Below are 57671 nucleotides of genomic sequence, written 5' to 3' on the forward strand. Positions count from 1 at the left end.
TGGAACGACTAGAAGGGGATTTTTTGGCTGAATTGGACATAACCAAGGTGATTTGAGTGAAACAATTTAGGAAATTGTCTCTTCTCATTTTCACCCCTTTTGTCCACTTTCATTTGACGACGTACACCTATAACAGGATACCCGACTCTGAGTTTGAGCGTAGGTAAGAGCGATTGTAATACCGTAGTCGCCATCAAGAAGGAGCCTGCCTGAGTCGGATGGGAACCGTCGGATTGATAAAGCTTAATTTGCTTATACGTAGTCAGGCAGTATTGCCAAACATCCCCGACAGGAATTAGAAGTGCCCTTGTTTGTCGAGAAATAGTGGTGTATGCGTGCGTTAACAAGGGTTGAGCGGATGGGTCATATTCCCTAGCCCATGTCGTGGCAAAACAGGGTGTTGCTTGCTGTTTCTTTATTTCTTCACTCCATAATTGAGCATATCTGTAAAACGTATCGGGTTTGGCAATCCAATGTTTATCACTCGGTTCAGGTCCCGCCCCCTCCAAACCAAGTTGACTTTGATCTTGCATAATAACAAAGTCCCAGTGGCGACTTTGCAGCTTTTTAAGGGCTACATGAGTCGAGTCGTGCCAATGGCCTTTTAAGGTCATCCCCCCTGCGACAATCATCTCTGCGTTTATAGGCTGTCCGTTACGTGCAGCAATTGATTTGACCACTACTGGAAGATTATTGAAGTAGGTATAGCTGTTGCCGATGAAAAGAATAGATAACGTATCCGATTTCGATTGGGCTTGTGTTTGTACATGACACACTATACTCAGTAGGATTAGCAGAGTTTTCAAAAGTGAAGGGGTTAGGAAGTGATTGGAATGTAATGAGGGATGTCTTTCTAAAAACATAGATTAAGATCAATTAGTGGGCTTATGTATAGTTTCAGAGTTTCCGGGAGGAAAGTACAAGATCATTATGGCTTAACGACCCCATTTATAATGAGGCTAGAGGGTGGTCAAAGCGACACTATAAATTATCTGTCTTGCTAACTACAATTGGCCATTCTGGTTAACCTTCTTGTTTTTAGGAGATATATCTCAGGTAAGGAGAAAATTTTCGGAGAACAATAGTTGATTTTCATCGTGTTTACGATTGACAGTTTCTGATGAGTAGGTGAAGCGTGTTTTGAAGTTGGGTAAGTTGTTGGTCATCAAGATTCTGCAAAGCACATTGTCGGTTATTGACGATAACGGGTTGCATAGCATCAAGAAGTTGCCGAGCAGTATCGGTAAGAGTAAGAGTAAATCGTCGTCGATCGTCCGAGTTGCCGATTCGGGTGAGGTATTGTTTTTTGACTAACAGATCAATCATTCGAGTGACCGATGCAACGTCCTTGAAAACGGTTTTGGCGATTTGTTGCTGAGTCCAATCTGGCTGGTCACGAACGGCTGTCAAGATTAGCCATTGGTCAATGGTAATATCGAAGCCATGCTGATTGAGTCTACGTTGGGCAAACTGACGATACAGTTTAATTGCCTTTTCCAAGGAGTAAAAGACGATTTGGTCGAGTTCTTTCATATTTACTTTGTTGATACAATAATAATTGATATATCAATAAAATGATTATATTTCTTAATAATTTTGATTATTTTGTTCATGTATCATATTTAATGCCCTTATAGGTAACTCGATAGCGGATTGACTAAATACGTTCGTTTTCGTATGTAACAATAGATCTACTTATTCTTACATAAGGTTCCTAAGCGAGACGAAATTGCGTTCTGGCATCTGCCTAAAAGTGGTGTATGCAAGCAGAAAACCTATTTTAATGCCTGTCAACAAGTATCAGTAGCATACGCCCGACAGTAGAAAAATAGCCTTTGTCAGTTATTCTATCAACTAGCATTTTATCCTTTACAGTACAACAATCATGAAAAAAGACAATCAGGCTTCAAGACGGCGCTTTTTGCAACAGATTGGGGCAACCAGCCTAGTAGCCGCATCCTCCCCCTTATCCTCACTGGGAGCTCAAGCTAAAGCTGAAGAACGCATCCTGCACTACGAAAAACCCAGCGGGCCAAATGATCGGATTCGACTGGGTGTGATTGGCTACGGAGTCCAAGGGCATTTTGATTTGAGTTCAGCCTTGAAAGTACCCGGGGTTGAGCTGGCCGGTATCTGCGATCTGTATACGGGACGACTGGAAAATGCTAAAGAACAATTTGGCAATGGGCTCTACACCACCCGGAACTACAAAGAGCTATTGGACCGTCCGGATATTGACGCCGTCATTATTGCTACCCATGACGTCTGGCACGCCCGCATAGCCCAAGATGCCTTGACCAAAGGCAAGCACGTGTATTGCGAAAAGCCGATGGTTTATAAAATCAGTGAAGGTTACCCTGTTATAGCGGCTGCCAAAAAGGCGGGGAAGGTTTTCCAGGTAGGTAGTCAGCGGGTCAGTAGCATCGGCTATGCCAAAGCCAAGGAACTGCTGGCGGCCGGTGAAATTGGCAAACTCAATATGGTTAATGCTGTCTACGACCGGCAAAGCTCCATTGGTGCCTGGGAGTACACAATTCCGACCGATGCGGATGCGATGACGACCGACTGGGATCGGTTTATCGAAGTAACGGCCAAAATGCCCTTCGATGCCAAGAAATTCTTTTGGTGGCGGGCCTTCAAGGAAGTCGGGACAGGCGTGGCAGGCGACTTATTTATTCACCTGTTGAGCGGTACCCACTTTATCACGGGCTCTAAAGGTCCTAACAGCATTTACAGCACTGGTCAGTTCAGCTACTGGAAAGATGGGCGCAACTTACCCGATGTCATGTCGGGAGTCATGCAATACCCCGACACCCCCGAGCACGCGGCTTTCCAGCTGACCTTACAGGTGAATTTTATTAGTGGAACGGGAGGACAGGAAGTGATCCGGCTGGTGGGTTCGGAAGGGGTCATTGATGTGATGGGCAATAACCTGAGCATCAAACACAGCCTTCTACCCCAAGCGCCTGGGTTTGGGGGGTACGATTCGCTGTTCACCTTCTCCAAGAGTATGCAACAGCAAATGCAACAGGACTATGATGCCAAATGGACGGCTGAGCAGCGAAAGCGGCCCATTAAAATGGATGTCACCTTCCGAGCACCGGAGGGTTATAGTGACCATATCGATCATTTCACCAACTTCTTTGATGCTATCCGGCTGAATAAACCGGTGGTGGAAGATGCTCAGTTTGGCTTTCGAGCCGCGGCTCCCGCCCTGTCCTGTAACGAAAGTTATTTCAGCAAACAGATCGTCCATTGGGACCCGGCTAGCATGAAGCTGACGTGAGTCAGTGATTCTTTATCGAGGATAAAAAGGCCATTGGAAGACTAGCACATATTAATTTGGGTGACGAAATCACACTTGATATGTGTTAGTCTTTGTCGTTACAACAAAAGGCTATTCTTACCCGCTTTTATAAGTTTTGGTCTGCCACAAAGCTGCCGGTTGTTCTGGATGGCAGATTAATGTCCGCCTAAGGCTTTCCTATCGCTTGCTTGTAGCTGTGGGCCACCTTACCATTGGGTGCGGTACCTCACCACCGATACTATCAGTTTAGTCCAAGTGTGAAATAATCGCATACCATTTGTCTCATCAAATGCTCCGATTTGATACGAAGAAACGTTCATGTATCTGGTACTTAAAACGCCCCTTAATTCAGGGATTTATAGAGTAACATAAGCGTTCATTTCCCTTATGTCAAGGTGCTAATATCTTAAACCGTTTTATCAACTCGAATGACTGAATATCAAACACCCAAAGACCGTGCCTATACCAACACGCTCCTAAAGGCCGCTCCCAAAGAGGCTGATGCCTTTATGAACCTGAAGCATACTGCCGAGCGAACCGATGGCGTCATTCCGATTAAGTATCGGGAACTCATGTCGGTGGCTGTTGCGCTGACCACTCAATGCGCCTACTGCATCGAATCTCATATCAACAACGCTGTACAGGCGGGTGCTAGCCGCGAAGAAATTGCCGAAACGGTCTTTATCGCAGCCGCTTTACGGGCCGGTGGAGCCGTGGGAACGGGCTTGATGGCGATGCGTCTTTTTGAGGAGGCTAGTTCGGCCAACAGGTAAGTGTATTAGTCACGACTACATTAGGCACTTGACTACTTGTAACTATAGATTGTACCCACCGATTTTATATTCTCGATAAACGCTCCTCTTTGAGACGAGTAATCATTCTTGAATAAGCAACTTTCAGAGACGACGAGGTATCATGATCTACGTCTAAAATGGGGTGTTTTGAGAAACATCTATACACCTTATTTCTGACCCTCTCTACATTTATAGTCTGAATAGTTAATAAATGTTTTTTCATTGAAAAGGTAGAGACCTGTTTCTCTTGTACCAACCCAAAGTTTTCCGGTTTTATCTTCCAAAACTGCCCAAATCCAGGGATTGATTAGGCCATCTTTAAAACAAGTGAACGATTTCTCATCGTAACGGCAAAGACCACCAGCACCACCAAACCAAAGGTTTCCGTTCCTGTCTTCTATAATTCGCGTAATAGCACCAATGTTCAAGCCATCGCTTGCCGTAAAACTTGTGAATGATTTGCCATCATAGTGGTAGGCCCCACCCCAATTGCTGAACCAAATATTCCCCTTTTCGTCTTGCAACTGAGGCCAGGCCCAATTTTGACCAATTCGAATCGAATCCGTATCCTTGAGGTAACTTAGTGCTTGTGGTTTAATGTTGATTACCGACTTACCATCATACCGATACACTCCTTCGTTACCGCGCCCACCAAACCAGATGTTACCTGCTTTATCCTCTAAAATATGTTCCACATTATTGTTACTGCTTGCAAAGCCACCTGCGCCTTCATTAACGGTGAACGGAGAAAAGGATTTGCCATCATAGCTATAAACACCATCAATTGTTGCAAACCATAATTTTCCGCTTTTTGCTTGTATGATACTGAATACCCAATGCTTGTTGCGATACAGGTCATTCTTGTTGGGAGGCAGAGTTTTGGGTAAAGGAATCTTGATTTCTGCAAATGTTTTACCATCGTAAAGACATAGCCCCACATCAGTACCTATCCAAAACTTACCATCTTTATCTTCAAATAGGGTATAGATGCTATTACTATTAAGCCCATCTGCCACCAAATATTGGGTAAACGATTTTCCGTCATATTTATAAAGACCATTTTCTGTGGTGCCGAACCAAAGGTTGCCGGCTTTGTCCTGTAGGCTACATTGAACATTGCCATACCTGGGGGAACCTATGGTTTTTATAAGTTTGGGGTGGTCAATCACCTTTCCTTTTTTATCTGGCCCGTTGCAGGCAGTGACCAAAACAGACAGCAATAACAAAGCACACACGTACATGAGTTTAGACATTTCTCTTTTTTGTAAGGTTTGCAGCCCACTGAGGTGGCCGCCACATCGGTGGGCTGCAAACCTACCAGTCTTTGTGCTGAGTTGTGTTGGAGGGCTACTAAAAGTATGTTAACGAAATGTAAAAGTTGTCGCTTCGGCGCAGGGCGGGGCCTGTGCCGTCCGATTTTAGAGACTACTGTGGATTATTGTCCCTAAACAGGTGGGTACATTGACTAAATAGTTGCCTTTACGACGGTCGCGCAAAAACGCTCCTAACTGAGACGAAAGAGTGTTCATGTTGTGGCGCCCGCTTGTACGAAGGATCGTTCAGATATTTGCTTCTTAAATCGGGCATTTAATGAAACAGTTTATTTTAATAATTGTCAACTACTATCCGTAGCATACAAATGCTACTGAAACAGGTTTACAAAGTTGAATTGCCCGTGCGGGCCCGCTGGTTAAGGGCGATGATATCGCTAGTCAAAAGATTAATTATATTTAATCTTGTTGCTTTAACGGGGATGTATATACCTTTACATACTGAACGGTCGGTATTTACTATGGAAGACTCTAAAATTCATATTACTCAAACAGCTTTAAGGCTGTTCCTGGAAAAAAGTTACAAGGCGGTCACCTTTCAGGAACTCATGGAAAAAACCGGCTTTTCCAAAGGAGCCTTCTTCTATTACTTTAAGAATAAGCAACAGATTTTCGAAGCAGCCATTGATCTGTATGTTGATCAAGTTGCTACCGTTGATTTTACCCAACTTTCCTCCTCCAGCCTGCGCGATTTTCTCGACGCCTATTTTCCCGAAGCCAGAAAGGTACGGGACCGCTTCCTAGCCCCAGAGTTAACGTTTGCTGCCAACCATTACTCGCTGCTATTTGAGGCTTTGCGTATCATCCCGGACTTCAGGGCTAAGATAAATCGTCATGAAGAGACCGCCTTAGCGGCCTGGATAAAGGTAATTGCAGCCGCCAGGCATAATCAGGAAATTACATCGGCGCTACCCGATGAGCAGTTGGCCCGGCTCTTTATCGATATGGGTCATGGGATCGTGATCCAGTTAATTATGGCTGACAATACAGTAGCGCTGGAAAAGCAAGTATCTGTGGCCTGGAATAACCTCTACCAATTAATCAAAGCTTAATTTTTTTTATCCTTGAACATACCGACTATTCGGTATGTAAATTATCAGCTTATGGAAATGAGCAACGGAAAAGCAACTGCGGCCTTCAAGGCTGGGCTGCTGGATACCCAGGTACTAATTGTCGGTGCTGGCCTAACCGGTCTCACGCTGGCCTGTGATTTGCAACGCCGGGGGGTTCACTTTCGGATTATCGATAAATCCCCGGTTTATTTTCCGGGTTCGAGGGGCAAAGGATTAACTCCGCGTTCGCTGGAGGTGTTTGACGATTTGGGTGTGCTAGACCAGCTTATGCCTTACGGATATTCCCACCCGCTGGTCCAGGCGTATGACGGGCCCAGCGTGCTTGGGGAGGAAGACCTGCACGAAGGGTTGACATCCACGCCCAACATTCCCTATTTACCCCTCTGGATCCCTCAGTTTCAGATCGAACAAATCCTCCGTGAGCAATTGGCCAAAGCCGGTCTGTTCGTCGAGTTGGCCACCGAGCTAACCTATATGGAGCAAAACCAGGACCAAGTGACGGCAACGGTATTGAACCAGGGCGAATCCCAACGGATTACCTGTCTGTATCTGGTGGCTGCCGACGGCGGTCGCAGTTTTGTGCGTAAATTTTTACAGGTAAACTTTGCCGGCGAAACCCGGGAAGCCATCCGGGTACTGGTTGGGGATGTGCATACGGATGACCTGGAACATACGCATACCCACATGTGGAAGCACCATCCCGACGGCTTTGTCGCCTTAACTCCTTTTGCCAAAAGCGATATTTTTCAGATGACCGCCCAGGTAGCCCCCGACTTTGCGGCAACGCCTACGCTGGAGCTGTTCCAACAAGTGCTTCAGCAGCGGACAGGAATGGCCATCAGGCTGTATGACCCCACCTGGCTTTCGTCCTTTAAGGTCAATATCCGGATGGTGGACCGCTTGGTTATTGGGCGCGTCTTACTGGGCGGAGACGCGGCTCATGTGCATTCTCCGACCGGTGGCCAGGGAATGAATACTGGCCTGCAGGACGCCTATAACCTGGGCTGGAAACTGGATCTGGTGTTGCGCAGTGCCAATACCAACCTGTTAGAAACCTACCAGGAAGAGCGCCTTCCGGTGGCAGCGGCTGTGTTAAAGCTAAGTACCAAACTGCTCAATAACTTCCAGTCCTTCCAACGGCCGCTGCCGGATGATAGCGAACGGTTTCAGTTGAGCCTCAATTATAGACATAGCCGCCTGAGTCAACAAGCCACTTCGCTGCCCTTGCCCCTGCAGGCTGGGGACCGGGCCCCTGATGCACCGCTGCTGGATGGTAGCGGCAATTCTATACGCCTGTTCGACCTGTTTAGGGGGCCACACTTTACCCTTTTGTACAACGGCGACACTATTCCGGATGACGTAGCCGGGATAACAAAACAGTATACCGACATCAAGCTGGTTCGACTCGTCTCGGCGGCCAGTGGTCAAGACGCGGAGGGCTTCCTGGATGCCGATGGTTTTTTCGGTGCTGCTTATGGCCAACTCCGGCCGGTGATGTATTTAGTGCGGCCCGATGGATACCTCGGCTTTGTCGGAGAAACTACTCAACTGCCGGCCTTTCGGTTGTACGTGAATCAATTACTGGCCTCTGTTTCGTCTAGTCAGCCGGTTTGCTGACGATCGGTTAGCATACAGTCGAGTAGTAAGGCTAAAAAGATATGATCGCCCCTCCATCATCAACGTAAATCCAATGACCAGAAAGATTAGCCTTTTGCTTACGACTCTTTTTACCCTACTGGGCGCTCACCATCTGATGGTTCTCTTTCATGAGTGGTCTCATAGTCTGGTAGGCTGGTGGTTCGGCGTCAAGGCACACCCGTTCGATATTTACTATGGCGATTGGACCTTGTTTCATGCCGAGGAAGACATTGATTACGCGCCCATCTTTCAGTCTTCCTCACCCTGGCAAGCCTCACTAATTGCCGGTGCCGCTTTATTGATGAATGGCTTCCTGTTTTTGCTGTCCCGACGAGGGTTGCACCAATCGGCTCGTCGCCAGCAGCCATTCTTAACGCAGGCCTGCTTCTGGTTCACCGTTTTTAACCTGGCCGAGTTATACAGTTACCTGCCCCTGAGAGCCTTCTCCTCCGGTGGGGATGTCGGCCACGTTGAAACCGGATTGGGCATATCTGCCTGGTTTGGTTTCGTCGTAGGTGCTCCTTTCGTTGCCTGGCAACTAGTAAAACTGTTGAGAAATGACCTACCCACCACGTGTCGCGTACTAGGCATTAAGCGTATCGGCTCAACGATTGGGTATACCAGTCTAACCGTTTCCATCATCTTTGGCCTTTATGGGAGTGCTCCTCTGTTCTACTATGGTCTATTGGCTCCTCAAACGCGTTGGTCACTCGTTTCGGCGGTACTATGGATTCTTACCCTTTTCTTTTTAATTCGTAGTCAACTGCTGAAGCCGGCCACGTCCGAAAGCCCGTAACGTCAAGAACTGTGGCCACGATCCCACACGGGCCATGGCCGCAACTCATACACTACCGTTCAGAATCAACCAGAACGCCGGTTGAGCCTTGTACTACTAATCTCAGTTGTTTATGCCCACCCCTTCGGTCCCAGCCGCAAACGGCTTGCGTGTGCTTTTCGAGAAGGTGTTAGCGGCAGGCGGACAGCTGGTAGATGGCTGTTTATACTTGCCTCCCAGGGTGGGCACTGGCTTCATTAAGCTGGTAGCCATCGAACCAGGCGTACTGGTGGCTATCCATCGGTACGTTTTGGCAGCAGAAATCGTCCTGGAACGCCTGGCCGAAGCGAATCAGCCCGAACGCCTGCTAATTTCGTTCCAATCGGTCGCCCCCGCCCTGGGGGTGGCTGGTCACTTGTCAACCGCGCAACTCGCTTCTACAACCGTTACCTTCACGACCGTGCTGCCGGCACATACGCCCATTTTTTTCGTTGGGCTCGTGGTGGAAAAAACCGTGTTGGCTTATTGGTTGGGCAGCCAGCAGGCCGCTCCGATTGGCCTACTCGACAACCAGCAACCGTGTCTGGTCGAGGCCTTGCTTACCCCCCAAATACAGGACGCCTTGCAGGACATAACCACGCCACGTCCTCATCATAAGCTGGATTTGTTATTTTACCGCATCAAGGTGCAGGAACTGCTCTACTGGTTGTTTCAAGAACTGGATCAACGCGCTATGGGCAACACCGGGGCATTACATTCGACTGATGTAGCGGGCATTTTTCGGGTGCGGAACCGCCTGCTCACCGCGCTGGACAACCCGCCCAGCCTGGCTCAACTAGCCCAGTTGTCAGGTATGGGCCAAACCAAGCTCAAGCAGTTGTTCCATCAGGTGTTCGGCACCAGTCCCTACGCCTACTATCAGGTGGCTCGCTTACAAGAAGCCAAGCGCTTGCTAGCCCAGTGGTCGGTATCGGAAGTAGGCCATCAGTTGGGCTTTACTAATTTAAGCCATTTCGCCCGGTTGTTCAAACGGCAATATGGTTTGACACCCAAGCGCTACCAGGCGATCAAGCGGCAAAAAAAAGCGCCTTAATTCCGCCAGATACGAACAGTATTGCGGCTAAATGGGCTATTTTGTCCTAAAAAAACGCTAGACCTTTGTCAAAAGAAATATACCCTAAAAAGATTTCTTCTCACGCATGGACAACGACAACCAACTGACCACCGCCCACCCCCAACTGCGCCTTGGCCTTATTTTAGGCAGTACCCGCCCCGGGCGCCGGGGCGATCAGATTGCCTCCTGGGTACTCGATACCGCCCGTCACCACGGCGGGGCTACGTACGAACTCATCGACCTGGCCGACCATAAGTTGGGCAACCTCGATGAACCCGGCAATCCAACGCTGCAGCAGTATCAACACGAGCATACGCGTCAATGGGGAAAGCTGATTGAGCGCTTTGACGGCTATGTATTCATTACCCCGGAATACAACCACTCGATTCCTGGTGCATTGAAAAACGCCCTGGACTATATTTATAAAGAGTGGAATGATAAAGCCGCCGGTCTAGTCTGCTATGGCGGTTGGGCGGCTGGTTCACGAGCGGCTGAGTCCCTACGAATGATCTTGCCCGAGCTCCAGATTGCTAGTGTGCGGGCGCAGGTGTGCGTGTCGACCCATGCGACCTTTGGGACGGGGGTATTCGTTCCGAATGCACCCTTGACGGCCTCCGTCGAGTTGATGCTTACGCAACTGCTAGCCTGGGCGAAGGGTATGCGCAGCGTCCGCGAAGCGAAAGCGAGTCTGGCAGCCTAATATGCTCAACGGAATGGCTTTTATCCGTTAAACTTACCGGTGAGTGAACCACTGACTTGCCGACTGCCCACCCAGATCCAACAACCTGTATGGCTAAAAACAGCCATACCACTGTCGGTAAACTTAGGAGCGCTTCTTCCGGTATTGGGAAGGGGTCAGGCCGGTTACCAGCTTAAATAGTTTGATAAAGTGGCTGGGTGTCACATAGCCGATCTGGTAGGCTATTTCGATTACATCTAAATCCGTGTACTGCAACAAACGCCGAGCCTCTACTACGCACTGCTCCTGGATTGCTTGGGTTGTAGTCCGGCCAGTAACCCGTTTAATCGTATCGTTTAGATGAGCGGTGGTGATATGCATCCGTTCGGCGTACTGGGAAGGTTTCTTCCAATCTTTGTAATGGCGGTACAGCAGCTGAAGAAACTGCTGCTTTACCAAGGTCGACCGTTTTGGCGCGGATTTAGTTGAGTAGCCCATCCCCGAAATAGCCCCGGCGATCATAAAAAGCAGCCCCGTTAATAAAGCTGTGACCGCTTTTTGTGAGGTAGAGAGAGGTTTATCAACTAACTGATCGATAGCTGTCAGCAGGTTTTTTAGTTGCTCAAACCAGGGCGCAAGAACATCACAAATAAAGTCAATCTGGTCCCGCCACGCCTTGTCCAGAAGTGCTTTGAGATCTTCGCTAAGGAGTTCAGTCTCGAAGCTGATAGCCCAACCCGACAAGTCCGTTTGCGGGGTGAGTTGATGCACTTGTCCGGGAAAAACCATTAGCAGGCCGGGAGCCTGGATTTGGTATGCGTCAAAATCAATGCGGTACGTCAACTGGCCTTCTGTGAGCACGACTAACATATAATGATCGTCCCGATGGGCTAACTGGATGTTATGATCTCGGGATACGGTTTGACTACGTTCCAGCTTTTTGAGGGCTATTCCGTTCAGGGAGGAGCCTTTTAGGGTAAACTCGGGGATATTAACCTTTTTTCCAGTAGCCATGGTGATTCACGCTTAATCTGTGATTCGAGGTATTAAACCAGCGAAATAGTCCATTTTTTACTATTTATTCCCACTTCCTTTGCATAAACCTCTATAAAGATAAAAGAGATGATAAAGGTAAAGGAAGAAAACGGTGTTGACCTGCGTAAAATGCGGGTAGTGGTTGCAGGTGGCGGACTGGTTGGCTTAACTGCCGGAATTGCGTTCAACCAACTGGGAGCAGACGTAATCGTCTGCGAACAGGCAGCCGAGATTAGGGCTGCCGGTGCCTCGATCGGTTTATGGAAAAACGCAACAGATGTGTTGAACGAGTTAAACCTGGGCGGGCAACTGCTCCAAATTGGTACCCCAATTGAAACCTGGTTTTTTGATGCAGCTGGCCAGCGTTTCCGGGCGGAAGGATTTGGCGTGGCCGATCACTCCTTTGTGTTGTTTCCGCGGCCGCAGCTCAATACCCTTCTGGCCAAAGCCATGGGAGGGTCAACCATCAAGCTGGAGGCCAACGTGATTGGCTTTGAGGAGCAGGCGGATGAAGTGACAGTATTGCTGGAAAATGGAACCCGGTTAAAAGCCGACTTACTAATTGGGGCGGATGGGGTTTATTCTAACGTGCGGAGCCAACTATTACCCACCTATTCAACTCAAGAACATCCAGGCCATCATGTTTGGCGAGCCCTCGTGCCAACGGGCAATGAGCCTGCCGCTGGCAGTGTGCTGACGGTTGGCCACCAACTAACCAGGGGGGGGTATTTTTTAACCTACGGCCAGGTAACGACCTGGATGGTCAATCAGTTTGATAGCGAAACACCGACTGGAACTAAAAAGGAAGAAGCTTTAAAACGCGCTGCTCAGATGAATGATACTGGCTGGGGCGAGCCGCTTCTGAGGCTGATCGAACGTACGCCGGAGGAAGCTATTCTCCATAACCAGGTGATGTATGTGCCTGCGCTACCTAAATGGGTTTCCAGTCGGGTCGCCTTAATCGGGGATGCAGCTCACGGGTTATCACCCCATATTTCAGCCGGTGGCACCTTAGGGATAGAGGATGTAGGCGTACTGGTTAAGGCATTACGAGCCAAACCCTCTCTCTCGGAGGCCCTTCTTGCCTACCAAGCGAACCGGATACCCTATTACGAAACCGTAAGACAACTGTCACGGACTGTCGAATTGGCCCAGGATGCGATTAGTTATGCCCGTGCGTATGCAACCTTTAGCCACTGGATGTTGAATGAAGGATATCAGGAATCGGGTCAACTACATTGATCCATTGATCTACTGAGATTAAGTAAAGATTGACGCAATTAGCTAAAGGTTGGCAACCGTCGCATAAAACTAGGTGTTTTAACCAACGGTGAATTCTACGAACTTTGTCCCGCACCAGAACGGGTTTAGGTTGGTAACCAAGTTTAGTTGAGGTAAGAATAGCCGAGGTTAGGCAAGCAAACATGTGAATTCAACGTAAGTTTGACAAGGCAAGCCCCTCTTGTTTAGAAGTTATTAACAACACTACACGACCGCACAGGTTGTCACTTGAAAGAGTTTACGGTAGGTGTACTATGGTAGGTTACTATCTGTTCAATACAGCATTTCCGTTTTGGTTAAACAGTAGCCCGGTTAGGCTAAATCATCCTGGCGATTTATCCCGAGTTTTAAGCTATGAAAGCCTACTTATTATATGAAGCCGGAGGACCCGATAAACTGGTTCTTGGCGAAACAGAAAGACCTACGTTAAAAAGTGGAGAAGTTTTAATTAAGGTAAAAGCCATCGGCATTAATCCGGCGGATGCAATCTATCGCCATTCGCCCACCTTTATCACCCATATCTTCGGCCAAGAGCGGCCAGTCATACTGGGTTGGGATATCGCTGGGGAGGTTGTCGAAAAGGCCGAGAATACAGATGGATATGAGCTAGGTGATGCCGTATTCGCACTTTTACAAAATGCGCGCGGGTATGCTGAGTTCGTTGCGGTCCATATAGAGTTACTGGCTCATAAACCCGATAACATTACTTTTGAAGAAGCGTCGGCTGCTCCCATGGCTGGTTTAACGGCCTGGCAGTCAGTCGTTCGCGGAATGACTATCAAAAAAGAGGACAAAATGCTGATTCATGGGGCATCGGGTGGCGTGGGGCATTATGCCGTGCAACTAGCCAAGTATTTGGGTGCGCAAGTGATCGCCACTTGTTCCGCTAAAAATCGCCATTTTGTCCTGTCTCTTGGAGCGGATAAACACATCGATTACCAAACTGAAAATTTCTGGGAAGTAACTAGCGATGTCGATTTTGTCTTTGATACCATTGGCGGTGAAACGTTAGCCCATTCGATTGAGGTAACCAAACCAGGTGGAACAATTATTTCGATTATTCCGATGACAGATGAGCGTCTAAAGGCCAAAGCGCAGGCAAAAAATGTAGCCTTGTCATTATGGGGATTGCAAGTGAATGGAGACGATCTTAGAGCATTCGCTGCTTTAATGGCCAAGGGAATTCTAAAATCCTACCTGGCTAAAACGTATCCGTTTACAGCGATGGCAGAAGCGCATACCCAAGTGGAAACCCGTCGCACTGCCGGCAAAATTGTCCTTACCGTTTAACGGAATGATCCATCAACTAAATACGATTAAACAATTCTATAGGCTACGAAACGTACCGCCATCAGCGCATCCCCTGATTAGTGTGATCGATATTGCCAGTGCCCCCGTATATCAGCATATTGAATCCGGAAATGTCGTCTTCGGTTTTTACGTACTATCCTTTAAAAGTGACCCTACAGCCAAGACAAAATATGGTCAGCTAGTCAAAGATGTTGATGGGGGTGTTTTAGGCTTTCGAGCCCCAGGACAAGTCGAAAAGCCCAGATGGTTACCGCGGTTTAGCTTCAGTAAAAGTTAGTTTCTTATTCTCACAAAATGCTCAATTTTTGGCTAACTGTTGTAAAACAACGGGTAAGGTATTGATACCCCAGTGTTCAACGTATTTCCCGTTGCGTAATCGTACCACGTCAATTACCTCAATACTTACAGACCGATCAGTTGGGGGTATACCCATCAAGGTTCCTGTATGGGTTCCTGTAATGGTTTTGCGCGTGGTGACTAAATCCCCTTCTGCGATTTGATCATGAATAATGACTTTCATGTCAGTCAGAGCTGGGCGAAGGATATTGTTGAATGTATTTATCATTCCTTGAGAACCATTATCAGTTCCTGGTGGGGCGGAATGATTAATAAACTGGTCATCCATCAATTCGTTGAAGCTGTCGAGGCTGCCTTCTGCAATCACTTCTTGGTTGAAACGTCTGACAGCTTTTTTGTTTAGTTGAGTCTGTAAATCCATTTGCTGTATAAGTGTCTATATGTTAGCCAAAGTACGAAACTTCAAGCTAATAGCATTTGAAAGATCAGTCTCATACAAACGCTCCCACCTGAGATGATGAGAATTGCTCTTGCCTTGGCTACTTAGACCACAGGCGGGGATCAATCACCAGAGGCTTCTCGTCAATCACCCGTATAGAACGATAGCTACTGTGGGCCGGATGCAGTAAGTAATTGATCCCAGATGGCATCACAGAGGAGGGAATACCCAAGGCTAACACATCCGGCATGGCTAGCCAAGCGGCCAGAAGATGCTGGCTCCGGTGATAGGTGTTCTCCTGCCAGTAAGGCTGTAGGTCAGTCGCGTCCACTATCCGCTGGCTATCCGGAGGTAACTCCAGACTGAACAACCGGTAGGCGGGCAGCTCATCGTAGGGTACTTGCGGCATGTGTACCAGAATCTCTACTAAAGCTAATGCGGGATGCTCAGCGGTGTAAAGGATACCAACACCCGGTGGATTCCAACGGCCTCCATTGAGCCACGTACCGGTAACATCCAGAGGACGGTCGGCATACTTCTGCCGCACTACACGATAAACGATGGCCATAACTTATCCAAAAATGCCATAGTCAATTCGGCCCAGCACCCGGTCAACTAACGTATAGCCTGTAACGGTATCCAGGACCTGTAAGGGGGTTTGGTAGTCCAACTCCCGTAATGGTGAGCGTAGCCAGCCCAGGACGGTTTTGCTTCGTTCCTCAAAGGTATCCAAAGCGTGCAGGAGGAGGTTCTCCAGCAGCAGCAGCCGCTCGGAGGCATCCTGACTAATGCGCTGATCAACCTTCAGCCGATGTAGGTAAGAAGCGGATAAGCCCAGGGCAGCGGCCAATTCCTTGTCGGTTAAACCGACCAAACCGGCCACGCGGTCGGCCTCGGCGCGCATCACCCCCTGTCGACTGCGGGTGATGATTTCCTGCTCGGTCAGAAGCCTCGGCTGCAAGGATGGGTTGGGGGCAATAAGCGGCAATGCTAGGGCCATGACAATGAAGTTTTAGACTAAGGTAACTACAAAAGTTCACTCCATCAAGTTCCTCCTTCTTGTTTAAGTAGTTTATTGGTTTAGCCTGCTACCGGAAGCTGATCGAGTACAGTGGAATATGCCTTTGTCAGAATGATACAAGCCTGTGGATCTGTGCCACAAAAAGGGCGTTATGTGAAACACCGTTTCCCTAGGCTTCTTGTGACTTTGTCTTCTGTCTTACCCTTGTCAGACAGGGTTTGTTTTTGTCATACATTCTGTAGTACTTAACATAATCCAGATTATACAATAGAAAAGATGTGGTACGTAGAGTTTTATGACTGGCAGTACGGCTATCGTAAGATATCGTCGACTAAGCTGTTTCAAAAGCATTTCGGAATGGGGTTGAAAGAGGCCAATGAACGAACTATTACCCTTTTAGATAAGCAGTCGTTTGTACTTCCCATCGAGAGTACAGAAATAGCTGATGAGGTAATTAAGCAGTTTACTGATATTGGGGCTCTTTGTCGATTAGTTGAGCCAGCCTAACATAATTGCACTTATATAACATCCGTAAAATATATTTTATTCATTAAACATACCACTTAGAGAAGACCGTAAGTTACTGACTAATAGACCAACAAAAACTCTTAACTATATCCTATGAAGACGCTCCAATTATTAGTCGCTGCAAGTTTGTCCTGTACGTTGAGTAGCTATTCTGCTGACCTATTCGCCAAGACTGGAACAGATTACATGTCTGGAATCCATAACAACACTTTGAAACTAGATTACCTATCAATCAGTAGATGGCAAAAGGGCAAGACAACAGAGCAAGAAGTCAAAAGTCAATTGGGAGTACCTACGATCATTGATTCAGATGGGAAACACACCCAATGGTACTATGAAAATAACAAAGCTAGATTGAGTATTCAATTTAACGTTGATCATACAGTGTCTGGTTTTCAATATAGTGCAGCGAACCTAGACGTTCCCCGAAAAGTAGAGGCTGAACAGCTAAAATCGTTGGTGGCCGGAACAACGGATATTGACTTGGTACGTCTTTTTGGAGAACCTACCTATGTTAACATGTCTGCATCAGGCAAAGAAATTAGCTATCGCGATTTGCTTACTCATTCGACGCTCCAAGCGATGATCAATGAGCATATTGGTTTAATAACTGACTTTCGTTTTTTTGAAAAAGGCCTTAAACAGTCATTTATTGATATAGAAAAGGTAATGAATATCAATAAAGGGCAAACCACCAGTACTGATATTGTCAATCTTTTCGGTCGTCCTACGATGAAAACTATTGAAAAGACGAAAGAAAGCTGGTGTTACGAATCAGACAATGCCCTATTAACAATAGATTTCAATCAAGATAATAAGATAGTCTCAGCCTATCAATCAAAACAGCGTTAGTCCTCTTATATTTCAAAAGTACAATGCCTGGCTACTGATTGCAGTAGCCAGGCATTGTACTTTTTTGAGGAATGTTGTATAACTGATTTTATGTTATGTGAGTAAAGCTACGATAAGAGTATATATTTAATTGGAATTAGCTTATTATTATACAAAATCATCTCTCTAACGTTTGTTGCCGAATAAAATAGTAGCTCCAAGTTGGGGCTGCCCAATTCGTTCTACGCTGGGAATAAAAAGGAAGCCATAACTAGCTTCAAGCCGGACTTGAGAGAATAAAGCCAAGTTTATTCCTGGCGTGAACACAACTGCCTGGTGACGAGCAAGATATGTGGTGGGATTGCCTAATTGATAAGCCAATTGAGCAAAGGGGGAAAGACGACTAGACGTAAATTGATAGCGGGCAAAAGGGCCAACACTAAACTTATTATCTGTATGGAACTCCCCGATCCATTCTCGCATCATTGAGCCTGCTACTCCAATAAGCAATCGATTGGCTACATAGTATCCAGCTTGAATCTGAGTAACACTTCGATTTGCGGCTAGATTACCCCGACCATAGCCGTAATTAACAGTAAGTTGCTGGGAACCTTTAGAAAAGGCTGTAGCTGTATTGCTTAACATGAGCTGTTGGGCAATTAATTGCTGTGGTATCGTTGCTAAGGAGAAGAATGTTAAGCAGAGATAGATTGTTATTCTCATATTGGAGAAGATTTTCTCCAACAACGCGCGCTCCGAAAGTTGAGTATATCACAGACCGATTACTCAACTTATTTCTGTTATATAAGTGGCGTGGCTGTTGCAAAAGTCTGAAATGGGGATACAGTACCTAGTTTGCCCGACAATTTCTGACTACTAAACGGATAAAAATGGCCTGTTCAGGGGGCAATGATAAGCAGCTACCGACTTTTGCAACAGCCACTGGCATTATGTTATGAAAATAAACGTAGATACTAAGAGACTGCTAGAGAAGAACCAATCTTAGGAAGGTTAAAACCAATAACCAATGTTGATCCCCACAAAAGAGCTAATACCTGCTTTGTCTAGATTGGCCATACCAACTCGAGCAGCTAAGCTAGTTCGGGCGCTGACAGTATACTCGTATTCGGCAACCAAGTGAAATCCAACGTTAGTTTCATTCGTTTTTTCACTAAAAACCTCAATTCCATCTGGTTGACCATTCTGCCCCGGAACAGTTCTAGCTTCTCGTAAGATTTCATCTTTTCTATACCAAACCGAAAGGCCCCCTCCCAGACGAAAAGCTTGGCGATTACTACTAAGAAGATCATATAAGGCTGTCAAATCAGTCGTAATGCGCTGTCGAGGCCGACCTACAAAGTAAATATTGTTCGCTATCAAACGTCGGTTTCTTATATTGAGATACCCCAAGCTACCCTCTATAACGACCCGATCATTAGCCAAATGGCGCGCATACCGAACTCCATACCGAAGTCCTAAGTCGTCAGGAGCATCTAAACTCATGTAGTCGATACCAACTCGAATTGAGTTTTTGTAATTAATCACCTGAGCTGTAGAGAAGGTACAGATTAGCAAATAAAGACCTGCTGTTAAACAAAGTTTGTTCATATCGTTGAGTTATCTAAGTGTCTATATGTTAACCTAGCTGGTAAATGTACAATTTTAAGAATATTCTAATTTAATGGCTAGTTTGAAATACGACCGTTTTATCGAGCCACTTAAAATCCCCTAAGCAAGTTCGGGGTTTGTTAGGCAAAAAGCCCGGCCTCATCAGAATTGGGCAGTTGGAATGAATGAAAGGCTGCTAAACGTTTACCAGGTTTTCCGGACAAATAGAATTGTATAGTCTATAAACTTAACATCGTCCCCAGTTTCTTGAAGTACATGCCGACGAGCGGTAACCAAGTAAGGCTGATCTGCCAGCAGATCCCTGAGCTGGGCATTCGCCTGGTGAAAGCAATAGAATATTCCCCTCTTGCCTACAAGCAGGCTGGCAAGGAGCAAGACGCTTAGGTTAGGCACCGGCGAGGTGCTGCCGGTGGCCCGCAGGCGAAAGCATCAGGTTCATCAGCAGCTTCTGCAATTCCAGATTCAAGTACGCATAAACACAACCTTACCCCATGTCAGAACAACCCATTGATCAATCGCAGCCTGATGCGGCCCAGTAGCTATGGAGTCAACCTTAACCAAAGAGCCCACCAATGGAGAATAATCCGGCCATCAACATCACACGTGACCCCAAAAGCAAGGAGGTGTCAACCGAGCAGGATCAAACCATGCTCGGTTTCAGCCGGGAGATAGTCGAGCTTACCCAGAAATATGGCTACGAGGCTTTTCTGATTTCGGTCACCGATCAGATCGAGCATCAAAAAGGGTTGCTCGTCAGTTCGGCCATTGGCACCCTGGATCCAATAATGGCCACTTGTTTGCTGAAAGACTCGATCCGGTTGGTCCAGAATCTGGTGCAGTTTAACCGTAGTCACCAGGATTAGTTGATAAGCATGTTGAAAGCGAAAAGTGACTGGGTCACCTGTTTGTCGGCGAGCAATTAAAAGGTCGAGCGGAAAGGCAATCAGGTAATCTTTAAAGACCACCGCAACAAGAGGGCGGCCTACCAGCACCTATTGTCAATCGCCTATTGGTGTATTAAAATCATTTTTGACCCAGGTACATTTGCGGTTCTTTCAAGGAGGCCAATCTTATCCATTCCTTAATTGTTACAATATCTGTTTTAGCTAAATCGCGACCTCCATAATCAGTAGCAGGACCTGCTTTGGACCGATGGTCAACATAGGTATCATTCATTTCCAGATAATCATTCATTGAATCAAATTCACGAAGCTCTGGGGCTAATATGAATGGCTTACCCACGTGGGCCTCATATGAATAAACTTTCCCATTAGAGGCACCAATAGAGGTTTTGGCATGGTGCCCGTATGCGAAATTAGGATCCGATTTGTACTTTAACATATCCTTACTAGGTCCGCTCTCAATTATCTGCTTAAAAGCATCCCTAATTTGATCATCGGTTAAATTACCGGCTTTAATTTCTGTCCACAAACTCTTCATTGTTGCAGCTTCTAATTCACCAAGAAGCCTACCTGCGAAAACGCCACAGTCATTAGGTGCAGTATTACCAAACACAATGACACCTAATTGTTCTTGCCGTTCCGTTATTAACGAGGGAACTGGAGAATCAGGGTGTAACTTTCGAAATTGGTTCTCTATACCAAAACGCAACAAACTACCTTCTTCCTGTTGAATTAGGTTGTCTCTCAAGGTGTATATCGCATCTTTTAGCTCACTACGCCATACACCAAGACTGTTTGCATAGGCAAGTCCTTCCTCACTTTCATCAGTAAGCTTATAGTCAACAAATGCATAAAGGGCATTTGCGGTCTCACAGAAAGCCTCCAGCTGATCCAATGTTGTTGGTGTTTCGCCCTGTACCAACCTATTGACTAAAATTGCTTCCTCATCAAATTTGTCAGCTGGTATGAATTTTTGAATACCTGAAGCAATGTCTCGTATGGATTTAACTTCACGAGCGTTCACCGAGTTTCTTCTATTAGCTATATCATGCATGTGTTGTCCCTTCTCAACAACACTACTCTTTTTTTTGAAAAAACTAAAAAATCCACCTCCCTTAGGCTTAGTTTCTTTTTTACCAGTATTATCTTCCAGCTTCTTGGTATTGAACCTTGATTTCCCGGCATCTTTAATTTGCTTACCTTTTAGCCCATCTAGCATATCTGATACGTTTTATGATTGAAAAATGTCAAAAGAGTAAACCTAATTAACCTAATCGATTATAAATGCAATTATCGAACAGTGGTATTGATAATCAATTTTGGTTGAAGATTGGCATAAACAACTTTTGCTTAAGCAATTTTCTAACAATCGGTATAAATATGCTTGCTACCATTGGCTGCGTTAGCTATTCTGGTTGCAGTACCTAAAGATGCTTCCTTTGTAGGCACAAATAAACCTGCCTTAATGACGGTCAGTGACCGCTTACTCAACAAACAAGTTGGTAATTTTACCCATTCTTATTTTACGATTATCAATTATTCTTCAGGGGTAACCAGGAGGGTACGGAGTAATTAATCTGCAATTAATTGTATTAATTTCGAGACAAGATAGGTATCGGAACCGTTATACAACTTCTTTGTATTATTATATACATATGTATATAATAAACGATTAGGGGTGTCACCAGTGTTGCTACGGGAAGGGGAAAACCGGCCTGATTGGGGTAAAAAAGGGCAAAAAAAATGCCCAAAACAGATCGTTTCGGGCACCCAATGACTAACAAATACTAAAATGCAGAGAGGAAGAGATTCGAACTCTCGATACAGTTTCCCGCATACACACTTTCCAGGCGTGCTCCTTCAACCACTCGGACACCTCTCTAAAAACGAAGTCAGCAAACCATCTTGCTGACTTCCGGCAGAGAGCGAGGGATTCGAACCCCCGGTACCCTTGCGAGTACTTCTGATTTCGAATCAGACCCATTCGACCACTCTGGCAGCTCTCTGTGTCATTTGGGAGTGCAAAGATGCACGATTGGCAGTAAATTCGCAATAACAATAGCAAAAAAAATACGGAACAATGAATACACTAGGCCGTCATTTCGCCACTGATCGACTGGCTCATCAGAGTTCGCAACCGATCCGGGTCGCGCTCCTGCCCTAACAGGACCATCAGTTTTGTAATGGCGGCTTCGGTTGTAATATCGGCTCCGCTGACTACCCCAATCTGCAGAAGTTGCTTACTGGTCTGGTATTGCCCCTGCGTAACTCGCCCACCTTCGCACTGTGATACATTGAAAATCAGGACACCCCGGTCAATGGCCTCCCTAAGGGTATTTAGAAACCAGGGATCCGTCGGTGCATTACCGGCCCCAAATGTTTCGAGCACCAATCCCCGCAGGTTTCGGATGTTGACGATGGATTCGACCACTGGCTGGGTGATGCCGGGAAAAAGCTTGAGAATCGTCACATTCGAGTCGATTTCAGTACGCAATTGCAGGACCTGGTTTGGCTGATAAGGGCGAATATAGGGTCGATTGTAGTCGATACTGACGCCAGCATTGGCCAGATGTGGGTAATTTTCCGACGCAAACGCATTGAACTGGACGCTCTCATGCTTGGTGGAACGATTTCCCCGCAGGAGAAATGAGTTAAAATACACGCAAACCTCCGGAACAATTGGCTTCCCCTTTTCCACAGTGGCCGTATCCACGGCGGCTGAATCCACAGCGGCCGTATCCACAGCGGCCGCAATTTCGAGGGCGGTAATGAAATTTTCACGGGCATCGCTCCGGGCCACCCCAATGGGCAACTGCGCACCGGTAAGAATGACCGGTTTCGATAAGCCAACCAGCATAAAACTCAACGCCGACGCGGTATAAGCCATCGTATCGGTGCCGTGAAGAATGACAAAACTATCGTACCGATCGTAATTGGTCTGAATGATTTGCCCCAATTCGACCCATATGGCAGGTTTCATGTTCGAGGAGTCGATAATCTCATTCAGGGTAATCAGCGTGATGTTGAAATTCAGGCGATTCAGTTCGGGTAAACGCTCGGCTACCCGGTCAAAATCAAAGGGAATAAGTTGGCTGGCTTTAGGATCGTACACCATACCAAACGTACCTCCGGTGTAAATAACCAGTACCGAGGACCGAGATGAATTACCTGATACGGGATTAATGTGAACTGTTTTATAGGACATGGGTAAGCTAATTAGTTCAAAGGAGCCGGAAACCAGTCCGACCTGTTTCTGTCAAGAGCAGGGCGCGGGAACGTGACACCCGGATTTGTTTTGCCGAACAATTAGGGAAGGAGGTTTGCATACAGCGCTGGTAACAGCGCCAACGCGTTGGCCGTTGTATGGCGGGCCACATCATCGATGTTGACCTGCTTTAGGTCAGCAACGCGCTGTGCAATCAGCCGTAAATAGGCTGGCTCATTCCGTTTGCCCCGATACGGCACGGGTGCCAGATACGGGCTGTCTGTTTCCAGCACGATATGCTCCAGGCTAACATGCGGCAAAACAACATTGAGGCCGCCATTTTTAAAGGTAGATACGCCCCCAATACCCAGCTTGAAACCCATATCAATGGCTCGGTTTGCCTCATCGAGGGTACCCACGAAGCAATGAAAAATCCCCGTTAGATTCCGCATTTCCAGCGAGTCTGCCCGTAGCTTTTCAATCAGGTCGGCGGCTTCGGCAAAGGCATTCCGGTCATGGCCCGACCGGGTATGCATCGATACCGGCAGATTCTGTTCGGCAGCCCATCGAAGCTGAGTCTCGAACGCCGTAAATTGCTGATCGGCAAAAGTCATGTCCCAATAAAAATCCAGCCCAATTTCGCCAACGGCCATGAACGCATGGCGCCCCAGGTGGTCTTCGACAGCAGCCAGTTCGTCTTCGAATGTGGCCGTGACATAAGCCGGATGCAGGCCCATCATGGGCAGGCACCGCTCGGGATACTGCCCGGCCAGCGCCATCATGCCCGGTATGGTCTCAAGGGCGCAGTTAGGCATCCAGATCTGGCTAATCTGCTTCTTATCGGCCTGGTGCAGCATTTCATCCCGGTCTTCGTCAAACTGCGGATCGTAAATATGGGCGTGGGTATCAATGAGAATCATTCGTTGTATTCAGTTTTTAGTTTATCGTTTTTGGCTTGTCGGAAGGCGCGACGTTGGCTTGGGAGCCAGTCGTTCAGGACAAAGCAAAACCGTTAGGTATATTGTCTACCTTTCCAGTCAATGGGCGCGGGAAACAAGTAAAAAGCTACGGCCAGCGGCCCGATAAGGAGTTGGTACGGCTCAAAAAGCAACGCGAATAACCATAAGTTGGTTTGTTTCAGGCGGCTCAAGCCAAACGAGAGGATCATGGTCTGGACAAAAAGTTTGATCACGTACAAGCCAACAGCCAGTACAGGCGAAAAATACCCTATCAGCAACAGAAGCGGCCCCGCCAGGTATTGGGCATACAGCGAAATGACCATCCAGGCGGGCAAATCCGTGGCCCCCCGCATCCAGCGTTTGCGTTGCTGAAGGAATCCCCTGAGCGTCGTTATCGGCATTGTTTCAGCCAGCACCTGTTCATTCAGTAGGTTCCGAAAGCGGTACCCTTTCGAAACGATAGCCTGAAACAAGGTATAATCTTCCACGACCGAGAAAGGCAGCGATTCGTAGCCACCAACAGCCTCGTACCCTACCCGACTCACCGCCATGTTGTTGCCCATCGCCGTAACCGGAATCCCTAGGATACTAACCAGGTGGGTAAGGGTCAGATTATAAAGCCAGTCGATGGTCTGGAGCTTTTGAAACAGGCCCGGTCCCTGCGGCAGCGTAACGCCGGTAACAATACCCGTTTGTGTGCTAAACTGCCCCCCCATTTCAGTAAGCCAGTTTACTGGAACCCGGGTATCGGCATCCGTAAAAAAGAACAGGTCCCCCCGCGCCTGCCTGGCCAGTTGCGCCAGCACATTGACCTTTCCTGGTAGTCCAACCCCGGATGCCGCGATATCAACCAGGTAAAAGGCTGGTTTGTCAGCAATGAACTCCGTCACCACTGCCCGGGTCTGATCTGTAGACTGGTCGTTACCAACCAGCACCTCGATGCGCTCGGGCGGGTAGCTGAGCTGGGTAATAGCCCTCAGGCAACCCAGAATGCTGTGTTCTTCGTTTCGGGCGGCAATCAGAATACTGATAAACGGAGCATTCACACCGGGTCGACTCCCGGCGGGCTCTTCAATAACCGGCATAAATGGGTTGCGGAACGGCGCGGAATGAGTAACCCCGACTGGCAAAATAAGCCAGCATCCGGGGCAATACGTAGCGCATCGTTGGCCAGGCTTTCAAACTATCGTGAAACACCACAATGGAGCCAGGTCGTGTATACTGGATGGTTTTCCGAAGGCACACATCGGCCGGTAAACTCCGGTCAAAATCACCGGTTAAAACGTCCCACATGACTATCGAATATTGTTCGATCACCTCGGCTACCTGTGTCTTTTTAATACGACCATAAGGCGGCCGAAAGAGCGATGTGCCAACGTTTAGTTGCTCCTGGCATTTTTGGATATTTTCCAGATAGGTTTGATCATCAGTCTTCCATCCGTTGAGGTGGTTGAACGTGTGATTGCCGACCATATGGCCCGCTTCCAATACCTTGAACAGCACATCCTGGTGTTTTCTGACATTGTCGCCAATGCAGAAAAAGGTTGCCTGAGCGGCAAATTTATCCAGTTGTTCCAGGACAAACTCCGTCACATCGGGAATCGGCCCATCATCGAACGTCAGGTATATGGTCGGTTCAGCGGCTTCCTCAATCTTCCACCAGAACTCTGGGTATACCGTTCGGAGCAAGAAGTTAGACTTATGCAAAAAAAAAGACAAGATAGTAAACGTTTTAGCTGCATAATGTACAGTATAGAGTATAGTGTGTAATTGATTTACAGATCCTATAAACTATACCCTACAGCATACATCAGTTAAGGTTTCGCCCTTTCCAGCGGTAGCCTTTTCCCTGAGCGGCTAACCCAAAGAAAAGAACATATAGCGGGTATACTAACTGGGTCAGCGGAATTACCCATACTGACGATTTTTTTTGTAAAAAAACAAGAATCTGCCGTAAAAACAAAAACTCCGGCAGAAGCTTCAGCCCAATAACGGTTAGTGCAGCTGTTCCGTTTAAAAAACCGAGCCACCAGCCCCCAATTGCTACCATTGGGGCGGCATTACTCAGGAAAACGAAAACCGCCAGCATCGACGGTAAATAGCTCTCGTAGGCCCGCCATTTACTCGCCCATCGTTTGCGCTGGTTATAAAAACCCCGCCAGGACTGATGCGCGTCCGTTTGCACAATGGCCAGCGGACTTTTCAAAAAATGAACCCCGGCAGGATACCTGACCGCAATCTTGTGCATAAGCAGTTCATCATCACCCGAGGCCAGGTGATCGACCCCGGCGAATCCATCCACTGCGGCAAAGACCCGTTTTTCATAACAAAGGTTGGCTCCGTTGCACATGGTGGGTACACCCAGGGCCATTGTACAGGCTCCGCTTCCAATTAGGCTGGCAAATTCGACCGTCTGCAACGCATCGAAAACCGTTTGTTCGGTGGTGAACGTGACCGGCCCCGAAATCAGCTTGGCCCCGGTTTTTTCGTAAAAGGCGGCAATGGTGGCCAGCCACTCGGTGCCAACCCGGCAGTCACCATCTGTCGTAACAATCAGATCGCCCGTTGCCAGCGCGATACTTTGGGTAATGGCCCGCTTTTTGGGCGATGCCGTGCGCTCGTTGGGTAACGGCAAGGGGCGCAGGGAATAAGGAGCTGTCTGGGCATATTGCTGAAGAATTGACAGGGTACTGTCTGTAGACGAATCATCAGCAACAATCACCTCAAACCGGGCATAGGATTGACGGCTGAGATCGTTCAGCAGATTTTCAATATTCCCGGCCTCGTTTCGAACGGGAATAACGACGGTAATGGCTGGTCTCACTGGCGCTGAATTTGCCGGCCGGAAAGGCCGCATGTTGCACCAGGTAAACCAAAGAACAAGGGTAAAGAGGGCGTACAGACCGCTCACTATGAATAGAAAAATTGTCATTGAGCGGTAATTTTTAGTTTCCAGACCCAGATTAAGCCAACGAGCACGGGCGTTAGCACATTGGCCACCCAGAGCGTCAGGGTGGCCGTGAGCAAGACAGGAACGCTGACCGCAAAAGGTGAAAAAACCCAGAGTGATGCGGCCTCCCGAACGCCGAGGTCACTCAGCAGATTGAAGGCGGGCGTGATCGTTTTGGCCAGAAAGACCAGCCCGATACCCGATGCGGCCACGGCGGCCGGTATGACCAGGCCAACGACCCGCATCGCCAGATAAAACTGAAGCGAAAATACCAGGTAGCGCAAGGCTGCCACACCGAGCGCCAGCCCGATCTCCCGGTCTGAATAGCGTCCGGCTACCTGCCAGTAGTCAGCAAACCGCCGAAAGGCGGGGCGGCCCGACAAATAACTAACAAGACGCTTCCGCAGCAGCCCGAACACAATGCCCCCCACCGATAAACTGACCAGCAACGCCAGGAGCCAGTTACCGGCCGTATGGCTTCGTTCGGGCACCAGCGTCAGGTGGTACGCCCAGGCCATTGTGCCGAAAACGATGGCCACATAAAACTGCATCCCGCCCGACACCAGCGACGCTCCTACGGCCCCTGCCCTATTGGTGCGCAGGGAGAGTACCCGGCCAGCCGTGTCGCCTAGTTGGGCAGGCATCGCAAAGCCCAACGAGACACCCGCCAGCACGCCCTTATACGCTTCCCAGAAGCGAACGGATTCAACCCGCCGAAGCAGGATCTGCCATTTGAGGGCCTCCAGTCCCCAGTTGACGGGGGTAAGCAAAAGCAACGAAACAGCCCACCGCTCCGGGTGGCTGACCGCCCGAAGCTGGGTTTGTACGATGGACCAATCGAACGGTTGCTGCTGGATCACATGCCCGATGTAGGCTATAAGGGCAGCAAAGACGACGAGTTTAGCCCAAAAAATGATTTTTTTATCTGGTTTCAGCGACAAAATAGAAGAGAACACGTTACTTTGCAATAGACCTAACGCCCCGGCATGCTCATTAATCCCACTTCATCCATTACTACCCCGGCTAGCCAGCTATCGGAGAAAGTCATATTAGGGGTAGATCCTGGTACGCAGGTTGCCGGTTACGGCATCATTTCGGTGAAGGGGGGCATCATGACCATGATTCAGTATGGCGTGGTTCAGTTGAGCAAATATACGACCTACCAGTTGAAGCTCCAGAAACTTCACGAAACCATGCTTCGGCTGATCGACGAATACCACCCCGACGAGATGGCGATCGAAGATCCATTTTTCGGTAAAAACGTACAGTCGATGCTGAAATTAGGCAGGGCCCAGGGTGTCGTTATGGCAGCAGGCTTATCACGCAACATTCCCATTGTTGAATACGCTCCCCGGCGTATCAAGCAGTCCGTTACGGGCAATGGTAATGCCTCCAAAGACCAGGTATCCCAAATGGTTGGGCACCTGTTGAAAGAAAGCCTGGACCCTAAGTTTTTTGATGCGACCGATGCGCTGGCGATTGCCATCTGCCATCATTTCCACGAAAATGCCTTGCCCTTAGTGTCAAGCAAAAAGACCAAAAAAGGGGCCTGGGGAGCGTTTGTCAGTGAGAATTCCAACCGGATTCTATAGACTCCTCCCCTCTTAAGAAGGCGATTTTTATAACTCCCCGATTCTTTATTGTGCAGGACTTTAGCTTTTATGTCTATAGAAGTGATGTTCGGCTTTATTGGTAGCTTACATGAGTTACCTAATCAGTTGAAGTCAACAAGGGCCGCTCCGTCTTGGCGTGATTAATCTGATCCAGTTTATCCGGATTAGGTACTATTTCTGTCAGAACCAGTGGTCCATTTGGTGGAAACAACTCGAATTTAGCATCTCCCTGCAGGTAGTAGTCTTTGCCTGCTTCCAGATTCAGCTTTAGCGTCGGTTGAGGGAATAAAGCCAGAAGCGAAGGTTTGGTCATGAATGTGGTTGTACCGGAAGGCAAAACGACCTCGCAATGACTATTCCGACCTAGCTTGCAGAGTAGTTTACCATTCGCATAAACACGATATTTTAACGAAAATAAGCCAAAAGCTTTGCCCTGATACAGATGAACAGTCGCCGATGGCTGCGACGTGGATTGAGCGAAAAGAAACATTTGACTACTACCTAAAAATAGCAGGATCAACGCAAATTTAGTTCTGTTCATGATACGTTAAGTTTAATTCGTTAATGAACCACATGTGCTGTGGCTGTTACTAAGTTAGGCCTTCTACCTTATTAAAGTAAACCCAGATTTTCGGGCTACAGGGTTTTGATAAGTTCCCAGTTCGTAGATCACTATTTTATTGCATTCGTTACTAGCTACATAAAAAGGCCAAATTGTTCCTTTTCTGTTGTCTTTTAGCAATAAATCAACCCTAAATATTTTGCCATTATATCCCTCAAATTTGGAAGGGTATGTTCCGTCAGTATCATATACTTTGTCAACAAATATGCCTAAATCCATACTATTTTCAAAAAGTGAATCAGGATCAATAATATGATTTTGAGCAGTAAACGTGACCGATCCAGTTCTAATAAATTGGTCAGAGGTGCGGCTTGACTCAAAGTGCCAGGTTCCGACTATATTTTCCTCAATTGAAGGTGCCTGACAAGTAGGTTTTGTCTCGATCAATACAGGTGAATCGGCTGGCGGAGTTAATTGATGAAATTCCTCTCGACAAGCTACTGCACTAATGCTGATTGCCAGTATAAGCAGGGTCGTTTTCATATAGAGTGCTTTCAGGTACGTTTCTACTTTGAGGAGATTGTCGAGAGTATATCCAGTAACTCATGTTTCGTAGTCTCGTTAAATGACGCATGCCCTGCGTATTCGAACGAACCAGATGATTTCGATAACAGATAAAGTTGACCCGTATAGGGGCGGAACGTTACGTTTGGATCACTCGCATAATAGAGAATACCAATCAATTGACCAGCTTCCGTAAACCCAATTGTGGTATCTAAAAAACCAGATTCTCCTTTTGAATTTAAATAAGGCACTGATTTTGGAAGTGGCGAGGTTAGTTTTTGCCCATACTGAATTAATAAACAAGGATAGGCATTGGGATTACAAAAAGTAGCAGACAGATTAGCCTGCTCATCTTTTCGAGTGACGGATGTAGGACTGTCTCCGAAACTAGTTGGCGTTCGTAAACTGTAGCCTTTCCCCTGATAGCTATCAGCGGGAAACTGTATGGAATAATCAATATTTAATTCAATCGTTACCCACGTACTTTTAGAAGGCGTAGTGGTCAGAGGAGTTATTAGCTGATCTGATTGACAGGATAAGACGGCTAACGCAAGTCCACTGATAAGCAAAAGCCCTTTCATATTGATCGGTATTTACTGGTAGACCCGTAAACTGAAGTAATCGTTGGAATAGATAAAACACAAAATAAGTGGGCTGCTAAATGGATAAATATTGTCAATTTTTATAGGTCGCTTTTGCCGACATATCTACTCTTTTTTCCAATAATTGCCTCCCCTGTGCAACGAAACACCCTTACCGCGCGCTAATGAAATAAACAGACCCATGCTGATGGGCCCCGGCAGGCTGTTTATCGAATGGTTATTCTCCACTAAATCTGTTTTCCAACCGAATGGAACGTAAAGAATTTTTAAAACGAGGCTTTAGTAGTTTGCTTGGTATTGCTGCACTCGTTCCGTTTGCGGGGTCTTGTTCATCTTCCACAGTCGACCCCGCAACCAGTTCATCAACGGGCTCCTCAAACGGTAGCTCATCGAGCAATTGTAGTGTAACACCCAGCGAAACGGAAGGCCCTTTCCCAACTAAATCACCGGCCAACTTCGTTATGAACGATATTCGCTCGGATCGAACGGGGGTGGCGCTGGCCATCAATATGACGATCAAAAACAGCACTAACAGTTGCGCTGCTCTAGCCGGTGCTCTGGTCGACATCTGGCATTGCGACAAAGACGGGTATTATTCCGAATATGGTGGCAGTGGCATGCAATCTGTCAATTTTACAAACGTAGACTTTCTCAGAGGTCGCCAGACGACCGATGCCAATGGAGGGGTGGCGTTCAAATCGATTTTTCCGGGATGGTATTCGGGCCGAGCCCCGCATATTCACGTCCACGTTTATACGGCAACGGGTAAATCATTGCTGGTGACACAGATTGCGTTTCCCTACGATATCACCAATGGTGTGTATACCGCCGGGCAATCGTACGGCTACACGAAGGGAGCGCAGGACACCACAAATGAACGGGACAATGTATTTTCAGATGGGTTTACCACCGAATTGGCGACACTTTCGGGCAGTTTGTCAGCTGGTTATACCCTTACGCATACCATTGTGGTCAACGCTTAAGGGCCTACTTTTCATTGCTCCATTCAACACGTTTATCAACCACGTTAGCGCGTTGATGTGGTTGATAAACGTGTTGAGGAGCAATGGTAGCCAGCTTCTTAATCCGTGATCCCCTCCGCATTTCATGACTACACAAATTCAGGCGCAACTGTATCTGGCAGACCAACGGGGCCGCTCACAGACGGCCTACGCCACAAGTTACCACACCTTTAATTTTGGCCGTTATGTTAATGAGTTCCGAAAACCGTTCGGTTCATTAAGCGCCCTGAACGACAATACGCTGGCCGCTGGCTATAGCCTGAACAGGCACGTTGATCAACGGACACACGTGGTTCTTATTCCGGTTGTTGGCGGCCTCGAATTTGATAGTAGTGTTGGGCAGGGTTTTGTCCAGACGGGACAGGCGCAGGTTTTCTCCCTCGACACCGGGATGACCTTGATGGTTCGTAACCCGTATGAAACGGAAGTAATCAATTTTATCGAGATCTGGCTCGCCCACCCAACAAGTCACGTTGCTCCAGCCCACCAGCGCGATGCCGTCGATTTACTTAGCAAGAACATACTTTTACCCTTTTTTGAGCTGACTACTGAAGCTGAAGATACTACTCATCAGCACTTTACCGGCTTCATCGGAAGGTACGATGGCCGTCGGAAGGGGGTTTACCGAACCCCAAAAGCAGAAGGTCAACCACAACCTCACGGCATTTTTGTGTTCATCCTGAGCGGTGCAGTTGAGGTGCAGGACAGGCTGCTACAGCCGGGTGATGGTCTGGCCCTGACGAGTATGGACGGTCATCCGATTGACTTCGAAGCCCTTTCCAAGGAGGCAATCATCCTGCTGATCGAAATCCCATAATATTTTCGTTACCCGGGTGCTACATCCGGTAAAAAAGATTGTACTGAACAGACCCGTAGATCCGATAGACGGACAGCACACAGGTTGACGGCGTGGCCACGCCATCGTTGAGGGCGGGTTTCCAGTTTAGTTTGTCGGGTGTCCATTCGGGCATATTCCGAATAACCTGCTGGGCATAGCTCACCACGTCGGGCATTTGTACGCTTTCGGCCGGATTTCCGTTGACAATGGCTTTTACCCCGATCACCTGGCCGATTTCATTAATTGTCAAAGTGGCGGTAATCCGGCGGATGCGCTCGCCGTCTAATACCGGACTCAACTTTTGCTTCAGATACGCTGATAAATCGTTTGGTTTCCCCTGAAACTGGGCTACCTGATAAAAAGGGGCGCAGGTTTGTTTAGTACCCTCTGGCGTATAACATTCACTCTTGTTCCTGCTCAGGGTGCCAGCCCGGTAATATTCCCGGCGTTTGACAGAGCCATCCTCGTACAACACCATAAACGGCCCCTGCAGCATGTTTCCCTTGTATTCACAGCTTATGTAAACCTTCCCATTGGGGTACATAATTTTTGTCGGGCCGTACCGGACGATTCGGCTTAGGCTATCCAGCTGAAACCCATTGGGAAGTGTTTTAGGCTGGAGCATGTAGGAGTCAAACCGAAATAAAGACCCATTTTTCAGATACGTCCGAACCGTAAAATATTGATCATGTTTACCAAAATACAGGATCTCTTCGTCGTATCCGGCATACGAATGACGAACGACATGCTTCACCGGTGCCGAATCAGTTTGTGCTACGACAGACTGACTGACCAGTAGGCCGAGCAGTAGTAGGTAAAGGGCATACATAAACGTATTGTTCTATAAAGTCGCTTTATGTACTTGAATTCAGGGGCGTTCAACCCATTATTCTCCACAACTGAATGAACAGTAATATAGTTATTTCTTAATATAATTTTAAGCAAGTCTAGACTTATCGGCTATGGCCATTTACCAGCATACAATTCATCTTCCCGCCTATACGCGTGGTTTTCATCTGATTACGCCTGTTGTTGAACGGGAATTCACGGATTTTCACCAGCTTAAGGTGGGTTTGCTCCACGTATTCATTCAGCATACGTCAGCCAGCCTGACCATTAATGAGAATGCGGACCCGACCGTTCGGGGCGATTTCGAGCGCTTCTTTAACAGGGCCGTTCGGGAAAATGAGGCCTATTACCAGCATGATTACGAAGGATCAGACGACATGCCTGCCCATCTGAAAGCCGCCATGCTGGGTAACTCCGTTACGATTCCCATCACCAATGGGCGTCTAAATCTGGGCACGTGGCAGGGCATCTATCTGGGTGAACACCGCAACCAGGGCGGCCGACGTACGCTAATCCTTACTGCCTGGGGAGAGTGATGTAGGATGTATGGTGTAGGATGTATACTATAAAAAGCATGAGCGCCTGTTTGGTCTACATCCTACACCACACATCCTATATCCTTTATCATACATCTCTTCAATACGTTTCGTACTCGTAGTGTAAGGTCTCTGCTAAAAAACCACGGTCGGTTGTAATACGGCTGGTTGGTAAATTGGCGCTGTTATACGTATAGGTATACGTAGTCGTTTGCCCGGAGCCATTTACCGCAGAAAGCACATTGTTCTGGCTCAAATTGAGCAGGTTCGAAATACCGCCATAGTACGAGTAGTTAATAATTGTTCCGCTCCCTGGCGAAGGAGCAATCGTAGACAAACCATATGGGGCAGGAATGACGAATACTCCGTAGAACGGGTTTACGTTTGTATCGTATGTTAACGTAGTATTGACGGTGACAGGAGGAGAGGTAATGTTTCGAATCGTGGTATAGGTAGTCGAGACAAACGTTATATTATTTCCAGTGTGCGTGAACGCACTACTCTCCCTAATCTGAACGCCTGGTAAATCGTACGATTTAGTGCTACCCACCACTTGATTTCCAGTATTATATTGAGGATTTACTCCCCATACCCCACCACCTGACACAGATTCGACAAGAGATACTACTTGACCAGCCGTATTATAGCTAAAATTATAGGTAGTAACTGGATTGGGTGAATACACCGATCGGCTAACAATATCTTGTCGTAGCTGAGTGAGCCGGTTTTGGGCATCATACGTATAGACGTTGTTCTCCACCGGTGCTACGGTACTATCAGGAGTTTCATAAGTAATGATCGACCCGAGCCGCCCCTGCGCATCGTACTTGAATGCGCTAACCTTAGCCGTATTGTTGGGCAGGTCTTGAGTAATGGTTTTAACCCGTAAACGCCTGGTTCCTGAACCAGGAATAACTTCTGGAAGGCGATGGTCAGTACAAGCCGAAAAGGCAAAAACCAGTAATAAGCGACTAATTTGGGATAGAATACGTGTGCTTTTCATGATCGTTAATGGTATAATGTATTTTGTTATACGATCAATGAGTAAGTATGGAAACAGCAATAAATTAACAGCTTTACTGCCGCAGCCCACTTACGTTATATCGATTATTAATTAGCCAAAATTGTATTTGGTTTGAAAGGAGAGCTATCGGACAAACACAATTGCAAAATTGGCGAAGGCAATAACGGCATTTGGACCATTATTGGGTTGATCAATCGACCCGCTTGGCTCCGATCCTACGTTCTTTAGTAACTTTCGTATTCATAATGCAACGTTTCCGTTACATGACCGTCGTATGCTGTGATACGGCTTGTTGGCAGATTGGCCGAGTTGTAGGTATACGTGTATGTATTTGCTCCATCCGAAAGTACGTTATTCTGGCTCAGATTGAGGAGGTTGGAGAGCCCACCATAGTAGGTATACGATCCAATAAAAACACCAGAGGGCGGAGAAGCGTATTGGGAAGGGGCGGGAATAACGAATACCCCATAAAATGGATTTATACCGTTATCGTAGGTGTACGTTACGTTGACGGTCTGTGAAGGCAGTTGGGCACCCTTCTGCACAGCACTTCCCGTGATGGTGGCAAACGTTAAATTGTTCCCTGTATACGTGAATGTGCTGTTATCCCTGGCCGAAACGCCTGGAACAGAAAAGCTTTTAGACGAACCCGTTAGCCTATTATCGGCATCATAAACCGGCGTTATCGACCAGATGTAAATCGGATTGGCATTACTAAAGCCGAGACTTGATACCTGACCAGCAGCATTGTAGAAATATTTATAGACTTCATAGTCAACTCCTGCTCCTACAACGGTACGATTGAGCTGAGTGAGCCGGTTTTGCGCATCGTATTGGTAAACATTGTTCTCTACCGGGGCTATGGTGCTATCAGGTGTTTGATAAGCGATGATCGAACCCAGATGCCCCTGCGCATCGTAACGAAAGAGACTAACCTTAGCCGTGTTGTTCGGCATATCCTGGGTTATCTTTTTAACCCGCAAACGACTGGTAACTGACCCTGGCGTTATCGATGGAATGCGGTGGTCACCGCAACCAGCAAGAACAAAAACGAATAACAAATACACAATCCCCGGACGTACTCCTGCGGTCTTCATAACTATTCATGTTTTTTAGTGTGTTTAGTTTCGCCATTAATTAAGCCTACAGTAACCGGCGGCAAATCCTGTTGATTTTCAACAGGTTACCGTAGGCTTAATTATAGCGGCATGAAGGTATAGACCACAAACGTATATTCCTATTTTTACTAAGTATATTCGTATATAGTTGCCGGAAAGTGAGTATTCGGCAGGTTCTTTATCGAACCAGTTTCCATACGTCAGCTACACTCGTTACAGGCAGTTGACAGGCCCGATTATAGCAGACATAAACAGCCGTTTGCCCATTGATTGGCGCCCGCTGTTGCAGAAGGGGCAGTTCACTCGTATCTGTCGTCCCACAAAGAACTTTGTTTGGATAAAACTCAGCATCCAGCTCCGCCCGAAACCGATCGGCATCGGGACCGACAACGGCAATTTCGGCCGTTGGACGGGCACGCAGGGCAAACTGAGCGGCCCAATTCGTGAGGTAATCGGCGTTTTGCTGCACCAGGGGTTGTATGCGTCCCAGCATTTGATCAGCCCGTTCGGCATAGTGGGGTCTATCAAGTAGTAGGCTCAATGCATACAGATTTTCCGCCATCATTGAATTCGACGAAGGAATCACGTTATCGAATAGCTCCTTGCGTCGGGCAATGAGCTCCTCTCCGTTTTTATCGGTAAAGAAGAACATCGGGTCTGGCCCGGTCAAGTCATCAACTGTACTATCGGCAAAATTCGTCAGCACATACTGCATCAACTGGTCCGCTTCGGTCAGCCAACTCTCCGTGAACGTAGCCTGATATAAGGCTAGTAACCCATCAATTACGGTTGCGTAATCATCCAGAAAACCGGTTTGGCGGGCCCTGCCGTTCTTATAGGAATGCCAAAGTCGGCCGTTCCGGCTATCCCGCATTTTCTTGAGCAGGAAATAAGCCAGCCGTAAGGCCAGCGTCAGGAATTCCGGCTCACCGAAAACGCGGTAAGCCGTAGCCAGCCCCTTTAACAGCAAACCATTCCAGGAACACAGGATTTTATCATCCAGACCCGGCCGGATGCGTTCGTTTCTGACGCGCAACAACCGGGTATGCGTGGCATCTAAACGAACATTAAGATCAGCCAGCGACCAGCCCATCCGTTCAGCAAAAGAAACGTCGGACTCGGTTCGGTGCAGAATATTTGTCCGGTGCCCACCGTGGCCAGGGTCCCAGTTCCCCTCCTCCGTCAGGCTGTACAGTTCAGCAAACCAGTCGTAATCGGCACCAAGTGTTTCCTTAAGTTCTGGCGTCGTGAACGTATAGAATTTTCCTTCCACCCCTTCACTGTCGGCATCCAGGGCTGAATAAAATCCACCTTCCGGGCTCAATAGCTCTCGTTGCAGAAACCCAACTGTCTGGTAGATAACATGTTTGTATAATGGACTTCGAGTTAAACTATAAGCTTCCGCATAAAGCGTCAGCAACTGCCCGTTGTCGTAAAGCATCTTCTCGAAGTGCGGGGCAAACCAGTCGGCATCGGTCGAGTAACGGGCAAACCCACCCCCAAGCTGATCGTAGATCCCCCCAAGCGCCATGCGGTCCAGCGTTAGTTTAACCTGGTGGAGCGCCGACTCATTATCCGTACCCGTAGCCACCGTAACATCGTAATAGCGCAGTAAAAACCGCCAGACGCTTGGCATTGGGAATTTGGGCGCCCGACGCAAGCCTCCCTTTTCATCGTCGGCTTTAACGGCTACTTTCCGATAGAGCACATCCAGCGTTTCGGGGGCGAAGAGTGGGTCATTTTCAGAAAGGCCATATCGTTCCGCATCGGTCAAATTCAACTCGCGGGCAAACCCTTCCGCCGACTGTACCAGATCCGTGCGATGCTCGGCAAAGGCAGCCTGAATACTGTCCAACAAGTGCATCCAGTTTGTCTGTGGCAGGTAGGTAACCCCATAAAATGGTTTAGCATCGGGCATGAGAAATACGTTGAGAGGCCATCCACCCTGTACGCCCATTGCCTGCACAGCATCCATATAAATGGCATCGACATCAGGGCGCTCTTCCCGATCCACTTTGATGCACACAAAATGCTCGTTCATCACCTCGGCTACCGTCTCTTTCTCAAACGACTCCCGTTCCATTACGTGGCACCAATGACAGGCCGAATAGCCAATACTGACCAGAATAGGCTTGTCTTCATCAATGGCTTTGTTCAGCGCTTCCTCGCCCCAGGGATACCAGTTTACTGGATTTTCGGCATGCTGGAGCAAGTAGGGACTCGTTTCGTATTGAAGTTGATTCGGCATAATTTTCAGGATGACAGAACGATAAACACAGGGAAAAAGAGGGATCAGAAAAGCGCTGTTTTAGCTATAGTATTGACCCCTCTTGGTAGGATAACCATTCTACGGGATAACTACTTTTTTCATCTGACTTCCGGTTCCGTTTTTAATGCGCAAAACATAAGACCCGGCAGGCAAATTGGCTACGTTTATAACCTCCTTAACACTGTTAACCTGCCTCAAAATGACGGATTGGCCGGTCAGGCTGATCAGTTCAAGCTCTGTATCCGGCGCAGGCAAGCGTCCAAAAGTAACCGTAAGGGTCGTTTGTGTTGGGTTTGGATAGACCGTCAGATCGGAAAATACCGGCTCGGTAGCCGTCACGGCCCCCATGTCGAACAGACATAAATATACCTCTCGTCCGGTCAGTTCGATGGTCTGCTGCCAGGCTTTGTACCGAACCGTCAGGCTTGTTTTTTGTGTCTCGTCGGCATAGGGATTCTGGGCAGCGATCAGGATTTTATTTTCCTTGACGACGCCCCGCCAGACAGGCTGCTGTTTGTCCATCAGGTCGCGGGCAGGTGTTTCAATGACGCGTTCGTACGTTCCCTGAAACATGTCCGCAAAGCGCGACAACCGGTACAGCCCATGCGTAAAATGCTCGTAAGCCGCATAGGTATCCGTTCGGGCGGGCGCCAGGGTTGGGTTATCCCAAAGCCAGAGACCGGCAGCGCCCGAAAAAAACGGAAAAATAGCCGTGGCCTCGGCCATGAACGGCTGAATGAAATTAGGAAAGCTACTCGAACTGTCGTGGTACCGCAACCAGACCCAGGGAATCACGGGCTTATTGCTCCACGCCCGGTTTACCTCCACCTGGAACAAAAGATAAGCCAGGTAATCTTTTGCCAGTGGGTTTGGGTAATCGTAATAATAATAGGCCGAGGGCGACAGAGCGTCCAGCTGTTCATAATAGGGTCCGCCGATGGCCCGCCCGGTCGAATCCTGAACCAGATAATTCGTCCGGCTGAGGTTCGTTGTCCAGTCGGTCCAGCTAAACGTTGGTACGTTTAGATAGGTGTTCAGAACAGGCGTATCGGCATAGCTGGTCACGCTGATCCCCGCCAGATCGGCATGCTGACGAATGTAGCGCATGCCTTCGGCATACAGGTTTCGAATGGCTTTTTTGTAGGCGGCCACAAAGTCGGCATCGGAGAGATTTCGATACATTTCGGGTACGCGGCTATCCCGCTTGATCGTTAAAATCCGACTATCAGTTTCCAGAATACGCTCGTAATCCAGCGCCAGTCGCCCGATGGGTAGCTTATACAGGCCGGCCGCGTTTTTCTGCCCCCCGGCAATCCCCGACAGGAAGCTATCCCATTTGGCGCGATAGGCCGTCAGATCGTTTGCCCAGGGGCTTTCAATAGTTTCCCAGGGTTGATTCAGTCCCGTCGCGATGCCGTAATATACCACCGCCCGCTGGGCAGGCTGCACCAGCGTACCATATTCACTGTCTTTAATGTCAACGAGTTGACTAAACCCGTGCTTAAGCGGACTGGCCTGCGTATCGGTGAATCGTGGGCCGCCATAAATAACCGGAAACGGCAGCGAAAACTCCGGAAATTTGCTCCATTCAATCTGGTTTGGCTGGCTCACCGGCGTGAAGGTTAGCCGGTCGGCACACTGCGGCTGAGCCTGGACCGTTGAATTTGCCAATAGCCAAAACTCACTTATCCAAAATAAGAAAAAGGCAAAAGGGATACGCATTGCTTGAAGTTTCGCCAAAACTACGGAATTTTAAGGGCGAATACCGTTCCTGTCGGTAAACGAATACCACAACGCTGCTCGTTATTTAACCCAACGACGACACACAAAACAACCTCATCCGGTTATGAATACACTACGCACTCTTGCTCTCACCTTGTTTCTACTTGGCTCATTATTCAGTTGCAAAAAGGACAATATCGATGATCCCAACCCTACGGTTGACTCCCGAACAGAATTGCTGGTTGCCAATAACTGGCGGACAGCGAAGGTAACTACCCCCGACGGGCAGGAAATTAACAGAAATCGACTGGGCCTGACTACCCAGGTACTTTTTGACCTTGACATGCAGTTTCGAAAAGATGGATCGGTTCGCGCCCTTGATTACAATCGGTCTAACTCCGTAGTCAATGGAGGCAGTTGGAAATTGACTGCCGATAGTCAGTCAATGGACGTCGATGTGCAGGGATTTAAGGGTAATTTTCCAATTATTCAGCTCAATAAAAGTAAGTTGATCCTTCGCCAAAGCGCGCCCGTCGATGGCAAAACATCCGATATCAACCTCGAATTTAATCCAACGTTATAAATGCTAGAATGAGTGATTGCTAAAATAACTGGCGCATCCCTATTCAATCAGTCTATCAATCACTCATTCCAGCATTCAGCTTATATGAAATTTGAAACAGAGCCGGGTTTCTTTTTGTCGGCCGACGCCTGGGGCAACCCAACTAACCCACCCGTAATTTTACTGCACGGGGGCGGCCAAACCCGGCATTCCTGGGGCGATACGGCCCAACGGCTGGCCAATGCAGGCTGGTATGCGATTGCGCTCGACGCCCGGGGACATGGCGATAGCGACTGGTCGGCCGAAGGGCATTACAGCATCGATTACCTGGCCAGCGACTTACGTTCTGTTTGCGCACAACTATCAGAAAAACCGGCTTTAGTGGGCGCTTCCATGGGCGGCATGACAGCCCTCATTGCCGAGGGAGAACGCCCCACTGACTCTGATTCGATTTGTTCAGCCATCGTTCTGGTCGACATTGCTCCGCGCTCGGAACAGAAAGGCATCGAACGAATTTTTGCCTTCATGAGTCGCAATCAGGATGGATTTGCTTCCCTTGACGAAGCGGCCGAGGCCGTAGCGGCTTATTTACCCAACCGCCCCCGCCCCTCGGACAACAGCCGATTGGAGAAAAACCTTCGGCTTCGTACCAGCAAAACCGGCAATGAACGCTACTATTGGCATTGGGACCCGCGTATGCTGACCCTCTGGCGGCAGCATACCGGCCCCGATCAGCAAACAAACAATGAAGAACGCCTGTATCGGGCTGCCCGGGCGCTCACCGTACCGACGCTCATTGTGCGCGGGGGCATCAGTGATGTCGTGAGCGAAAAAGTAATGGCCGAATTCATCGACGCTGTTCCCCACGTGCATAGTGTAAGCGTTGCCAATGCGGGTCATATGGTTGCCGGTGACTCAAATCATGCGTTCACGCGGGCGGTGGTTGAGTTTTTAAATAGCGAAATCGGACCGCCGAAGCGGAATGAATTAATGAAAGAGTAGTTTAATTTTACAACAACCCACTTCAGTAATTCGCTCATTCACTCATTCACTCATTCACTCCGCTTCGGCGGTCCGATTTCGCTATTTCACCCTTGAAAAACTCCCCCCGCATCCTCACCGCCTGGACATTTTACGACTGGGCCAACTCCGTTCACTCGCTGGTTATCGTGTCCAGCATTTTTCCTGTTTATTTCTCAGCTACAGCGTTGAACGAGAACGGTGGCCCGATCATTAACTTTCTGGGCATGTCGGTCAAGAATTCGGTTTTGTTCTCCTACACGATCTCGGCAGCTTTTCTTCTGACGGCTCTCCTATCCCCCATTTTCTCCGCCATTGCCGACTACAGCGGCCAGAAGAAAACCTTCATGAAGGCTTTTTGCTACACGGGTGCGATCAGTTGCAGCCTGTTGTATTTTTTCACAAAAGAGACAACGACCCTGGCGGTCTTCTGTTTCTGGCTGAGCCTGATCGGGTGGAGCGGCAGCATCGTCTTTTACAATTCGTACCTGCCCGATATTGCGACCGAAGATCAGTATGACCGCGTGAGTGCCCGTGGATTTTCAATGGGCTATCTGGGCAGCGTACTACTCATGGTGTTTAATTTGCTGGTGATACTGAAACGCGAGTGGTTTGGAAATATTTCGGAAGCGATGGCCTCCCGGATTGCCTTTCTGACCGTTGGCGTCTGGTGGGTTGCTTTTGCGCAGATCCCGTTTAGCCGCCTGCCCGACGGAATCCGAAAAACCGGCCGACAAAGTGGCAACTACCTGTTCAATGGCTTCAAAGAATTAAAGCATGTTTGGGCGGAGTTACAGAATCAACCGTTGGCCAAGCGGTTTCTGATCGCCTTTTTTGTCTATAATATGGCCGTGCAAACGGTGATGTACGTGGCCACGATCTTTGGCAGTGATGAGTTAAAATTGCCTGGGCAAAGCCTGATTATCACGATATTACTGATTCAGCTGGTGGCTATTCCGGGGGCTTACGGCTTCTCGCGCTTGTCGGAGCGGCTGGGCAATACGTACGGGCTCATGACGGCGGTGCTGATCTGGATTGCCGTCTGCGCCGGGGCCTACTATGTACAAACCCAAAGCCAGTTTTTCGTGCTGGCGGCTGTTGTGGGGTTAGTCATGGGCGGAATTCAGTCGCTGTCCCGCTCGACCTATTCCAAACTCATTCCGGCCACGACCGACACGGCCTCCTACTTCAGTTTTTACGACGTGACCGAAAAAACATCCATCGTCTTTGGCACGCTGGTGTATGGGCTGATTGAACAACTAACGGGAAGCATGCGCAATTCGATACTGGCTCTGTTAGTGCTGTTTGTGGTCGGATTCGTGCTTTTATGGCGAATTCCCTCACAAAAAGTTTACCGTACCCATTTGGAAACAGAGGAAGTTTTGTAAGTTTGTAGCCCCGGAGGGCGTTGATGACGCCGTTTCTTTGGAAGCTCCGCCCTTGAGGCCTTCCCGGGAACAAAGGAGGTTAGCTCAGTTGGTTCAGAGCGCTGCTTTGACAGAGCAGAGGTCAGCGGTTCGAGCCCGCTACTTCCTACCAAACGCCCCAAATTCGCTGAATTTGGGGCGTTTTTGCGTTCTACACGCCAACGCCAACTTATCAAACTTGCAAATTTCCAACCATAAAGTAAGTCAAAAGCGCTTTAGAGATAACACTTGAAATGCCTTAGTTTGGCAATTATGGGCCGATCGATTCTCCTTCTAGAGGATAGTAGATTAGGTCAACAGAGTCAAGGTTTCCTATATCTTTGTGTTGGCATTTTTTCAATACTTGCTCCATTTGTGCCTTGTTTTGTCTGTAAGACACACTATCCCACCAAAACTAAATGAATCGTTCACATCCTGAGCCCGAGCACCCTCGACGGCTTTCCATTGGTGACACACTTTATGCTGAAAGCAGTTGGGACGTTCTTTTTGTCACGATCGTTGCTGTTACCGAAACAGAAGCCCTGAGTGATCAAGGTTACCGTTTCTATCGTAATTTTACCGATGGCGATGCCCATATAAACGCGGAGGTGTCGCCCGATTGGGATTTTCGCTCCTGGGTAGTTGTTGCGTAGTTCATTCGTTTAGTCAAGTAAACCGCTCTTTTTACGTTCCCGATGCAAACTACCTATCGCAAACGCTTCGGTCTGCTGCGTAACCCGGCGGTTCGGCATGAACTGCAATCACTGGACCCCGTTCGCGATCACCAGCGTATGGTTCACCTGCTGACAGCCTATGAATTTCCGTTCGACATCACCCGGGCGCTGGAGCTTGCCCTGTTTCATACCTACGCCAGTCCGCGGGTATCGGGCTTACTGGCACGCACCGGTGAGTTCGAGCGCCACGGCCAGAAACGGTATGATGACACCAGTCGGCTGATCTCGGAGTTTATGGAATCGGGCTACGACAGCCCCAAAGGGCTGCGGGCGATTGAGCACATGAACCACATCCACGGCCATTATCGCATCGACAATGCTGATTTCCTGTTTGTTCTGGCCACGTTTGTGTTCTACCCCATCGACTGGATCAGGCAGTACGGCTGGCGACCCCTGAGCGCTTCGGAAGAACTGGCCCTGTTTTATTTCTTCCGGGAAGTGGGTCGCCGGATGAACCTGCAGGACTTACCGACGAACCTGGCCGACATGCGCTCGTTCACAGCTGCTTATGAAGATAAGCACTTTCGCTACACGGAAAGTAACCGCAAAATTGCCGATGCCACCGTCAGGATTGTGCAAGGCTGGTTTCCCCGGTTTCTGCACCCGCTGGTGCAGCCTACCTTTGCCGCGCTGATCAACGACAAGCTTCGGTCAGCCTTTGGCTATCAGCCAGCACCGGGCTGGTTCATGTTCATGACAACGGGGGCATTATGGTTACGAAAATGGCCATTGCGCTGGATCACGTTTGAAAATTACCCGTCGACAGTCGATAAGGCCACCTACCGATCGTATCCCGACGGGCCGCCCGATATTGAAGCTGTTGGTCCATCGGAATTAGTGAAACCTTAGACTGAAGGTCATTTTTATTTCACTTTTCTACCACCCTCTGTCGGCAAAAATAGATTGACAGCCGGATGCATGGTATACAGTCGGTACTGGTTGCCATCACGCACGACAATGCCGCTCGATGTGTTCCCACGAATGATGGGATTGGCCCCATATTTTGTCCAGTGAACTAGGTCCGTCGAGACGGCAATGTTGGTTGACCATTCGTGCCAGTCCGCAAAGGCCGACGCGTGATAATAGGCATAGTAAGCCCCTTTGTACTGAATGATCTGGTTCATGGCCACAGCACAGCGATCATAGTCTGCAGGGCCTTTTTCCAGTACCGGCTCATCCTGCACATTCGTCCAGACCTTCAGGTCGTTGGATGTCGCCAGCCAGACCGCCTGGTCCTTGCGCTCGTAAAAAAGGTACCATGTATCTTTTTCTTTCCAGAGAGTCGGGGTTCCGTAGGGCCCTTTGCTCAGGGGCTGATTCGTAGTATACCGGATGTCGAGGGGCCCCTGTTCCGCCCAGTGTATCCGGTCCGTTGACGTAAGCAGATGGGCCACATCATTTTTCCCCTCGGCAACCATGTAATAGGTGTTCCCCGATTTAACCACGCACATATCTTCCACCCAGGACGACGCGTGGATGGGATTGCCCTTGTAACGGGTCCAGGTCACCCCATCGGCCGAGGTAGCATAGCCCAGCGACCGGTTCTGGTCGGCCCCTTCCCGGTAGCCGGTATACCAAAGATGATAGGTATTTCCTTCATGAAGAATATAGCCCCGTTCACGGATTTTCTGATCCCAGGTATTGGTTCCGGTTCCGGCAAATACCGGGTTAGTTGAATATGGGACAAACGTCGTTAGTTCAGCCGGAAAATCGGGACTTTCCAAAACAACCGGATACGACGTATCCAGCTCTATCCAGTTGGCAGAACCTAGTCCGAAAAGTAGAAGACTAACAACAAACACAGTCCGAATGAGGGTCAGCATGGGTTGGCGAATGATAGATTACTCGAATAAATAGGTGCCAACAGCGCCACCCGGCAATATCGCCATCGCCCGATTTCCACTTTTCTCAATGGCAAACCGATGGGGTGTCGAGCTATCGTTCAGCACAATCAGGACGATATGGCCCTCAGGTGTTTTAAACGCCACGTTAGGCAGTGATTTTGGCAGGTTGGAGTCGATACGGACGGAACCGGGCCGCACAAATTTAGAAGCAACGGCGATGTTGTAATAAGCAGGATTCCGCTTTACCGAGTTCCCGTCGATGGTTATCGCGCCCAGGCACTGATCGCAGCCCCCCGGTGTATGCGGTTTTTGCTCCGGGTCGGCAGCCAGGTTCCATTGCAACACCGTACGGCTCCAGTTCCGGGTAGCCCCAATAATGAGTTCGCGAACATGCCAGACCAGATCACCCTTCAGATTGCCGGGGGCCCCAATCCATTGCTCGGTAAAGTACAGGTTTTTGTCGGGATAAGCCTTGTGTACCTCCGACAGCGCACTAATAGGTCCGGCATACAAATGAAACGCCGACCCGTCAATAAATGGACGGGCGTCGGGATCGTTCAGCACAGAAATTGGGTAGTCGGGGCGATCAGCGTTATGGTCGTATAGAATAATTTTCGTTTTGATCCCCGCTTTCTTAAAAGCTGGCCCCAGATTCTGTTTGATAAACAGGGCCTGTTCGGCGGGCAGCATCAATAAACTGGGATTATTTCCCGGATGCAGCGGTTCATTCTGGATCGTTATGGCATCGATCCGGATACCAGCCGCCTGCAATCCCTGAATGTACTTGACGAAATAGCGGGCATAGGCGTCATAAAATTCGAGTTTCAGACTCCCGCCCTTTGTGTTTCCGTTCGATTTCATCCAGGGCGGGGGCGACCAGGGCGACCCTAAAATTTTCAGGGCTGGGTTGATGGCCAGTATCTGTTTAAGCACCGGAATCAGGTACTCGTTGTCGGGTGCCAGGCTAAATTTAGTCAGTTTCGGATCCGTTTCACCCGCCGGCAGGTCATCGTAGGAGAACACCCGCTCGTCGAGGTCCGATGCCCCAATACTCACCCGCAGGTAGCTTACGCCTATGCCTGTTCCTTCTGTCGAAAATAATTCGGTTAACAGGGTTGCCCGCACGGCTGCGTTCATCCGGCTAAGGAGCATCGCACTGCCGCCCGTTAAGGTATACCCAAAGCCGTCGATGGGTTGGTAGGTTTGTGACGCATCAACATGGATCGTTGGGTGGTCGGTAGGCTTATCGGCATTTATAAATGGAAGCGGTGGCTGCTGAACAAACAGCACCGGCCGACCTGGATCTGTCAACCAAACGGCTACCTGACCCGACCGAGTCTGATTGGCCCCGGTCTGGCGGGTAGTTTTCGAAAAGCCCACCCGCTGGCTATACACCCGAACCGACGAAGCAGTTAGCAAGGTAAGGACCAGTAGATACAATTGCCAGATTCGTCTCGTCATGTAATTTACAAAGCAAGTAGCGTGTTCCATCAGCCATACATTGCGCTGACAGTACAGGCGGGTTCATCGACTGGACAAAGTAACGATTTTACTTAATCGGATTTATCAGCACCTGTTCATCGATTGGCAGATTTTCACCTTTCCGGTTCCATTTACGTCGATTCAACACCACGTTCTTGAGTTCGTACCCAATACCTTGTATTAGGGCAATGTCGCGATAATCGTGAAGCATGTTATAGATATCCTGGTCGATAAACGGCGCCTTTGTTCCGTCGATAACCACCTCATCTCCAGGCTTCAGCGTATTAAGAGCTTCTTTCAACTGGGGTTTACTCAGAAAATACAGATCTTTTTCAAACTCAATCGTCACGTGGTTTCCATCACGTATGAAGTTAAAGGTTGACTGAAAATTAGTGTATAATACGTAAATAATACCCACGATGGAACCAAGCGCAATGCCAATCAATAAATCCGTGAAGACAATCCCGGCCACCGTGACAACAAAGGGGACAAATTGACTCCAGCCATCCCGGTATGTTTTCTTAAAAATACTTGGCTTGGCTAACTTATACCCAACCATGATCAATACAGACGCCAGACACGACAACGGAATATAATTTAACATCGCTCCACCAAAAAACACCGCCACCATCAGAAAAATACCATGCAAAACGGTCGAAATCCGCGTTCTTCCCCCACTGTATACATTTGCGGATGTGCGCACAACGACCGATGTGACGGGCAAACCGCCAATCAGGCCGGATAGCAGATTGCCTATTCCCTGGGCGATTAATTCCTGATTCGTCGACGACACTCGTTTGGCCGAATCGAGCCGGTCTGACGCTTCGAGATTCAACAACGTTTCCAGACTGGCTACGAGGGCAATGGTGGCTGCAATTCTGTAAATTTCGATATGTTGTAACGCACTGAAGTCTGGAAAATCAAAAATGGAAAATAAACTTTTCCCCGGTGCGATAGTCGGAATCTGCACCATGTGCTGGTGGGCGGTATCGCCCAGATACCAGTCTGGAACAGCTACCCGAAAGAACTCATTCAGGGCAACCCCAAAAAATACGACGGCCAACGCGGCAGGAAAATTCTTAAAGAAAGCGCGGGTACTCCGTCCAGCCGTACGCTCCCAGGCAATTAAAAACACCATTGACACCAAGCTGATGACGACTGCCCCCGGACTGGCGGTTTCAATGGCCCGATATATTTCGGAAATCGTATTTTCTCCGTCGGCCAGTTGCTGAAACTCAAATTCGCCTTCGTAATCATTATCGCGGCCCAGGGCGTGCGGAATTTGTTTCAGAATAATAACGAGACCAATCGCAACGAGCATTCCTTTGATCACACTGTCGGGAAAGAAACTACTGAATCGACCGGCTTTTATAAGGCCCAAAAATAGCTGGATCAGCCCCGCGAGCATGACAGCCACCAGAAATAACTCATAAGAGCCTATTTTTGCGATCGAATCAGCAACGATAACCGCCAGCCCAGCAGCTGGCCCGCTTACGCTGATTTCAGAACCAGAAAACAAACCCACCACGATGCCACCGATCATTCCGGCAACTAATCCCGAAAACAAAGGGGCGCCCGACGCCAGAGCAATACCCAGACAGAGCGGCAAGGCTACCAGAAATACCGACAAACTGGCCGGAAAATCCTGTCTGAAGTAACTCGATTTATAGTGTGTAAGCGTATAAAGTGGACTAACCCGTTTCATATAATGTAGCGGTTACGATGCGTTGCCTGTTCCAGCGCAACCTCTGGGTAAGCGCAGCTTATTATTAAAAAGAGATTAAAACGTATTAATACTTATCCCTTGCTTATTCTTTCTTCCGCTGAACGAGAATTTATACGAGCTCACCTGACCGACGATGTCCGGGCGTTATCGCTGCGAACTTTTCCTCAGGGACTGGATGTCCGTAAACTAGTGGCTCAACTTGCCGCCCGGCAGAAGGCGCGTGAAAAATTGCCCACCTGGTACGCCAACGATGCGCTCATTTTTCCCCCGGCCCTGTCGGTCGAGCAGGCCTCATCCCAACAAACCGCTCAGTATAAAGCATCGCTGGTCAGTGGAAACCGACTGCTTGATCTAACGGGCGGAATGGGGGTTGATAGTTGGGCATTTGCCCAACAGGTGGAGCAGGTTACCTATATTGAGCGAAATGAGGAACTGGCGCAACTGGCGGCTCACAACCTGCCTTTGCTGGGAGCAGGCAATATTTCTGTGCAGACCGGCGATGGATTGGCCTTTCTGACTGCGATTCAGCCCTCGCCGGAGGAGATTGACTGGATCTATCTGGATCCACACCGACGTGACGCAACTGGGAGTAAGGTGGTCCAACTGCAAGATTGTGAGCCTGATATGTCGCAAATTAATACTCAGACTTTCCTGTTATCGAAGGCCAAACGAATTTTACTCAAAGCCTCCCCGTTACTAGACCTGAATTCGACCGTCCAACAACTAATGGACCGGGTGGAATCTATACACATTGTAGCGGTTTCGGGGGAGGTCAAAGAAATTTTGTTCATTATTGGTAATCAACCGGTTGCGCATGATGACGTACTACTTAACGCTGTTAACCTATTACAAAATGAGACAAAAGACCTGAGTTTTCACTGGCACGAAGAACGCACCGCTACGGTTGCTCTGGGCAATCCACGTGCCTATCTATACGAACCAAACGCGGCTGTTTTAAAGGCTGGCGCTTTTCGATTAGTGGGCGCCCGATTTGGACTGACGAAGATTGCCCCCAATAGCCATTTATACACCAGTGATGAGGTGTCCTGGGATTTTCCCGGCAGGATCTTTTCCATCGTAGATATACTCAAACCAGATGCAAAATCGGTCAAAATGCATATTCCGGATTTGAAAGCGAACCTCACCGTTCGCAACTTTCCACAGACCGTGGCAGAGTTACGAAAAAAATTATCACTGCGTGAAGGCGGAGATCATTACATTATGGCCACTACCCTTCTCAATGGCGAAAAACGGCTATTGGTAACAAAAAAAGTTAATCGAATTAAACCGTAATAAATTCACTTTATAGCGGCTGAACAGCCGTAAAATATCAATACCACCATGAAAACGTTAGTACAGTATATCCTGATTTGGTGCCTGTTAGCACCCATTACCTCAACGATCGCTCAAACTGTTTATGCGGGCGAAAGCACCGTTGATAAAGCTAAATTATCTGGTCTTTATTTAACTATTCAGGGCGATGGCAAACAGATCGAAAAAGACTGGGAATCCCAGCTTCAAACATATGGTCGGGCTACTTCTTCACGAGGTACTTACCGCGTCCCGAATGCGAGTATTTCGGCCGTGTCGTCCGAACCTATTAATTTGATAAGTACGGTAAAATCCTCGCGTACGTCGGCCACCATTTTCACGGCGTTTGATCTGGGAAGCGGAACCTTTGTAACACCCGGGGGAACTGGCTATGCAGCCGCCGAGGATATTCTAAAAAACTTTGCCAGCAAGACTTTGTATGAACAGGAAGTTCGGGTAGCACAAACTAGTTTCGATGATGCGCAGAAAAACCATCAGAAAATAGTTCGCACGGGAGAAAAGCTTCAACGGGACATTGAGCAGAATGCGAAAGAAAAAGAAAAACTGTTGAAGCGCATTGACGACAATGCGAAAGAACTGGAACAATTAATTAAGGATCAGGCAACCAATAAAACCGACCAGGAAACAGTGCTCACCGAACTGGATAGCCGCAAAAAAAACATGGAAGCTGTAAAAGCGAAGAAGAGTAACTAAGGATACTTTTTCAGTACAGGAAGGATACGTTTGTTCTGACTTTGTTAAAGCATTTTTAATTAGGTGGCTACTTAAAACGTCTTTCTTAGCCCATTAATGTGCTTTTCCAAAAGCTTATTTGTACCTCAATAAAACGTTATTGAGGGCGTCTGGACAAACGTATGCTACCTCATTTTTAAATTTTTTTCAAAATTAGCCATCTGTATACGCTACCAATAAATCAAAGCAAAATACAATTACGTTAGTTATTGATTACAGTTAACAATTCTTAGACCTAATTCATAGCAGTCTAATAATCAAGTTATTATAAACTTAATTTAAATCAATAGGTACTTTCTAAGGCTTCATAGCTACTCTTTTATTTGATGTCACTACATCTATTGTCCCTACACCGTTTAGTATATTAAAGCTTTTTAATCAACTCATTAACATCTGATATGTGTTGTAAGTGCGTATATATGACAGAAAGATATATACGGTCTGTACTAACCCATATCAACTTACCACTACCCATTCATGCAAGCTTCATTAACAGACGAAGAAACCATTCGTCAATTTTTATCTACCAAGCCAAATCATTGTTTTGAAACACTGTACAATCGATATGTGAGTAAAGTGTATCGCCGGTGTTTATCGATGACAAAAGACAGTGAAAAAGCGGAAGATTTCACCCATGACATCTTTCTTAAGGCATTTGGCAAACTCGATGCCTTTCAGGAACGATCTAGTTTTTCTACCTGGCTTTATTCAATTGCGTTTAACTATTGCTCGGATCAATTACGTATTGCTAAACGAGTGAATATCGTGCCTATTGATGACACGTCTAAGCTAGAGGTAGCGGATTCACAAGACAGCCAGTTGCACGAAGAATCTCTTGTATTAGTTCGGCGAGCGATGAAAAGCCTGACCCAAAAGGAGCAGGAGCTATTGCAGTTGAAATATGAAGATGGGATGACTATCGAGCAGATTGCGCAATTGTATGCTATTAAAACCAGTGCCGTTAAAATGAGACTAAAGCGCTGCCGGGAAAAAATTCACCGGCTTTATGCCCAGCATGAAAATGTCTAGCTAAAAAATAATCTTTTTTTAATGGGCACGGGGTGAGGTAGCTTAGTTGTTCATTGTCAGCGAAAATAAATGAGGAGCAGGAATAAGAACACGCAGCTTTTTACTCCTCCCTATAACAATATGCCTGAACGACTCGTTTGGCTAAGTTAGAAGGCAGTTTACTGCTTTTGTAGGGGTTCTTTAATTACGATTAATAACTCCTAGGTGTGGATAGAAAGCGGAAAGCCTGGCTACTTTGTGGCTAGGCTTTTTTGTTTTACTCATACTTATTTAGACTTTTCTATGGAAAATGCGTCACCAGCAACCGCCATTTCTATTGCATTTTTCAGTATATTCGCTACCTGGAACCGAATAAGTCCTATTTAGCTTACTATCTCTCGACATGAAATTTACAAGTCTGGCCCTTTGTCTGTTGATGGGCCTGTCGTTTCTGGGCTTCGCCCAAACGAAATCGGTAGAGAACGAAAAATTCGTTTTCCTTAATAATGGTGCCACAATTGGCATGATCGTTAAATCAGTCCTGAAAGCGGATAAACAACGATTGAAACTAACTGACCAGCAACTACCGAAAGCCAAAGAAATTATTACCAATGCCACGGTCAGTTTCAATGAGGGCGTAAAGAAGCTAAAAGCAAGCGGCATGACCAGCAAAAAGCTGCGCGCTTTGGCAGTCGTTGTCGAAACCGATAAAGTACACGCCTATAAGCCACTCTTGACCCCTGAACAATACGCCATACTGGTTGCCAATCATAAGAAAGTCTTCCCCGAAGGAAAGGTTTAACTAGGTACTCAGACTTACACCAGCCTTTAACTGTCCAATACCAAGAACTTTCCAACTCGTAGTCAAATCTTTTCACCTATACGCCGAATTGATATGATCGCCTTTCTGATTGCCCTTGCGGTAACCTTGCTTTGGTATTTCTTTGACAAACCAGTCAGGAAAGTGCAGCCTGAAAACCAATCTACTGAGCAGTATTGGGATACCATCCGAAAAGATGACCTGGATGTGTATAAACGGGAAGCCTCTGAAAAACAGCCTGACGAAAGACTGTCACATATGCCTTTGGGCATCGTATACTATAGTACGCCGGGCAAATCCTACAAACGGTTTATCCAGGACGGGCGCATCCTGAACATTGACAAAACTTGGCCATATCCTCCCAATACCCCTTGAAGCCTGCTTCTGACTGGCACAGGAGCAATAAAATTAGTTTCCTTCCTTGAAAAACACCCGTTTCACGCGCTCACTGACGCCCGTCAGGATTTCGTATGGGATGGTCCCTATGCGTTGAGAAAGCTCAGTAATCGGGAGGTCGGGGCCAAAAATAATTACCTCATCCCCTTCGCTGGCCGACGCAGCTGTGACGTCGATCATGGTCATGTCCATGCAAACATTTCCAACGGTTGGGCAACGCGTTCCGTTTACCCAGACCTCGCCAATACCATTTCCCAGCCGACGGTCATAGCCATCGGCATACCCAATGGCGAGCGTAGCGATGCGGGCGTCGTGATCGAGTACCCCCCGGCGGCTGTAGCCTACCGACTCTCCCGCCCGAACGGTTTTGATCTGGCTGATCACAGTCCGCAACGTACCTACCGGTTGCAAAGCGGCCTGATCGATCTGGGCAGCTTCTACCCCATACAAACCAATCCCTAACCGAACCATGTCGAGTTTGTACTCCGGGAAGCGCACGATACCAGCGGAGTTGAGCAGATGCCGGGTCGGCCGGTAGCCAAGCGCCGATTCAAGAACCGTCGTACTTCGGATGAAACTCGCATATTGCAACTCCGAAAAGGAGTTGAACTGCGCATCATCGGCCCCAACCAGATGACTGAATACGGTAGCTACCCGCAATGCCGGGTTGTGGATCAGGTAATCGGCAACCGCTGGGGTTTCACTCTCCAGAAACCCCAGCCGGTGCATCCCCGTATCGATTTTCAAATGGATCGGGTAGACGGCCGGTCCTGCTGCCGGTTTACCCGCTACCGGTTCCGACTGCTCGCGGATATAGCTTCCCCATTCCAGCAGCATACGCAGGCTGTATAACTCGGGTTCGAGCTTATATTCCAGTAGGGTTGCAAACGTTTCGGGGGCGGGGTTCATGACCATGATCGGCAAGTCCACCCCATTTTGCCGGAGCGATACGCCCTCATCAGCATAGGCCACTGCCAGGTAGTCGACCCGGTGAAACTGCAACAGTTGAGCCACCTCGGCGCTTCCGCTTCCATAGGCAAATGCCTTTACCATCACCATGAGTTTCGTGTCAGAGGTCCGGGATGACGCATCCTCGTTCCGGGCGATCCGCTCGCGGTAATAGTTTAAGTTGTGGGTCAAAGCATCCAGATTTATCTCCAGTACCGTGCCATGAACTTTTCGCTCCAGCCGATGCACGATCCGTTCGAAGGAAAAGGGTCTGGCTCCTTTTACCAGAACCGTACTATCGCGCAGATCGCTGAATACAAAGCGGGTCAGAAATTCTTCCGTCGTTGCGTAGAACAGGCTGTTGGTCGCAAAAAAATGGGCATTCCGGCTGACAACAGGGCCAACCCCTATAAACTGCTCCACCTCGCTGGCCCGGATCAACTCCCCAACCTGCTGATACAACTCGGCTTCGGGTTGCCCGGACTGAAGCACATCGGACAAAATGACGACCCGTCGACTTCGGGTACGTTGCTGATTCAGAAAACGCAGAGCGAGTTGTAAACCAACCACATCATTGTTGTAGGAATCGTCGATCAGCACACAGTTGTTGATGCCTTCTTTTTGCTCCAGCCGCATGGAAACGGGTCGCAATCGGTTCAGACGGGTTTGCAATTCGGCCGTATCCCAGGGGCGCAGGGTCAGCATCGTTACGAGGCAGTGCATGAGGTTTTCCAGGGAGGCCGGGTCGGTAAAGGGAAGCGTCAGGGACAGCCCGTTCTTGCTTTCTTTATTCAGGCTCAGTTGATTTCCCTGCATTAATCCCTGATATGTGGCGGGCTGGCCTGTTAACGACCAGGTTATGAGCCGCATATCGGGGTTGACGGCTTTCAACAGCATGTTGACTTCTTCGTCAATATCCGTGTAATCGGCAGAATAAATCAGGGTGTTGGCATGGATAAACAGCCGTAGTTTCTCCGCTACTTTTTGTTTCCGTGTTCGGAACCCTTCGTCATGAGCCGTCCCAATGTTTGTAAAGATGCCGATCGTTGGCCTGATGATGGCTTCCAGGGCCTGCATCTCCTGCGCTTTGGATATGCCAGCCTCAAAAATCCCCAGGGTATCGCCCTCGGTCAGTGTATGCACGGACAACGGCACGCCCAACTGCGAATTATAACTCTTAGGGCTTTTAGCCACAACGAATCCCTCGGACGAAAAACCCCGATCAAGTAATTGAGCCAGCCACTCCTTCACGATGGTTTTGCCATTGCTGCCGGTTATGCCGATGATAGGAATCCGAAACTGTCTTCGGTATTCGGCGGCCAGGGTTTGTAGCTTGTGCAGGCTGCTGTCGACCTCAATAAACTGAGCGTCGGTGTAGGCGGCCAGTTCATTCCGGCGTTCGGCTGTCAGGGCCGACCGTTCGACCACGAACTGACGTATTCCTTTCCGGTACAAGTCGCCAATGAACGCATGCCCGTCGTGGTGCTCGCCCTGAATGGCAAAAAAAACAGACTCAGCCGACCGCGCATCCGTGACAGGTCCTGTCACCTGCCGCGAATCGGTAAACCACTGTCGGTTAATCAATTGAAAGTCTTTTGTAAGCATAATATGGGGAAAACTGCCCGCTTCAAAGTGTCCGATAGTTCGTGTAAGCGACTGAATTCTGGATAGATGTAACCGAAATGATCACATCCATCCCCGTCGTTTAAAATAAATAATTTCGCCAAGGGCAATGAAGGCCATGACAAATAAAGTCCAAAAATAACCCGTTGACGAACGCAATTCGGGCATATTACTGAAATTCATGCCGTAGATACCCGCGATGAACGTCAGCGGAATAAAAATAGCCGACACAATGGTCAGCGTTTTCATCACCGAGTTCATGCGGTTGTTCACGATCGAATAATACACGTCCATCAACCCGGCAATGAGTTCCCGATACGATTCGAGCGTTTCGATGACCTGATTGACATGGTCGGACAGGTCACTCAGGTAGGGCATCGTACTGTGCTGGATCAATTCCGATTCGCCCCGCAGCAATAACCCGATCATGTCGCGCAAGGGGTTGACCGTTCGCCGGATAAAGGCCAGTTCACGCTTGAGTTTATACAGCGTAGCCAGGGTTTGCTGGGTTGCCCGTTCCTGAACAATCTCATCTTCCAGTTCATCCATTTTTTCCCCAATACGCTCCGTTATCACGAAATAATGGTCAACAATTACGTCCATCAGGGCATAAAGCAGGTAATCGGCTCCATTACGGCGGGTTTTGCCCGACGAGGCCTTGATGCGATCAATGACTGGTTGAAAGATATCCTTTGTCCGTTCCTCCTGAAAGGAGACCAAATAGTTCTTGCCCAATACCAGACTAATGTGCTCGATGTCTATTTCCTGCAACTGACGACTGTGGTGCAGCATTTTAAGCGTTATAAACACAACAGTGTCGTCATACAGGTCGATTTTTGGTTTCTGTTCCGTGTTCAGCACATCCTCCAGCAATAGTGGATGCAGGTGATATTGCTGGCCAAGGGCAGCCACTACTTTGGGTTCATGGATCCCATCCACATCGACCCAGCTAACATAGGGAGACTCCGTATTTGGCAGTTTGCACGCACTCAGTCGGCTGCTGTCATCAATTTGGTAATCCGTGGCGTTATAATCGATGCGTTTAATTTTTATGGCGTGTTCAATTTCCTGGCCCACATAGGTAAGGGTGCCAGGCGAAGTGCCGAGCAATTTCTCAGCGGATCGGTTGCGTCGGCGTTTCGACATACGTTACTAAATGTATTGGCCAGGGTTGGCTTTCGTTTTGAGGTCAAAGATAAATCAACTACTCTGGACGTAACCGAATGTTCACAAAATGAGTTTTAGCCTGCCTTGGGTAGCGTATTAGCCCGACCGCCCCATTCGGTTTAATAATTGAAAAATGACGTCCACAGCGTTAGTTAAGCACTATTGAACAAGTCTGTCTCCGTATATTTGTGGCACAGTGCCCTGGGCTGCCCTTTTAGCGACAGCTTTATTGCTACCGTTTCGACGGCCTGATTTACCCTCTCACTCATTCCCATGAAAACCATTCTCCTAGTTGCCACTTCGTTCCTTCTACTTTTCGGACAAACAGTTCTGGCGCAGTCGACAGCAAAATCCTACGTTATCATTGGCTATGTCACGGGCAATGGCTGGACCAAAGACCAGATCGAAGCCAGAAAGTTAACCCATATCAACTATGCCTTCGGTGTTCCTGACCAACAGGGCCAAATAGCTCCGCTCAGCAAAAAAGACGCCGAAAATCTGGCTGCGCTGACGTCTCTCAAAGCCACGAACAAGGACCTGAAAGTACTGCTTTCCATTGGCGGCTGGGGTGGCTGCAAATACTTTTCCGATGCGGCCCTGACGGATGCGTCTCGCCGTAAATTCACCCAGAGTGCGGTCGATATACTAAAAAAACACCGGCTCGATGGCATCGACATCGACTGGGAGTACCCGGACCAAATTGGCGCTGGCAACATTTTCCGGCCGGAAGACAAGCCGAATTTTACCCTCTTTTTGAAAGCACTGCGGGATGGTCTGGACGCTCAGGGTAAACTGGACAAGCGCACCGGCAGCAATCACTACCTGCTCACAGCCGCCACCGGGGGCGATACGGCCTTTGTCAATCATACCGAGTTAGGGAAAGCGCAGGTTTACCTGGATTACGTCAACATTATGACCTACGATCTGTATCACGGTAATGACAAAGTAACCGGGCATCACAGCCCCCTGACCCAGTCGGCCAAAGGCGATCACGCCCGCAACAGTAGCGCCGATGCCGTCGACGGCCACATTCGGGCGGGTGTACCGGCCAGT

General features: G+C 48.3%; 56 protein-coding genes and 3 tRNA genes (1 of these 59 running past the window's edge). 28 read left to right on the forward strand and 31 right to left on the reverse strand.

The features are described 5' to 3' along the window. Positions 1–8 precede the first annotated feature (8 nt). Positions 9–806: a hypothetical protein gene (locus ACYVAM_RS30180; RefSeq protein ID WP_461073880.1), complete on the reverse strand. Its 798-nt coding sequence runs from the start codon at positions 804–806 to the stop codon at positions 9–11. Between the two features lie 295 nt (positions 807–1101). Further along, positions 1102–1533, reverse strand: coding sequence for a MarR family winged helix-turn-helix transcriptional regulator (locus ACYVAM_RS30185; RefSeq protein ID WP_461073881.1), 432 nt, complete (start codon positions 1531–1533; stop codon positions 1102–1104). Positions 1534–1885: 352 nt separating this feature from the next. Between ACYVAM_RS30185 and ACYVAM_RS30190 the strand changes: the two genes are divergently transcribed. Both ACYVAM_RS30190 and ACYVAM_RS30195 read left to right on the forward strand, forming a co-directional pair. Further along, a complete protein-coding gene (locus tag ACYVAM_RS30190) occupies positions 1886–3286 on the forward strand; it encodes a Gfo/Idh/MocA family protein (RefSeq protein WP_461073882.1) in 1401 nt (466 codons plus the stop codon). Positions 3287–3735: 449 nt separating this feature from the next. Beyond that, complete coding sequence (locus tag ACYVAM_RS30195) at positions 3736–4080, forward strand: carboxymuconolactone decarboxylase family protein (protein WP_461073883.1); 345 nt, start codon at positions 3736–3738, stop codon at positions 4078–4080. A gap of 188 nt (positions 4081–4268) precedes the next feature. Here the strand turns inward: ACYVAM_RS30195 and ACYVAM_RS30200 are convergent, their stop codons facing one another. Continuing rightward, positions 4269–5354 (reverse strand): ligand-binding sensor domain-containing protein, encoded by a 1086-nt coding sequence (locus tag ACYVAM_RS30200; protein ID WP_461073884.1) that lies wholly within the window; start codon positions 5352–5354, stop codon positions 4269–4271. Positions 5355–5740: 386 nt separating this feature from the next. On the opposite strand from ACYVAM_RS30200, the gene ACYVAM_RS30205 reads away from it, so the two are divergent. The 5 genes from ACYVAM_RS30205 (at position 5741) to ACYVAM_RS30225 (ending at position 10732) form a co-directional block, all read left to right on the forward strand. Continuing rightward, positions 5741–6484 carry a TetR/AcrR family transcriptional regulator gene (locus ACYVAM_RS30205; RefSeq protein ID WP_461073885.1) on the forward strand — a complete coding sequence of 248 codons (744 nt, stop codon included), beginning with the start codon at positions 5741–5743 and terminating at the stop codon, positions 6482–6484. A gap of 12 nt (positions 6485–6496) precedes the next feature. Then, entirely contained in the window at positions 6497–8122 is a 1626-nt protein-coding gene (locus ACYVAM_RS30210) for an FAD-dependent monooxygenase (protein ID WP_461073886.1), read from the forward strand. Between the two features lie 73 nt (positions 8123–8195). Then, the gene (locus ACYVAM_RS30215) at positions 8196–8939 is read left to right on the forward strand and encodes a hypothetical protein (RefSeq protein ID WP_461073887.1); all 744 of its coding nucleotides are present in this window, start codon (positions 8196–8198) and stop codon (positions 8937–8939) included. Between the two features lie 112 nt (positions 8940–9051). Then, entirely contained in the window at positions 9052–10011 is a 960-nt protein-coding gene (locus ACYVAM_RS30220; protein ID WP_461073888.1) for a helix-turn-helix transcriptional regulator, read from the forward strand. Between the two features lie 106 nt (positions 10012–10117). Then, entirely contained in the window at positions 10118–10732 is a 615-nt protein-coding gene (locus tag ACYVAM_RS30225) for an NADPH-dependent FMN reductase (protein WP_461073889.1), read from the forward strand. A 123-nt stretch (positions 10733–10855) separates the two neighbouring features. On the opposite strand, the gene ACYVAM_RS30230 is transcribed toward ACYVAM_RS30225, so the two are convergent. Further along, positions 10856–11725: a helix-turn-helix domain-containing protein gene (locus tag ACYVAM_RS30230; protein ID WP_461073890.1), complete on the reverse strand. Its 870-nt coding sequence runs from the start codon at positions 11723–11725 to the stop codon at positions 10856–10858. 108 nt (positions 11726–11833) lie between these two features. Here ACYVAM_RS30230 and ACYVAM_RS30235 point away from each other — a divergent pair, with 108 nt between their 5' ends. Continuing rightward, positions 11834–12988 carry an FAD-dependent oxidoreductase gene (locus ACYVAM_RS30235; protein ID WP_461073891.1) on the forward strand — a complete coding sequence of 385 codons (1155 nt, stop codon included), beginning with the start codon at positions 11834–11836 and terminating at the stop codon, positions 12986–12988. Between the two features lie 393 nt (positions 12989–13381). After that, positions 13382–14317, forward strand: coding sequence for an NADP-dependent oxidoreductase (locus tag ACYVAM_RS30240; protein WP_461073892.1), 936 nt, complete (start codon positions 13382–13384; stop codon positions 14315–14317). A gap of 319 nt (positions 14318–14636) precedes the next feature. On the opposite strand, the gene ACYVAM_RS30245 is transcribed toward ACYVAM_RS30240, so the two are convergent. The 3 genes from ACYVAM_RS30245 to ACYVAM_RS30255 all read right to left on the reverse strand — a co-directional run bounded on the left by ACYVAM_RS30245 (position 14637) and on the right by ACYVAM_RS30255 (position 16074). After that, complete coding sequence (locus ACYVAM_RS30245; RefSeq protein WP_461073893.1) at positions 14637–15056, reverse strand: ester cyclase; 420 nt, start codon at positions 15054–15056, stop codon at positions 14637–14639. A gap of 118 nt (positions 15057–15174) precedes the next feature. Further along, on the reverse strand, positions 15175–15642 hold the full coding sequence (locus ACYVAM_RS30250) for an RES family NAD+ phosphorylase (RefSeq protein ID WP_461073894.1): 468 nt from the start codon (positions 15640–15642) through the stop codon (positions 15175–15177). Positions 15643–15645: 3 nt separating this feature from the next. Next, positions 15646–16074, reverse strand: a complete 429-nt coding sequence (locus ACYVAM_RS30255; protein ID WP_461073895.1) for an antitoxin Xre/MbcA/ParS toxin-binding domain-containing protein — start codon at positions 16072–16074, stop codon at positions 15646–15648. 297 nt (positions 16075–16371) lie between these two features. Between ACYVAM_RS30255 and ACYVAM_RS30260 the strand changes: the two genes are divergently transcribed. Further along, complete coding sequence (locus ACYVAM_RS30260; RefSeq protein WP_461073896.1) at positions 16372–16602, forward strand: hypothetical protein; 231 nt, start codon at positions 16372–16374, stop codon at positions 16600–16602. Positions 16603–16716: 114 nt separating this feature from the next. Further along, entirely contained in the window at positions 16717–17475 is a 759-nt protein-coding gene (locus tag ACYVAM_RS30265) for a hypothetical protein (protein ID WP_461073897.1), read from the forward strand. Between the two features lie 165 nt (positions 17476–17640). Here the strand turns inward: ACYVAM_RS30265 and ACYVAM_RS30270 are convergent, their stop codons facing one another. Together ACYVAM_RS30270 and ACYVAM_RS30275 are read right to left on the reverse strand one after the other, a co-directional pair. Beyond that, positions 17641–18177, reverse strand: a complete 537-nt coding sequence (locus ACYVAM_RS30270; RefSeq protein WP_461073898.1) for a hypothetical protein — start codon at positions 18175–18177, stop codon at positions 17641–17643. Positions 18178–18465: 288 nt separating this feature from the next. Then, complete coding sequence (locus ACYVAM_RS30275; RefSeq protein ID WP_461073899.1) at positions 18466–19062, reverse strand: hypothetical protein; 597 nt, start codon at positions 19060–19062, stop codon at positions 18466–18468. Positions 19063–19655: 593 nt separating this feature from the next. On the opposite strand from ACYVAM_RS30275, the gene ACYVAM_RS30280 reads away from it, so the two are divergent. Next, entirely contained in the window at positions 19656–19946 is a 291-nt protein-coding gene (locus ACYVAM_RS30280) for a hypothetical protein (protein ID WP_461073900.1), read from the forward strand. A gap of 160 nt (positions 19947–20106) precedes the next feature. Here the strand turns inward: ACYVAM_RS30280 and ACYVAM_RS30285 are convergent, their stop codons facing one another. The 9 genes from ACYVAM_RS30285 to ACYVAM_RS30325 all read right to left on the reverse strand — a co-directional run bounded on the left by ACYVAM_RS30285 (position 20107) and on the right by ACYVAM_RS30325 (position 28040). Further along, the gene (locus ACYVAM_RS30285; protein ID WP_461073901.1) at positions 20107–21204 is read right to left on the reverse strand and encodes a hypothetical protein; all 1098 of its coding nucleotides are present in this window, start codon (positions 21202–21204) and stop codon (positions 20107–20109) included. A gap of 576 nt (positions 21205–21780) precedes the next feature. Next, a tRNA-Ser gene (locus ACYVAM_RS30290) sits at positions 21781–21867 on the reverse strand. Positions 21868–21904: 37 nt separating this feature from the next. After that, a tRNA-Ser gene (locus tag ACYVAM_RS30295) sits at positions 21905–21991 on the reverse strand. An 83-nt stretch (positions 21992–22074) separates the two neighbouring features. Beyond that, positions 22075–23190, reverse strand: coding sequence for an asparaginase (locus ACYVAM_RS30300; protein ID WP_461073902.1), 1116 nt, complete (start codon positions 23188–23190; stop codon positions 22075–22077). Positions 23191–23291: 101 nt separating this feature from the next. Continuing rightward, positions 23292–24110, reverse strand: a complete 819-nt coding sequence (locus ACYVAM_RS30305; RefSeq protein ID WP_461073903.1) for a TatD family hydrolase — start codon at positions 24108–24110, stop codon at positions 23292–23294. A gap of 92 nt (positions 24111–24202) precedes the next feature. Next, complete coding sequence (locus tag ACYVAM_RS30310) at positions 24203–25234, reverse strand: glycosyltransferase (RefSeq protein WP_461073904.1); 1032 nt, start codon at positions 25232–25234, stop codon at positions 24203–24205. Beyond that, positions 25221–25868 carry a polysaccharide deacetylase family protein gene (locus ACYVAM_RS30315; RefSeq protein ID WP_461073905.1) on the reverse strand — a complete coding sequence of 216 codons (648 nt, stop codon included), beginning with the start codon at positions 25866–25868 and terminating at the stop codon, positions 25221–25223. Before ACYVAM_RS30315 ends, ACYVAM_RS30310 begins: the two co-directional genes overlap by 14 nt. Before the next feature lie 91 nt (positions 25869–25959). Continuing rightward, the gene (locus ACYVAM_RS30320; protein ID WP_461073906.1) at positions 25960–27081 is read right to left on the reverse strand and encodes a glycosyltransferase; all 1122 of its coding nucleotides are present in this window, start codon (positions 27079–27081) and stop codon (positions 25960–25962) included. Further along, complete coding sequence (locus ACYVAM_RS30325) at positions 27078–28040, reverse strand: lysylphosphatidylglycerol synthase domain-containing protein (protein WP_461073907.1); 963 nt, start codon at positions 28038–28040, stop codon at positions 27078–27080. The genes ACYVAM_RS30320 and ACYVAM_RS30325 overlap by 4 nt, the downstream gene beginning before the upstream one ends. Positions 28041–28085: 45 nt before the next feature. On the opposite strand from ACYVAM_RS30325, the gene ruvC reads away from it, so the two are divergent. Beyond that, positions 28086–28691 carry a crossover junction endodeoxyribonuclease RuvC gene (ruvC, locus tag ACYVAM_RS30330; protein ID WP_461073908.1) on the forward strand — a complete coding sequence of 202 codons (606 nt, stop codon included), beginning with the start codon at positions 28086–28088 and terminating at the stop codon, positions 28689–28691. A gap of 118 nt (positions 28692–28809) precedes the next feature. Here the strand turns inward: ruvC and ACYVAM_RS30335 are convergent, their stop codons facing one another. The 3 genes from ACYVAM_RS30335 to ACYVAM_RS30345 all read right to left on the reverse strand — a co-directional run bounded on the left by ACYVAM_RS30335 (position 28810) and on the right by ACYVAM_RS30345 (position 30419). After that, complete coding sequence (locus ACYVAM_RS30335) at positions 28810–29253, reverse strand: hypothetical protein (protein WP_461073909.1); 444 nt, start codon at positions 29251–29253, stop codon at positions 28810–28812. A 63-nt stretch (positions 29254–29316) separates the two neighbouring features. Further along, entirely contained in the window at positions 29317–29817 is a 501-nt protein-coding gene (locus tag ACYVAM_RS30340) for a hypothetical protein (RefSeq protein ID WP_461073910.1), read from the reverse strand. 23 nt (positions 29818–29840) lie between these two features. Further along, entirely contained in the window at positions 29841–30419 is a 579-nt protein-coding gene (locus tag ACYVAM_RS30345) for a hypothetical protein (protein WP_461073911.1), read from the reverse strand. Positions 30420–30688: 269 nt separating this feature from the next. Here ACYVAM_RS30345 and ACYVAM_RS30350 point away from each other — a divergent pair, with 269 nt between their 5' ends. Beyond that, positions 30689–31423: a dioxygenase family protein gene (locus ACYVAM_RS30350; protein WP_461073912.1), complete on the forward strand. Its 735-nt coding sequence runs from the start codon at positions 30689–30691 to the stop codon at positions 31421–31423. A gap of 124 nt (positions 31424–31547) precedes the next feature. Beyond that, the gene (locus ACYVAM_RS30355) at positions 31548–32279 is read left to right on the forward strand and encodes a pirin family protein (RefSeq protein WP_461073913.1); all 732 of its coding nucleotides are present in this window, start codon (positions 31548–31550) and stop codon (positions 32277–32279) included. Positions 32280–32298: 19 nt separating this feature from the next. Here the strand turns inward: ACYVAM_RS30355 and ACYVAM_RS30360 are convergent, their stop codons facing one another. Then, positions 32299–33129 (reverse strand): toxin-antitoxin system YwqK family antitoxin, encoded by an 831-nt coding sequence (locus ACYVAM_RS30360; protein WP_461073914.1) that lies wholly within the window; start codon positions 33127–33129, stop codon positions 32299–32301. A 133-nt stretch (positions 33130–33262) separates the two neighbouring features. On the opposite strand from ACYVAM_RS30360, the gene ACYVAM_RS30365 reads away from it, so the two are divergent. After that, positions 33263–33685, forward strand: a complete 423-nt coding sequence (locus ACYVAM_RS30365; RefSeq protein ID WP_461073915.1) for a secondary thiamine-phosphate synthase enzyme YjbQ — start codon at positions 33263–33265, stop codon at positions 33683–33685. Between the two features lie 100 nt (positions 33686–33785). Here ACYVAM_RS30365 and ACYVAM_RS30370 read toward each other — a convergent pair whose 3' ends face one another. From ACYVAM_RS30370 to ACYVAM_RS30385, 4 genes are all read right to left on the reverse strand, one after another. Continuing rightward, entirely contained in the window at positions 33786–34688 is a 903-nt protein-coding gene (locus ACYVAM_RS30370; protein WP_461073916.1) for a hypothetical protein, read from the reverse strand. A gap of 245 nt (positions 34689–34933) precedes the next feature. After that, a complete protein-coding gene (locus ACYVAM_RS30375) occupies positions 34934–35806 on the reverse strand; it encodes a hypothetical protein (RefSeq protein ID WP_461073917.1) in 873 nt (290 codons plus the stop codon). Positions 35807–36005: 199 nt separating this feature from the next. Next, positions 36006–38075, reverse strand: a complete 2070-nt coding sequence (locus ACYVAM_RS30380) for a thioredoxin domain-containing protein (protein ID WP_461073918.1) — start codon at positions 38073–38075, stop codon at positions 36006–36008. A 99-nt stretch (positions 38076–38174) separates the two neighbouring features. Further along, on the reverse strand, positions 38175–39818 hold the full coding sequence (locus ACYVAM_RS30385) for a T9SS type A sorting domain-containing protein (RefSeq protein ID WP_461073919.1): 1644 nt from the start codon (positions 39816–39818) through the stop codon (positions 38175–38177). Positions 39819–39942: 124 nt separating this feature from the next. Between ACYVAM_RS30385 and ACYVAM_RS30390 the strand changes: the two genes are divergently transcribed. The 6 genes from ACYVAM_RS30390 to ACYVAM_RS30415 all read left to right on the forward strand — a co-directional run bounded on the left by ACYVAM_RS30390 (position 39943) and on the right by ACYVAM_RS30415 (position 44389). Then, positions 39943–40401 carry a hypothetical protein gene (locus ACYVAM_RS30390; RefSeq protein WP_461073920.1) on the forward strand — a complete coding sequence of 153 codons (459 nt, stop codon included), beginning with the start codon at positions 39943–39945 and terminating at the stop codon, positions 40399–40401. A gap of 84 nt (positions 40402–40485) precedes the next feature. Further along, positions 40486–41382: an alpha/beta fold hydrolase gene (locus ACYVAM_RS30395; protein WP_461073921.1), complete on the forward strand. Its 897-nt coding sequence runs from the start codon at positions 40486–40488 to the stop codon at positions 41380–41382. Positions 41383–41474: 92 nt separating this feature from the next. Continuing rightward, complete coding sequence (locus tag ACYVAM_RS30400; protein WP_461073922.1) at positions 41475–42788, forward strand: MFS transporter; 1314 nt, start codon at positions 41475–41477, stop codon at positions 42786–42788. 73 nt (positions 42789–42861) lie between these two features. Then, positions 42862–42939 (forward strand) — tRNA-Val (locus ACYVAM_RS30405). A gap of 286 nt (positions 42940–43225) precedes the next feature. Then, positions 43226–43459: a hypothetical protein gene (locus ACYVAM_RS30410; protein ID WP_461073923.1), complete on the forward strand. Its 234-nt coding sequence runs from the start codon at positions 43226–43228 to the stop codon at positions 43457–43459. Between the two features lie 42 nt (positions 43460–43501). Beyond that, positions 43502–44389: an oxygenase MpaB family protein gene (locus ACYVAM_RS30415; protein ID WP_461073924.1), complete on the forward strand. Its 888-nt coding sequence runs from the start codon at positions 43502–43504 to the stop codon at positions 44387–44389. Between the two features lie 14 nt (positions 44390–44403). Here ACYVAM_RS30415 and ACYVAM_RS30420 read toward each other — a convergent pair whose 3' ends face one another. From ACYVAM_RS30420 to ACYVAM_RS30430, 3 genes are all read right to left on the reverse strand, one after another. Continuing rightward, positions 44404–45363, reverse strand: a complete 960-nt coding sequence (locus tag ACYVAM_RS30420) for a glycoside hydrolase family protein (RefSeq protein WP_461073925.1) — start codon at positions 45361–45363, stop codon at positions 44404–44406. A gap of 18 nt (positions 45364–45381) precedes the next feature. Next, complete coding sequence (locus ACYVAM_RS30425; protein WP_461073926.1) at positions 45382–46845, reverse strand: glycoside hydrolase family 30 protein; 1464 nt, start codon at positions 46843–46845, stop codon at positions 45382–45384. Between the two features lie 88 nt (positions 46846–46933). Beyond that, a complete protein-coding gene (locus tag ACYVAM_RS30430) occupies positions 46934–48571 on the reverse strand; it encodes a SulP family inorganic anion transporter (RefSeq protein ID WP_461073927.1) in 1638 nt (545 codons plus the stop codon). Positions 48572–48670: 99 nt separating this feature from the next. Here ACYVAM_RS30430 and ACYVAM_RS30435 point away from each other — a divergent pair, with 99 nt between their 5' ends. From ACYVAM_RS30435 to ACYVAM_RS30455, 5 genes are all read left to right on the forward strand, one after another. Continuing rightward, positions 48671–49885, forward strand: a complete 1215-nt coding sequence (locus ACYVAM_RS30435) for a THUMP-like domain-containing protein (RefSeq protein WP_461073928.1) — start codon at positions 48671–48673, stop codon at positions 49883–49885. Positions 49886–49933: 48 nt separating this feature from the next. Next, positions 49934–50617 carry a hypothetical protein gene (locus ACYVAM_RS30440; protein ID WP_461073929.1) on the forward strand — a complete coding sequence of 228 codons (684 nt, stop codon included), beginning with the start codon at positions 49934–49936 and terminating at the stop codon, positions 50615–50617. A gap of 516 nt (positions 50618–51133) precedes the next feature. Next, on the forward strand, positions 51134–51685 hold the full coding sequence (locus tag ACYVAM_RS30445) for an RNA polymerase sigma factor (protein WP_461073930.1): 552 nt from the start codon (positions 51134–51136) through the stop codon (positions 51683–51685). 382 nt (positions 51686–52067) lie between these two features. Continuing rightward, on the forward strand, positions 52068–52466 hold the full coding sequence (locus ACYVAM_RS30450; RefSeq protein WP_461073931.1) for a hypothetical protein: 399 nt from the start codon (positions 52068–52070) through the stop codon (positions 52464–52466). Positions 52467–52559: 93 nt separating this feature from the next. Then, positions 52560–52859 (forward strand): hypothetical protein, encoded by a 300-nt coding sequence (locus ACYVAM_RS30455; protein ID WP_461073932.1) that lies wholly within the window; start codon positions 52560–52562, stop codon positions 52857–52859. Between the two features lie 33 nt (positions 52860–52892). Here ACYVAM_RS30455 and ACYVAM_RS30460 read toward each other — a convergent pair whose 3' ends face one another. Both ACYVAM_RS30460 and corA read right to left on the reverse strand, forming a co-directional pair. Beyond that, a complete protein-coding gene (locus ACYVAM_RS30460) occupies positions 52893–55433 on the reverse strand; it encodes a bifunctional UDP-N-acetylmuramoyl-tripeptide:D-alanyl-D-alanine ligase/alanine racemase (protein ID WP_461073933.1) in 2541 nt (846 codons plus the stop codon). Between the two features lie 81 nt (positions 55434–55514). Next, complete coding sequence (corA, locus tag ACYVAM_RS30465; protein ID WP_461073934.1) at positions 55515–56597, reverse strand: magnesium/cobalt transporter CorA; 1083 nt, start codon at positions 56595–56597, stop codon at positions 55515–55517. Between the two features lie 294 nt (positions 56598–56891). Here corA and ACYVAM_RS30470 point away from each other — a divergent pair, with 294 nt between their 5' ends. Then, positions 56892–57671 carry the 5' portion of a glycoside hydrolase family 18 protein gene (locus tag ACYVAM_RS30470; protein ID WP_461073935.1) on the forward strand. 360 nt of this gene lie beyond the right edge of the window, so the window shows 780 of its 1140 coding nt (coding positions 1–780); it begins with the start codon at positions 56892–56894; its stop codon lies beyond the right edge, outside the window.

The sequence above is a fragment of the Spirosoma horti genome (genome assembly GCF_054776595.1).

What these genes read in the sequence shown, in the direction of transcription:
- ACYVAM_RS30185 (WP_461073881.1), bottom strand. Translation starts at nt 1,533, where the DNA reads ATGAAAGAACTCGACCAAATCGTCTTTTACTCCTTGGAAAAGGCAATT.
- ACYVAM_RS30190 (WP_461073882.1), top strand. Translation starts at nt 1,886, where the DNA reads ATGAAAAAAGACAATCAGGCTTCAAGACGGCGCTTTTTGCAACAGATT.
- ACYVAM_RS30195 (WP_461073883.1), top strand. Translation starts at nt 3,736, where the DNA reads ATGACTGAATATCAAACACCCAAAGACCGTGCCTATACCAACACGCTC.
- ACYVAM_RS30200 (WP_461073884.1), bottom strand. Translation starts at nt 5,354, where the DNA reads ATGTCTAAACTCATGTACGTGTGTGCTTTGTTATTGCTGTCTGTTTTG.
- ACYVAM_RS30205 (WP_461073885.1), top strand. Translation starts at nt 5,741, where the DNA reads ATGCTACTGAAACAGGTTTACAAAGTTGAATTGCCCGTGCGGGCCCGC.
- ACYVAM_RS30215 (WP_461073887.1), top strand. Translation starts at nt 8,196, where the DNA reads ATGACCAGAAAGATTAGCCTTTTGCTTACGACTCTTTTTACCCTACTG.
- ACYVAM_RS30220 (WP_461073888.1), top strand. Translation starts at nt 9,052, where the DNA reads ATGCCCACCCCTTCGGTCCCAGCCGCAAACGGCTTGCGTGTGCTTTTC.
- ACYVAM_RS30225 (WP_461073889.1), top strand. Translation starts at nt 10,118, where the DNA reads ATGGACAACGACAACCAACTGACCACCGCCCACCCCCAACTGCGCCTT.
- ACYVAM_RS30230 (WP_461073890.1), bottom strand. Translation starts at nt 11,725, where the DNA reads ATGGCTACTGGAAAAAAGGTTAATATCCCCGAGTTTACCCTAAAAGGC.
- ACYVAM_RS30235 (WP_461073891.1), top strand. Translation starts at nt 11,834, where the DNA reads ATGATAAAGGTAAAGGAAGAAAACGGTGTTGACCTGCGTAAAATGCGG.
- ACYVAM_RS30240 (WP_461073892.1), top strand. Translation starts at nt 13,382, where the DNA reads ATGAAAGCCTACTTATTATATGAAGCCGGAGGACCCGATAAACTGGTT.
- ACYVAM_RS30245 (WP_461073893.1), bottom strand. Translation starts at nt 15,056, where the DNA reads ATGGATTTACAGACTCAACTAAACAAAAAAGCTGTCAGACGTTTCAAC.
- ACYVAM_RS30250 (WP_461073894.1), bottom strand. Translation starts at nt 15,642, where the DNA reads ATGGCCATCGTTTATCGTGTAGTGCGGCAGAAGTATGCCGACCGTCCT.
- ACYVAM_RS30255 (WP_461073895.1), bottom strand. Translation starts at nt 16,074, where the DNA reads ATGGCCCTAGCATTGCCGCTTATTGCCCCCAACCCATCCTTGCAGCCG.
- ACYVAM_RS30260 (WP_461073896.1), top strand. Translation starts at nt 16,372, where the DNA reads ATGTGGTACGTAGAGTTTTATGACTGGCAGTACGGCTATCGTAAGATA.
- ACYVAM_RS30265 (WP_461073897.1), top strand. Translation starts at nt 16,717, where the DNA reads ATGAAGACGCTCCAATTATTAGTCGCTGCAAGTTTGTCCTGTACGTTG.
- ACYVAM_RS30270 (WP_461073898.1), bottom strand. Translation starts at nt 18,177, where the DNA reads ATGAGAATAACAATCTATCTCTGCTTAACATTCTTCTCCTTAGCAACG.
- ACYVAM_RS30275 (WP_461073899.1), bottom strand. Translation starts at nt 19,062, where the DNA reads ATGAACAAACTTTGTTTAACAGCAGGTCTTTATTTGCTAATCTGTACC.
- ACYVAM_RS30280 (WP_461073900.1), top strand. Translation starts at nt 19,656, where the DNA reads ATGGAGAATAATCCGGCCATCAACATCACACGTGACCCCAAAAGCAAG.
- ACYVAM_RS30285 (WP_461073901.1), bottom strand. Translation starts at nt 21,204, where the DNA reads ATGCTAGATGGGCTAAAAGGTAAGCAAATTAAAGATGCCGGGAAATCA.
- ACYVAM_RS30300 (WP_461073902.1), bottom strand. Translation starts at nt 23,190, where the DNA reads ATGTCCTATAAAACAGTTCACATTAATCCCGTATCAGGTAATTCATCT.
- ACYVAM_RS30305 (WP_461073903.1), bottom strand. Translation starts at nt 24,110, where the DNA reads ATGATTCTCATTGATACCCACGCCCATATTTACGATCCGCAGTTTGAC.
- ACYVAM_RS30310 (WP_461073904.1), bottom strand. Translation starts at nt 25,234, where the DNA reads ATGCCGGTTATTGAAGAGCCCGCCGGGAGTCGACCCGGTGTGAATGCT.
- ACYVAM_RS30320 (WP_461073906.1), bottom strand. Translation starts at nt 27,081, where the DNA reads ATGACAATTTTTCTATTCATAGTGAGCGGTCTGTACGCCCTCTTTACC.
- ruvC (WP_461073908.1), top strand. Translation starts at nt 28,086, where the DNA reads ATGCTCATTAATCCCACTTCATCCATTACTACCCCGGCTAGCCAGCTA.
- ACYVAM_RS30335 (WP_461073909.1), bottom strand. Translation starts at nt 29,253, where the DNA reads ATGAACAGAACTAAATTTGCGTTGATCCTGCTATTTTTAGGTAGTAGT.
- ACYVAM_RS30340 (WP_461073910.1), bottom strand. Translation starts at nt 29,817, where the DNA reads ATGAAAACGACCCTGCTTATACTGGCAATCAGCATTAGTGCAGTAGCT.
- ACYVAM_RS30345 (WP_461073911.1), bottom strand. Translation starts at nt 30,419, where the DNA reads ATGAAAGGGCTTTTGCTTATCAGTGGACTTGCGTTAGCCGTCTTATCC.
- ACYVAM_RS30350 (WP_461073912.1), top strand. Translation starts at nt 30,689, where the DNA reads ATGGAACGTAAAGAATTTTTAAAACGAGGCTTTAGTAGTTTGCTTGGT.
- ACYVAM_RS30355 (WP_461073913.1), top strand. Translation starts at nt 31,548, where the DNA reads ATGACTACACAAATTCAGGCGCAACTGTATCTGGCAGACCAACGGGGC.
- ACYVAM_RS30360 (WP_461073914.1), bottom strand. Translation starts at nt 33,129, where the DNA reads ATGTATGCCCTTTACCTACTACTGCTCGGCCTACTGGTCAGTCAGTCT.
- ACYVAM_RS30365 (WP_461073915.1), top strand. Translation starts at nt 33,263, where the DNA reads ATGGCCATTTACCAGCATACAATTCATCTTCCCGCCTATACGCGTGGT.
- ACYVAM_RS30370 (WP_461073916.1), bottom strand. Translation starts at nt 34,688, where the DNA reads ATGAAAAGCACACGTATTCTATCCCAAATTAGTCGCTTATTACTGGTT.
- ACYVAM_RS30375 (WP_461073917.1), bottom strand. Translation starts at nt 35,806, where the DNA reads ATGAAGACCGCAGGAGTACGTCCGGGGATTGTGTATTTGTTATTCGTT.
- ACYVAM_RS30380 (WP_461073918.1), bottom strand. Translation starts at nt 38,075, where the DNA reads ATGCCGAATCAACTTCAATACGAAACGAGTCCCTACTTGCTCCAGCAT.
- ACYVAM_RS30385 (WP_461073919.1), bottom strand. Translation starts at nt 39,818, where the DNA reads ATGCGTATCCCTTTTGCCTTTTTCTTATTTTGGATAAGTGAGTTTTGG.
- ACYVAM_RS30390 (WP_461073920.1), top strand. Translation starts at nt 39,943, where the DNA reads ATGAATACACTACGCACTCTTGCTCTCACCTTGTTTCTACTTGGCTCA.
- ACYVAM_RS30395 (WP_461073921.1), top strand. Translation starts at nt 40,486, where the DNA reads ATGAAATTTGAAACAGAGCCGGGTTTCTTTTTGTCGGCCGACGCCTGG.
- ACYVAM_RS30410 (WP_461073923.1), top strand. Translation starts at nt 43,226, where the DNA reads ATGAATCGTTCACATCCTGAGCCCGAGCACCCTCGACGGCTTTCCATT.
- ACYVAM_RS30415 (WP_461073924.1), top strand. Translation starts at nt 43,502, where the DNA reads ATGCAAACTACCTATCGCAAACGCTTCGGTCTGCTGCGTAACCCGGCG.
- ACYVAM_RS30420 (WP_461073925.1), bottom strand. Translation starts at nt 45,363, where the DNA reads ATGCTGACCCTCATTCGGACTGTGTTTGTTGTTAGTCTTCTACTTTTC.
- ACYVAM_RS30425 (WP_461073926.1), bottom strand. Translation starts at nt 46,845, where the DNA reads ATGACGAGACGAATCTGGCAATTGTATCTACTGGTCCTTACCTTGCTA.
- ACYVAM_RS30430 (WP_461073927.1), bottom strand. Translation starts at nt 48,571, where the DNA reads ATGAAACGGGTTAGTCCACTTTATACGCTTACACACTATAAATCGAGT.
- ACYVAM_RS30440 (WP_461073929.1), top strand. Translation starts at nt 49,934, where the DNA reads ATGAAAACGTTAGTACAGTATATCCTGATTTGGTGCCTGTTAGCACCC.
- ACYVAM_RS30445 (WP_461073930.1), top strand. Translation starts at nt 51,134, where the DNA reads ATGCAAGCTTCATTAACAGACGAAGAAACCATTCGTCAATTTTTATCT.
- ACYVAM_RS30450 (WP_461073931.1), top strand. Translation starts at nt 52,068, where the DNA reads ATGAAATTTACAAGTCTGGCCCTTTGTCTGTTGATGGGCCTGTCGTTT.
- ACYVAM_RS30455 (WP_461073932.1), top strand. Translation starts at nt 52,560, where the DNA reads ATGATCGCCTTTCTGATTGCCCTTGCGGTAACCTTGCTTTGGTATTTC.
- ACYVAM_RS30460 (WP_461073933.1), bottom strand. Translation starts at nt 55,433, where the DNA reads ATGCTTACAAAAGACTTTCAATTGATTAACCGACAGTGGTTTACCGAT.
- corA (WP_461073934.1), bottom strand. Translation starts at nt 56,597, where the DNA reads ATGTCGAAACGCCGACGCAACCGATCCGCTGAGAAATTGCTCGGCACT.